Raw genomic sequence first — 55,775 nt, 5'->3', positions numbered from 1 at the left:
TTGATCGTTTCGATCTGGCTCGGATGGATGGCCATCATGCCGGAAAAGCCGTCGCGCCGGGCGCGGCCGAGATAGGCGCTCAGACCTTTGAGATCGTGGAAATCGGGATAGACGGTTTCGATTGCGGGGACGGCGGCGGCATGGGCTGCGAATAGGGTGAGCGAGCGAGCAAGCTCGTAAGGTGGCGTATAACGGCCATCCGTCCTCCGCGCGGTCGTGGCCCCCATCGCGGCGGGCAGATCCTCGGCACCCCAGGTCAGCCCGCAGAGGCTGGTGGAAACCTCCCGATAACTGCCGATCTCGAAGATTGCCGCCGGCGTTTCGGTCGCGATCGGCAAAATGGGAAAGGCAGACGTCAGCGAGGCTGCGAGTTTGCGCACGGAAGCCGCGCCCTCGGCCTTCGGCAGCACGATCGCGAAAGGATGAAGGCCGCTCAGAGCGGCAAGGTCGTCCTCGAATGCCGGAGAGGTGAGGGGGTTGATGCGGATTAGGAGAGCGGTTTCGCCGGAATGGCTTTGGGCAAATTCGTGCACGCTCGCGCGCGCTATTGGCTTATTCACAGGCGAAACCGAATCTTCCAGATCGAGAATGACGGCATCGGCACCCGAGGCGAGCGCTTTTTCGAAACGTTCCGGCCGGTCGCCTGGCACGAAGAGCAGCGAGCGCAGCCTCATGACGGTTTCACCTTCAGCATCGCGGTGCGCAGGCACTGACAGACGATCTCATCGCGCTGGTTGAGGGTGATGTGCCGAAAGCTGACGATGCCGGCATCGGGGCGGGAATTCGAGCGGCGCAGCTCCGTCACCTCGGTTTCCACCCTAAGTGTGTCGCCGATGAAGACCGGTTTCGGCATCGTCACCTTGTCGTAGCCGAGATTGGCGACAAGCGTGCCGAGCGTGGTGTCGCCGACCGAAAGGCCAACGGTCAGCGCGAAAGTGAAGGTGCCGTTGACGACGATCCGGCCGAATTCGGTGCCGGCCGCATACACGGCATCGAGGTGTAGCGGCTGCGGATTGTGGGAGAGCGTCGAAAACAGCAGGTTGTCGGTCTCGGTGACCGTTCGGCGGATTGCGTGGGCGATGCGATCGCCGACCGTCCATTCGTCGAAGTAGCGACCGGCCATCAATCCTGCTCCTTCATGACGCTGGCCACCAGTTGGTTTTCCGAGACCCTGATGCCGGGAGAAACCTGCAGTTTTCCGACGATGCCGTCGAAGGGGGCCCGCAGCGAATGTTCCATTTTCATGGCTTCGACCGTCAGCAGACGGTCCCCCTTGGCGACCGAGTCGCCTTCGGCCACATCCACGGAAATGACCAGGCCGGGCATGGGCGACAGGATGGCGCCATCACCCACGCCGTGGCTTGCCTCGACCTCGCTTGCGACGGGCAGGCTGATCGGCCAGGCGTTGCCGGCGTCGAAAAGCACCGTCGTCTCGTCCGTCTCGATGGTCTTTGCTTCGAGGTCGGGGCGCACCCCCCCCCAATAGAGGTGGCCGCCGACGCGTACCCGGACGCGGCTGTCGCTCGGCCCAGCGACGCGAAAGCCGGTGAGGGCGGACCAAGGCTCATCAGACGCGCTCTTTGCAAGCGCGGTGGCCGCGCTGTCGATCACGGTTTCATCAGGCTCAGTCGCCAGAAGGCTTTCACCGTGACGGTCGAGGAAGCCGGTATCGATCCGTGTGGCGCGAAAATCCGGGTCGACGGCGATGCGGGCGAGAAGGCCGGCATTCGATCGGACCGGCCAGACCTCGATGCCGCCACAGGCGGCGGCGAGTTTCGACAGTGCCGCGCCGCGGTTCGGCCCATGCGCAATGATCTTGGCGATCATCGGATCGTAGAAGGCGGTGATCTCATCGCCCTCATCGACGCCGCTGTCGACGCGGACCGTTTTCGGCAGCTTGAGATGGTCGAGCCGGCCGGTCGAGGGCAGGTAGCCGGCGGCGGGATTTTCGGCATAAAGCCGGGCCTCGAAGGCCCAGCCGTTGATAACAATCTCGTCCTGGCTTTTCGGCAAGGGCTCGCCGCTGGCGACCTTCAGCTGCCAGAGCACCAGATCCTCGCCTGTTATGGCTTCGGTGACCGGGTGTTCCACCTGCAGCCGCGTGTTCATCTCCATGAACCAGATGCGATCGGGATTGAGGCCGGAGGAGGCATCGGCGATGAATTCGATGGTGCCGGCGCCAACATAGTTTACCGCTCTTGCGGCCTTCACCGCCGCATCGCAGATCGCTGCCCGGGTGGCGGTATCGAGGCCGGGGGCGGGGGCCTCCTCGATGACTTTCTGGTGACGGCGCTGCAGCGAACAATCGCGTTCGAAGAGATGAACGCAATTCCCGACCTTGTCGGCAAAGATCTGCACCTCGATATGGCGTGGATTGGCGATATAACGTTCGATCAGAACGCGGTCGTCGCCGAAGGAGGCGGCGGCCTCACGGCGGCAGGAAGCGAGAAGCTCGGCGAAATACTGCGGGCGGTCGACGCGGCGCATGCCCTTGCCGCCGCCGCCAGCAACGGCCTTGATCAGCACCGGATAACCGATGGCATCGGCCTCGGACGCCAGCCGCTCTTCGCTCTGGTCCGGGCCGAGATAACCGGGGGTGACGGGGACGCCTGCCGCCTGCATCAATTCTTTCGCGGCGTCCTTGAGCCCCATGGCGCGGATGGCGGCCGGAGGGGCGCCGACCCAGACGATGCCGGCACTTTCCACCGCTTCGGCAAATTCGGCATTTTCCGACAAGAACCCGTAACCGGGATGGATAGCGGCGGCGCCGGTTTTCCGGGCGGCCTCGAGGATGCGTTGCTGCGAGAGGTAGCTTTCGTGGGCCGCCGGCGGGCCGATGGCGATCGCCTCGTCCGCTTCGCTGACGAAGGGCAGGCCGGCATCTGCCTCGGAATAGACGGCGATCGTGCGGATGCCGAGCAGCTTGGCGGTGCGGATGATGCGGCGGGCGATCTCGCCCCTGTTGGCAATGAGAAGACTTTCCATCATGGCCGCCTCACATCCTGAACAGGCCGAAGCGCGGCCCTTTCGGGATCGGCGCATTCAGGCAGGCGGAAAAGGCAAGGCCGAGTACATCTCGGGTCTGGCGCGGGTCGATAATGCCGTCGTCCCAGAGGCGGGCCGTCGCATAATAGGGGTTGCCCTCCGCCTCGTAGCCGGCGCGGATCGGCGCTTTGAAAGCCTCTTCCTCGTCGGCCGGCCAGTCCTCTCCACGCGCCTCCATCGCATCGCGGCGGATGGTGGCGAGCACCGAGGCTGCCTGTTCGCCGCCCATGACGCTGATGCGGCTGTTTGGCCAGGTGAAAAGGAAGCGCGGTCGATAGGCGCGGCCGCACATGCCGTAATTGCCGGCGCCGAAGCTGCCGCCGATGATGACGGTGACTTTCGGCACGGTGGCGGTCGCCACCGCCGTCACCAGCTTTGCCCCGTCCTTGGCGATGCCGCCGGCCTCGTAACGGCCGCCGACCATGAAGCCGGAGATATTCTGCAGGAAGAGCAGCGGCACGCGGCGCTGGCAGGCGAGTTCGATGAAATGCGCGCCCTTCAGCGCGCTTTCGGAAAACAGCACGCCGTTATTGGCGATGATGGCGACCGGCATGCCCCAGATGCGGGCGAAGCCGCAGACCAGCGTGGCGCCGTAAAGCGGTTTGAACTCGTGCAGTTCCGAGCCATCGACGATCCGGCCGATCACCTCGCGCACGTCATAGGGCGAGCGCAGGTCGTCCGGAATGAGGCCGCAGAGATCTTCCGGATCGAGTTTCGGCCGCCGCGGCGGCGTGATGTCGATATCGATTGATTTCACGCTGTTGAGGGTTGCTGCAATATCGCGCATCAGCAGCAGCGCATGTTCGTCGTTTTCGGCGACATGATCGACGACGCCGGAGCGGCGGCCGTGGGTCTCGGCGCCGCCGAGCTCTTCGGCCGAGATGATCTCACCGGTGGCAGCTTTGACCAGCGGCGGGCCGGCGAGGAAGATCGTGCCTTGATTGCGCACGATGACCGTTTCGTCGGACATGGCCGGCACATAGGCGCCGCCGGCGGTGCAGCTCCCCATCACGCAGGCAATCTGCGGAATGCCTTCCGCCGACATCTGGGCCTGGTTGTAGAAGATCGCGCCGAAATGGTCGCGGTCGGGAAAGACCTCGGCCTGATGCGGAAGATTGGCGCCGCCGCTGTCGACCAGATAGAGGCAGGGCAGCCGGTTCTGCAGGGCGATTTCCTGCGCCCGCAGATGTTTCTTCACCGTCAGGGGGTAGTAGGCGCCGCCCTTCACCGTTGCGTCATTGGCGACGATCATCACCTCGCGGCCGCAAACGCGGCCGATGCCTGATATGATGCCGGCGCCCGGCGCCTCATCGCCATACATGCCGTTGGCCGCCAGCGTGCCGATCTCCAGGAACGGGCTGCCGGCATCGATCAGCAACTGGATGCGGTCGCGCGGCAGGAGCTTGCCCTTGCCGGTATGGCGCTCGCGCGCTGCTTGCGATCCGCCTTGGCGCGCCTTCGCCGAACGCTCGTGCAACTCGTCGATCAGGGCCTTGTTCTTGCCGGCATTGGCTTTGAAGCTGTCGCTGTCGCTGTCGATCACAGTCGAAATCACCGTCATGATGCAACAAGCTCCCGGCCGATCAGGTAACGGCGGATCTCATTGGTGCCGGCGCCGATGTCGTAGAGCTTGGCATCGCGCAAAAAGCGTTCGACCGGCCATTCCTTGGTATAGCCGGCGCCGCCGAGCGCCTGGATCGCCTCGAGCGAAACCTTGACGGCATTCTCGCTGGCAAAAAGGATCGCGGCCGCCGCATCCGTGCGCGTCGCGCGGCCGGCATCGCAGGCGCGGGCGACGGAATAGACATAGGCGCGCGCCGAATTCAGCGCGACATACATATCGGCGATCTTGGCCTGCATCAGCTGGAAATCGCCGATCGGTTTGCCGAACTGCTTGCGGTCGCGCACATAGGGCAGCACGACATCGAGGCAGGCCTGCATGATGCCGAGCGGACCGCCGGCAAGCACGGCGCGTTCGTAATCGAGACCGGACATCAGGATCTTCACGCCTTCCCCCTCCCGGCCCATCAGCGCCTCGGCTGGCACCTCGCAATCCTGAAAGACCAGTTCGGCCGTGTCGCTGCCGCGCATGCCGAGCTTGGATAGCTTTTTCGAGACGCTGAAGCCGGGCAGGCCTTTTTCGACGATGAAGGCGGAAATGCCTTTCGCGCCGGCGGCGGGATCGGTCTTGGCATAGACGACGAGCACGTCGGCATGCGGCGCGTTGGTGATCCAGAACTTGGTGCCGTTCAGGATGTAGCGGTCGCCCTTTTGCTCGGCACGTAGCCGCATGGAGACGACATCGGAACCGGCACTGGCCTCGGACATCGCAAGCGCGCCGACATGTTCGCCGGAGATCAGCTTCGGCAGATAGCGGCGTTTCTGCTCCGGCGCGGCCCAGCGGCGGATTTGGTTGACGCAGAGATTGGAATGGGCGCCGTAACTCAAGCCGACGGAGGCTGAGGCACGGGAAACCTCCTCCATGGCGACGACATGCTCGAGATAACCGAGACCAGCACCGCCGAATTCTTCCTCGACGGTGATCCCATGCAGGCCGAGCGCGCCCATTTCAGGCCAGAGCTGGCGCGGAAACGTGTTGCTTTCGTCGATCTCCGCGGCCAGCGGAGCAATATGATCGGCGGCAAACCGCGCCGTCGTTTCACGGATCGCGTCCGCGGTGTCGCCGAGCGAAAAATCAAACATGGCACTCCTCCCGCTGAAATATGTAGCGCGGGTTGCGGCAGGTTCAAAGTGTCTCTGATTTGGATGCGGATGAGAGCCTTCTATCGAAGCTGTGCTGTTTTCTTGAAAATATGGAAAATATGGAATATATGGAAATAAAGTCGGAGTTTATATCATGCGACAGTTCACGACAGGGGATCTCAACAAGCAGGTCGGCGACGTCACCGATGCTGCAAGCCGGGAGCCGATCATTCTCACTCGACATAACAAGCCGCGTTTCGTGCTGATGAGCTATGAACATTACGAGCGCATGCGCAACGGCAAGGACCCGCGTCGTGCTCATCATCTTTCGGAGATGCCGGACGAACATGCCGAGTTGTTCGGCGAGGCGATCGAGCGGCTGGCGAAGGGTGAAGGCTACGACGATGAGCCATGAGTTTCGCCCCGGGGACGTGGTGTCCTATCCCTATCTCTGGGCATGGCAGCAGCAACGTGGCGAGACCGAAGGGCGCAAACAACGGCCAGTTTGTGTCGTTGTCGCAATCCGCAGTGCAAGCGATGGAAATACGCACCTTGTGCTTCTGGCAATCACAACGCAGCCGCCGCAGGCGGGGAGGGTTGCTCTGGAAATTCCTGATATCGAGCGCCGGCGTGCCGGTCTTGGTGATCTCAATCAGAGCTGGATCGTCGTAGACGAATATAATTACGATATTATCGAGCAGTCCTGGTACATCGAGCCTCATCAGGAGGCTCTTGGTCGCTTCAGCAAATCCTTCGTTATGAAGATTGCCGCCACGTTCGCGAAAGCGCGAAGCCAGTCGGGTCGCGTCAAACGGTTCGACTGACATAGCTTCGATTTTCCGCTTCCTCCCGCCGAAAAGCCTCGGGGCTCTTGCCCATCCATTTCCGGAAGGCCCGAAAGAAGGCGCTGGGTTCGGAATAGCCGAGCTGCACGGCGATCTCGCCGATGGTGTTCGATGTGCTCAGCAGCAGTTCGACGGCAAGGTCGCGGCGGATGTCGTCCTTGATGGCGGCATAGCTTTGCCCCTCGTCGTGCAGACGGTGGCGGAGCGTCGAGGGCGGCATCCGCATATCGGCGGCGAGCTTGGCGAAGTTCGTCCAGGCATAGGGCGTTGCCAGGTTCAAGCGCCGGCGGACGGCGGCGGCGATGCCGGCATCGTAACGATAGCGCACCAGAATATTGGCGGGCGAGCCGCGCAGGAACTGTTTGAGTGCCTGTTCGCTGCGTGAAATTGGCAGGTTGAGCAGGGCGCTGTCGAAGCCGAGCCGGCTGATGGCTTGAGAAAACCGCACGGGTGCTCCGAAGAAGAGCTGGTAGTCGGCGCCTTGGCGGGGCTCGGCGCAGCGGAAATCGACGAGCTTGATCGGGATGCGCCGGCCGACCAGCCAGCAAATGATGCCGTGCAGGATGATCCAGTAGGTGCGGTAGGCGAAGGCCGAACGCGGGGCGCCGGCATCGCTGAGCTCGACCTCAGCCATGCCGTCGCGGACGACCAGCCGTCCTCGGGGATCGTCGAGCACGACATCGAGAAAGCGCAGCGCCCGGCGGAGCGCCTGACCGAGCGTCGGTGCATGCAGCACGCAATGGCAAAGCAGGGTGAAGCTGCCGCTGCGCATCGGCCGGGCGCCCATGCCGAAGAATTCGTCGTCGAGTTCGGCAGCGATCGCCAGCCAGAGCGCGCCATAGGTCTCCGCCGAAACCGGCTGGTCGATGACAGGCGGAAGGTTGACGCGGGCAAGGATCGCCGCCGTCGGCTTGCCCAACCGCCGCAGGCTGTCGAGCGCTTCCTCCACGAAACCCGGCGCGATCATGCGTCGCTCGATCTCGGCCATGTCAATCCCCGCTATGGCAAAACTGGCCGATATAATGGAGCAGTTCTGTCATCGCTTGCAATAGGTGGAGCGAATAGAATCGCGGCTGCCGGTTGTGCCTGGAGGACGGCGCGGCGGCGGGAGGAACAGGTTCATGCTAATCCCAGGTGCAAGTTTCATCGTGACCGGCGGCGGCTCCGGGCTCGGCGCGGCAACGGTGCGCGCGCTGGTCGAGGCGGGCGGGCGCGTGACGATTGCTGACCTCAATCGGCAAGCGGGCGAAGAGATTGCCCGGCAATTTGGGCGCGATGTCCGCTTCATCCAGGCGGATGTGACCGATGGCGAGGCGGGAGCAGCAGTAGTTGCCGCGGCGGTCGAGGCTTTCGGCGGCTTGCGCGGCCTAGTGAATTGCGCCGGTGTCGCGCCAGCCGAAAAGGTGATCGGCCGCGATGGACCGCACCGGCTGGAGAGTTTTGCCCGCACGATCGGCATCAATCTCATTGGCACCTTCAACATGATCCGGCTTGCCGCTGCTGCAATTCAGAACGCGGAGCCGGATGCGGAAGGCGAACGCGGCGTCATCGTCAATACGGCCTCGGTTGCCGCCTTCGATGGACAGATCGGCCAGGCGGCCTATGCCGCCTCCAAGGGCGGCGTGGCGGCGATGACCTTGCCGGTTGCCCGCGAGCTTGCCCGCTACGGCATTCGCGTCGTCTCGATCGCGCCCGGGATTTTCGAGACACCGATGATGGCTGATATGCCGGCCGAGGTGCAGGCCGCCCTCGGCAAAAGCGTGCCCTTTCCGCCGCGGCTCGGCCGGCCGGCGGAATTTGCCGGGCTGGTGCGCCATATCTTTGAAAACAACATGCTGAACGGCGAGGTCATCCGCCTCGACGGCGCATTGCGGATGGGTGCGCGGTGAGCGTCGCCCGAGGAGGAAAGATGGCTTTGCAGGACCCCATCGTTATCGTCGGTGCGGCGCGCACCCCGATCGGCAGCTTTCAGGGAGAGCTGAAGGAGGCGACAGCACCCAAACTCGGAGCAGCGGCAATCCGCGCAGCACTTGAGCGCAGCCGCGTCGAGGCCGAGGCGATCGAGGAGGTCATCTTCGGCTGTGTGCTGCCGGCGGGGCAGGGGCAGGCGCCGGCCCGCCAGGCGGCCATCCATGCCGGCCTGCCGTTTGCGACTGCGGCCAGCACCGTCAACAAGATGTGTGGCTCGGGCATGAAGGCGGTGATGATGGCGCATGACCTGATCGCCGCCGGCAATGCTTCGGTGGCGGTCGCAGGCGGCATGGAAAGCATGACCAATGCGCCCTATCTCCTTGATCGAGCCCGTGCCGGCTACAGGCTTGGCCATGGGCGGGTCGTGGATCACATGTTCCTCGACGGGCTGGAGGATGCTTATGACAAGGGGCGCTTGATGGGCAGCTTCGCGGAGGATTGCGCCGAGGCCTATCAGTTCACGCGCGAGGCGCAGGACAACTACGCCATCGCCTCTCTGACGCGGGCGCAGAAAGCAATTGCGGACGGCGGTTTCGAAAGCGAGATCGTGCCGGTCAGGCTGAAGTCGGGGAAGAGCGAGCAGGTGGCGAGCCGCGACGAACAACCCGGCAAGGCCAGGTTCGACAAGATCCCGACGCTGAAGCCCGCCTTCCGCGACGGCGGCACAGTGACCGCCGCCAATTCCAGCTCGATTTCCGATGGCGCGGCAGCCCTTGTGCTGATGCGCCGTTCCGAGGCGGAGTATCGCGGCCTCGAACCGCTCGCCACCATTCTCGGCCATGCCACCCATTCGCAGGCGCCCAATCTATTCGCCACCGCGCCGATCGGCGCGCTGCAGAAGCTCTCCGACCGGACCGGCCTGGCGCTCTCGGACGTCGATCTCTTCGAAATCAACGAAGCTTTTGCCGTCGTCGCGATGGCGGCGATGCGCGATCTCGACCTGCCGCATGAGAAGGTGAATGTGCATGGCGGCGCCTGTGCGCTCGGCCATCCGATCGGCGCATCGGGAGCCCGGATATTGGTGACGCTGCTTTCGGCGCTGCAGCGATACGACCTGAAGCGCGGCATGGCGGCACTCTGCATTGGCGGCGGCGAGGCGACGGCCATCGCCATCGAGCGGCACGAGGCGAGAGGTTGAACAGATGATCCTTTCTGAACTCCAGCAACAAATCTCAGATCTCGCCCGCGACTTTGCCCGCGACCGGCTGGCGCCGGGGGCGGCGAGGCGCGACCGGGAGCATCTCTTCCCGCGCGAGGAACTGAAGGAGATGGGTGAACTCGGGCTGCTCGGCATGCTGGTGCCGGAGGCCTATGGCGGCTCGGATACCGGTGTGGTCGCCTATGCCGCCGCCCTGGAGGAGATTGCCGCCGGCGACGGGCCGTGTTCGACGATCATGAGCGTGCACAGCTCCGTCGGCTGCGTGCCGATCCTGAAATTCGGCACCGAGGAGCAGCGGCAGCGCTTCCTGCCGAAACTGGCAAGCGGCGAATGGATCGGCGGCTTTGCGCTCACCGAACCGCAGGCGGGTTCCGATGCCTCGAACCTGAAGACCCGGGCGCGGCGCGACGGTGACGACTACGTGCTCGACGGCGCCAAGCAATTCATTACCTCGGGAAAGAACGGCAATGTCATCATCGTCTTCGCCGTCACCGATCCCAATGCCGGCAAGAAGGGCATCAGCGCCTTCATCGTGCCGACGGATACGCCAGGCTACGAGGTGATCCGCGTCGAGGATAAGCTTGGACTGCATTCGACCGATACCTGCCAGATCGCCTTTAGCGGCATGCGCATTCCGGCCGCGCTGAGGCTCGGTGCCGAAGGCGAAGGCTATCGTATCGCGCTCGCCAATCTCGAGGGCGGGCGGATCGGTATTGCGGCGCAGGCTGTCGGCATGGCGCGGGCGGCCTTCGAGGCGGCGCGCGACTACGCCCGCGAGCGCACGGCCTTCGGCAAGCCGATTTTCGAGCATCAGGCCGTTGCCTTCCGCCTTGCCGATATGGCGGTGCGGATCGAGGCGGCGCGCCAGCTCGTCTTTCACGCGGCTTCCCTCAGGGAGGCGGAGCTTCCCTGCCTGTCGGAAGCCTCGATGGCGAAGCTCTTTGCCTCGGAGATGGCCGAACGTGTCTGCTCCGACGCGATCCAGATCCATGGCGGTTATGGCTACATGGCCGATTATCCGGTCGAGCGCATCTACCGCGATGTGCGCATCTGCCAGATCTACGAGGGAACGAGCGACGTGCAGCGGATGGTGATCGCCCGCAATCTGTAAGAATATATCCGGCCCTGCTTCCGGGGAGGGACGCACGGTCGGCAAAGGGAGGAAAGAAAACATATGGTGGATTCCGCTCGTTTGAGCCTGCACGTCCCCGAACCCGCGGTCCGTCCGGGCGGCCAGCCCGATTTTTCCAACGTCAAGATCGCCAAGGCCGGTGCCGTGCCGCGGCCGGAGGTGGATGTCGCTTCGGAAGACATCCGCGAGCTCGCCTATTCGATCATCCGCGTGCTGAACCGGGACGGCGAGGCGGTCGGCCCCTGGGCAGGCTCGCTCTCCGATGAAGAACTGCTGACCGGGCTTCGCAACATGATGAAGCTGCGTGCCTTCGACGCCCGCATGCTGATGGCGCAGCGCCAGGGCAAGACCTCCTTCTACATGCAGCATCTCGGCGAAGAAGCCGTTAGCTGCGCGTTCCGCAAGGCGCTTGTGAAGGGGGACATGAATTTCCCGACCTATCGCCAGGCGGGCCTGTTGATCGCCGACGACTATCCGATGGTCGAGATGATGAACCAGATCTACTCGAATGAGAGTGATCCCTTACGCGGCCGGCAGTTGCCGATCATGTATTCCTCCAAGGAACACGGCTTCTTCACCATCTCCGGCAATCTCGCCACCCAATATGTGCAGGCGGTGGGATGGGCGATGGCCTCGGCGATCAAGAATGACAGCCGCATTGCCGCCGCCTGGATCGGCGACGGCTCTACGGCGGAATCGGATTTCCATTCGGCGCTCGTTTTCGCCTCCACCTACAAGGCGCCTGTCATCCTCAACATCGTCAACAATCAATGGGCGATCTCCACTTTTCAAGGCATTGCTCGCGGCGGCTCCGGCACTTTCGCCGCCCGCGGCCTCGGCTTCGGCATTCCGGCGCTGCGGGTCGACGGTAACGACTATCTCGCCGTTCATGCCGTCGCCCGCTGGGCGGCCGAGCGGGCGCGGCGCAATCTCGGCCCGACGCTGATCGAATATGTGACCTACCGCGTCGGCGCGCATTCGACCTCCGACGATCCGAGCGCCTATCGGCCGAAGACGGAATCGGAGGCCTGGCCGCTCGGCGATCCCGTGCTGCGGCTGAAGAAACATCTGATCGTCAAGGGTGCATGGTCGGAGGAGCGGCATGTGCAGGCGGAGGCCGAGATCGCCGACGAGGTGATCGAGGCGCAGCGTCAGGCGGAAGCGCATGGCACGCTGCATGCCGGCGGCAGGCCTTCGGTGCGCGATATTTTCGAGGGCGTCTATGCCGAGATGCCGCCGCATATCCGCCGCCAGCGGCAGAAGGCGGGGTACTGACATGGCCAGGATGACGATGATCGAGGCGGTGCGCAGCGCCATGGATGTCTCGATGGCGCGCGACGACGATGTCGTGGTGTTCGGCGAGGATGTCGGCTATTTCGGCGGCGTCTTTCGCAGCACGCAAGGTCTGCAGGCAAAATACGGCAGGACTCGCTGCTTCGATACGCCGATCAGCGAATCCGGCATCGTCGGCACGGCGATCGGCATGGCGGCCTATGGGCTGAAGCCCTGCGTCGAAATCCAGTTCGCCGATTACATGTATCCGGCCTATGATCAGCTGACGCAGGAGGCGGCGCGCATCCGCTACCGTTCCAACGGCGATTTCACCTGCCCGATCGTTGTGCGTATGCCGACCGGCGGCGGCATCTTCGGCGGCCAGACACACAGCCAGAGTCCCGAAGCGCTGTTTACCCATGTCTGCGGGCTGAAGGTGATCGTTCCCTCCAATCCCTATGACGCCAAGGGCCTGCTGATCGCGGCAATCGAGGATCCCGATCCCGTCATGTTCCTGGAGCCGAAACGGCTCTATAACGGCCCCTTCGACGGCCATCACGAGCGGCCGGTAACGCCGTGGTCGGAACATGAACTGGGAGAAGTGCCCGACGGCCATTACACCATCCCGATCGGCAAGGCCGAACTGCGGCGCACGGGGTCGGCGGTGACCGTGGTTGCCTATGGCACCATGGTGCATGTGGCGCTTGCTGCGGCCGAGGATGCCGGGATCGATGCCGAGGTGATCGATCTCAGAAGCCTGCTGCCGCTCGATCTCGACACGATCGTCAAATCGGTCACCAAGACGGGCCGTTGTGTCGTCGTGCATGAGGCAACGCTGACCTCAGGTTTTGGCGCCGAGGTCGCGGCACTGGTGCAGGAACATTGCTTCTATCATCTCGAAGCGCCGGTCGTGCGTGTTGCCGGTTGGGACACGCCCTATCCGCATGCGCAGGAGTGGGACTATTTTCCCGGCCCCGGCCGTGTCGGACGGGCGCTTGCCGAAGTCATGGAGGCCTGAGCCATGGGCGAATTCATCATCAAGATGCCGGATGTCGGGGAAGGGGTGGCCGAGGCCGAGCTTGTCGAATGGCACGTGAAGACCGGAGATCCCGTCCGCGAGGATATGGTGATCGCCGCCGTCATGACCGACAAGGCGACCGTGGAAATTCCCTCTCCCGTCAACGGCACGGTCATCTGGCTCGCCGGCGAAGTCGGAGACCGTATTGCGGTCAAGGCGCCGCTGGTGCGGATCAAGACGGCGGGCGATGTCGGCGAGGCAGAGCCAATGCGGATATCGCAGACGCTACCTGCCGAAACGGCGAAGGTCGAGATTGCAAAGCCCACTCCAGCAGCGCCGGCCTCTGCGCCAGCGCCGGTTGATAAGCCGCTCGCCGCTCCTTCCGTGCGGCTGTTTGCCAGGGAAAAGGGGGTGGATCTCAGACAGGTGCAAGCGACAGGGCCGGCCGGTCGCATCCTGCGCGAGGATATCGAGCAATATCTGACGCAAGGGACCGCTCCTGCAGCGGCAAGGAACGGTTCTGCCAGGAAGACGGCGACCGAGCAGATCAAGCTGACCGGCCTGCGCCGCCGCATCGCCGAAAAAATGGTGCTGTCCACCTCGCGCATCCCGCACATCACCTATGTGGAGGAAGTGGATATGACCGCGCTCGAGGAGTTGCGCGCCACCATGAACGGCGACCGCAGGCCGGATCATCCGAAGCTGACGGTTCTGCCCTTCCTGATGCGGGCGCTGGTCAAGGCCATTTCCGGGCAGCCCGACGTCAACGCCACTTTCGACGACGATGCCGGCATCATCACGCGTCATAGCGCCGTGCATATCGGCATCGCCACGCAGACGCCGGCCGGTCTGACCGTGCCGGTGGTGCGGCATGCGGAAGCGCGCGGTATCTGGGATTGCGCCGCGGAAATGAACCGGCTGGCGGAAGCGGCGCGCTCGGGGACCGCGACGCGTGACGAGCTTTTGGGCTCGACCATTACCATCAGCTCGCTCGGAGCGCTTGGCGGTATCGTCTCGACGCCGGTGATCAATCATCCCGAGGTGGCAATCATCGGCGTCAACAAGATCGCCACCCGGCCCGTCTGGGACGGCGCGCAGTTCGTGCCGCGCAAGATGATGAACCTCTCCTCCAGCTTCGATCATCGCATCATCGACGGCTGGGATGCGGCAACCTTCGTGCAGCGCATCCGCACGCTGCTCGAAACGCCGGCGCTCATTTTCATCGAAGGCTGAGCCATGAAAGAAATTCTCTGCAAGCTCCTCGTCATCGGCGCCGGTCCGGGTGGTTACGTCTGCGCCATCCGCGCCGGCCAGCTCGGCATCGATACCGTCATCGTCGAGGCCGGCAAGCCGGGCGGCACCTGCCTGACGGTCGGCTGCATTCCCTCCAAGGCGTTAATTCATGCGGCCGAGGAATTCGACGCGACGCAAAGGATGCTCGCCGGAAAAAACCCGATGGGCATCCGCGTCGAAGGCGCCTCGATCGATCTTTTGAGGACGATCGCCTGGAAGGACGGCATTGTCGGCCGGCTCACAGGCGGCGTCTCGGGCTTGCTGCAGAAGTCCCGGGTCAAGATCGTCCACGGCCGAGCCCGCTTCCGCGACGGCAAGACGGTGGAGGTGGAGACGGAGACCGGCCAGCAGATCATCCGCGCCGAGACCGTGGTGATCGCCACCGGTTCCGATCCGGTGGAGCTTGCCAACCTGCCGTTCGGCGGTCGCGTCATTTCCTCGACGGAAGCGCTGTCGCTGACGGAGCTGCCGAAGAGGCTCGTGGTGGTCGGCGGCGGTTACATCGGGCTGGAGCTTGGCACCGCCTTTGCCAAGCTGGGATCGGAACTGACGGTGGTCGAGGCGACGCCACAGGTGCTGCCACTCTATGATGCCGAGCTGGTGCGGCCCGTCATGCGCAAGCTGACCGAAGGGGGTGTCCGGGTGTTGACGGGTGCGAAGGCGATCGGCCTTGCCGATAATGGCGAGGCGTTGATCATCGAAACCTCCGATGGCCGCCGGGAGACCTTGCCGGCCGACCGTGTCCTCGTCACCGTCGGCCGGCGTCCGCGGACGGCAGGCTCCGGTCTCGAAGAGCTCGATCTCGATCGCGCCGGCCCGTATCTCAGGATCGACGATCGCTGCCGCACCTCGATGCGCGGCATCTATGCGATCGGCGACGTGACCGGCGAGCCGATGCTCGCCCATCGGGCCATGGCACAAGGGGAGATGGTGGCTGAAATCATTGCGGGCAAGAAGCGGGCATGGGACAAGCGCTGCATTCCCGCCATCTGCTTTACCGATCCGGAAATCGTCAGCGCCGGTCTTTCGCCGGCGGAGGCGCAGGCGCAAGGTTATGAAATTCGCACCGGCCAGTTTCCGTTCAGCGCCAACGGACGGGCGATGACGATGCTGTCTGAAGAAGGCTTCGTGCGCGTCGTCGCCCGCGCCGACACCAATCTCGTTCTCGGCCTGCAGGCGGTGGGGGCAGGGGTCTCGGAGCTCTCGGCGGCCTTTGCGCTGGCGATCGAAATGGGTGCGCGCCTGGAAGACATCGCCGGCACTATCCACGCCCATCCGACCCGCAGCGAAGCGGTCCTGGAGGCGGCGCTGAAAGCTTTGGGGAATGCCCTGCATATTTGACGGGAAGCAGACGACGATAAGTGGGTTGTTGCCAAGCACAAGCCAGTTGAAGCGGATCGCGCGAAGCCCGCCTCTGTCTAAATGGTCAGACCAGAACTGTGAAGTTGTCAAACGCGAGTTGCGGAAAGCCTGTGGGCTCTACGTCAGGATGAATATCGAAGCGGACGAAGTCGACTGCTCCGAGGGCTTCCAAGGAGATATGCTGGCCATCGGCAATCGTGTCTCCATAGACCGTAACAGCCATCTCACTTACCTTGTTGCCGCCGATATAGCCCTCAAAGGTCACAAGTGCATCGACCCCTTCGTAACCAGGGTCGAAATTGGTCGCGACGTCGACGTCCTTTATCGTGAAGAGCTTGCCGTCAGCGTGATTGAAAAAGGGATTGTAGGGATTGCTGACGACGTACTCGTTACCATCAGCCTCGGCGACCGCCCAGAGATTGCCGTCAAGTTTGTCGCCAAACTTAAAGCCTGCATAGCCCGAGGCGATATCGGGCTGCCCGGGATATTCCCTGGGGGCGTTTTCGAAATCGATGGAGTACATCCCTTGCGGCGGCGCGTTGACGGCGATGTGGAGGTTGCTGACGTCAGTACCGCCTTTTCCATCGGAGGTCTTGAATGAAAAACTCTCCGAAAATATGCCACCAGGTTCAAGGCTTGCCGGGTCGTTGACGTTGTAAGCATAGCTGCCGTTGCTCCAAATCGTCAGCGTTCCGTGCTCGCCCTCTACCGTAAGATATCCGGGCTCACCGGCTTTGTTGGGGATTCTCATGCCGTTGACGAACTGAACTTCAAGCAGATCGCCATCTGCGTCCGAAGCGCTTTCGAGGAGGTTGCCCTCGACGGCTTCCGTTGGGGCGTAGTCGTGGATCGACACGCTGGGCACGGTTGGTTTGTGATTTGCCATGGCTCGCCTCCCTGAGGATGAGCGTGGAAGGATGTCGGGCAGCGACCCGAAAGGCCCAATAAACTTTCTACTTCACTTTGAGTCAAGCAACAAACTGCACGCTGTAAGGGAAGTGCGCAGACCGTCGCTGCGATCGCAAACTTGCAGCGATTAAGAAAGGATGACAACCAGCGGGAGAAGATCAAGCTTGCAACAATTGGTATGTTTGTGACTTCTAATGTAAATGCAACAAGGGCTTAAAGGCTACTACAGGGCAGGGAGATCAGCCCCCGATCCGACCGGCTGGGCCGGGTTGAAAGGGCGGAGCGGGGGCGGGTGATGACGCACCCCTTCGGCTTTAGCTTTCTCAGTAGCAATTGTTCTTTTACCGCTCGATACTCGCTGGGACTTGCATGGCGCAGTTGGGGATCAAAGCCGCACGATGCTTCCGGAAATCAACCTGCAAGGTGACGTCGACATCGCCGCGCTGTCACCACTTCTTCGCGGCATGCTTCTGTCCGTTGCCTATGCTGACGGTGAGGGTGGCATAGGATTGACCGCGACCGACGCCATGAACCGCAAGTTCGTGCATTGGGCCGCTGTGCACTTTCTCTGGTCAGGATTCACAGCCGAGGACCTCTACAGCATGAACAAGGTGCTCAATGAAAGCGACATGCCGCCGCTTTGGGTCGTGCGCGACATGACCCATCATCTGAAGCTTCTTCGCCGGAAAAAGGATGTGCTGCTGCCAACCAGACGCGGCCGGGAGTTTTTGGTGAACCCGCAAGCCTTCTTCGATCTGGTCGCGACGGATTATCTCTATTCGTATGTCCACGCCACCGAGCGGGAAGAGGAGGTCCTAGCGCGTTTACGCTGGTGGCGCATGTTCCTCAATCTTCTCAATATCAAGGCCAGAGAAGGTTGCACGCCAATGGAAGTTGTGAAGGTTCTCTATCCAGACCTGGCGCCTCTGTCGGACACCGAAATGACCATAGAAGCTTGGGAGTTGAAATCCGATCTTCAGTATGGCGTCTTCCAACGCTTATGCTGGCTCGGCTTGCTCTATGAGGCACGAGAGGGGCTCACTCTTCTACAGGACGGATCCTTCCACAAGACGCTACTTTGGGCAGCTTGCCTGCAGTTGGAATCGGATACGCAAAGCGACATCGGCGTGCATTGACGATCTTTATTCCGCCGCTGGCTGCCTCAATAACGCTTTCTCTCGCCGCGCAATCACCGCCGGATCGTTCATGAAGTCCATCCGCCGCCCCGGCTTGCCGTCATTTGTTCACTTCACGCCTGAACACTTCAGCTGGGGTGCAGAAACCAAGGCATTTTCTCGGGGTATTGTTCAACTGATCGATCAGTGATCGTATCGATTCATCAGGAACTGACAGGACAGCAGTATCCCTCGGCAGGTAACGCCGAATCCGCCGATTCATGTTCTCGACGGAGCCTTTTTGCCAGGGCGCAGACGGATCGCAGAACCATGCATCGGTTCCCATTCCTTGCTTCAGTCGCCGCCAGGAGACGAATTCAAATCCGCGATCAAACGTCAAACTTTGCCGGGCATGCCTGGGCAGGGGGCTGAGCACGTCGATGAGCCGCTCCATGATCGGCTTGGACTGCCGGTCGTTGTTTTTGAACAGCATGGTGAACCGGCTCGTCCGCTCAACAACCGTTGCCACATTGGCATTGCCCTGAACCCTTTCGAAGATCATGAGATCGGCTTCCCAGTGACCGAATTCCTTGCGATCGTTGATGGCTTCCGGCCGATGTTTGATCGAACGCTCATCTGGAAAGACTGGATTCTGCGGCTTGCGAGCATATCGCGGCCGGCGCTTTCTCCGCCGTTCCGGGAGAAGCCGCGCGAGTTGGTGCCGTCGTCCTTCTGGTGAATAGACATACCGGTAGATCGTCTCGTGACAGACGCTTGCCTTGGCTGCTGGTTCGATCTTCAGTCGTCCAGCAATCTGTTCCGGCGACCAGCCGGATTCCAACTTTCCGATCACTTCGTTCCGCAGATCCTCGCGACGAAAGAGCTTGCCGATCCGCCGGCGCCTGTCGCGCGCCATGTCGTTGGCGGTCATCGCCCAGTAGCCCTCGGCATCGGGGAATTCCTGATCGTGCCAGTAGTTGCGTTTTATCTCCCGGGAGATGGTCGCACGGTCCCGGCCGAGGCGTCTGGCGATCTCAGACTGGCTAAACTTCTGATCCAACATCCTGGAAATCGATCGGCGTTCGTCAAAACTCAAATGCGAAAAGGTACGGATCAAACCATGGCTCCCGAAAAGCAGGCAGCTTAGCGCCTTTGTTGCAGTTCGAGATAGAATGTACCGTTATAACATACCAATTGTTGCGTAAGAGTTATTATGGAACATGCCTGCTTCGCATCAGCGGTGGGCTGATCGGTGGCGTTGAGAAATTGCCAGGCATCTGTTCGAACGGAATGCCCTTTTCCAGAAGAACAATCGCCGCCCGTTGAACGAATGGGCAAAGCGGATTGCTGACAAGCGTCAGGCTGATGTCTGGCATGATGATCTCGCTGAGTACTGGCGAGGGGTTGTGCGATGTAATGACGGACCTAGAGCAACTGCCCGCCCGAAATGTCGAAGGTGGTGCCGTTCGCCCAGCCAAGGTCGTCGGACAGGATGGCAGCGACCGCGCCGCCGACATCGTCCGGCTGACCAACGCGACCCAGCGCGATGCCCTGCGCCACCCAGGCGTTTACATCGTGATTGTCGCGCACCGCACCGCCGCCGAAGTCGGTCTCGATGGCGCCGGGCGCAATCGCATTCACCCGAATACGGCGTGCGCCCAACTCGACCGCCATGTACCGGGTAAGCACCTCAACGGCAGCCTTGGCCGCCGCATAGAGGCTGTAGCCCGCCATCGTGAAGCGCACGAAGCCGGACGAGACGTTCAGGATACGCCCACCGTCCTCGATAAGCGGCAGCAGCTTCTGCGTCAGGAAGACGGGTCCGCGCAGATGCGTGCAGACAAGCGATTCAAATTGCTCTTCGGTCGCCTCGGCGAAGTTGGCGAACAGGCCGTTTCCGGCGTTGTTGACCAGGAAGTCGAACCGATCGCGACCGAGATTGGTCTTAAGGGTGTCGGCTATCTTTTCAGCAAATGCCGCGAAGCTCGCCGTATCGGTGACATCGAGCGCCAGCATCACTGCGGAGCCGCCCAGCGCCTCGATCTCCTGGCGCAGTGCGGTGGCTTCCGCTGCGCCGCTGCGGTAGGTGCCGATGATGTGGACACCGCGTTTAGCAAGATGCAGCGCGATGTTGCGACCGAGGCCGCGGCTGGCGCCGGTTATAAGTGCGATTTTGTCGGTCATGGTATGCCCTTGTTGGATGGTCGCGTTACGAAGCGGCGACTAAGGCGCCGTCTCGATGTCCCTAACCTACTCGACAACGGCTCATCGGACCCGCCCGATACGCTCAACGTTTTGCCCGATTGTCTCAATCGCTTTACCTGGCCGAGCAACGGTGGCATAGTCGCTCAATGACCGACCATCTCATTCCGCATATCGACATCGCACTGCGCCACGCATCTCCAGGGTCGACCATCACGCCGATCCCGCGGCTGGAGATCAGCATGGGACAGGCAACCACCGGCAAGGCACCATGTCTCTACCGCTCAATGATCTGTTTCATTTTGCAGGGGTCGAAGCACGTTGCGATCAACGACGAACTGTTGAGTTACGATCCTGCGCACTACCTCATCAGCGCCCTTGATCTGCCGCTGATCGGGCAGATATTGGATGCCGATAAAAGTCGCCCCTATATCGCGGTTTCACTGGATCTGGATCCTGCTATTCTGGCCGATGTGGCGTCCACCATGCCGCAGGTGCGCGACACTGATCCGGCAGGTATCGGCATAGCGATCAATCCTATGACGGCGCCACTGCGCGACACCTTGTTGCGTCTGCTGTCGTTGCTCGACACCCCGGCCGACATTCCTGTTCTTGCTCCGATGGCTGAACGCGAATTGCTCTATCGTCTCCTGCAGGGACCGCAGGGACGCCTGCTCCGTCAGATCGCTCAGCCGGAGGGTGCGCTGGGCCGTATACGACGCGCGGTGGCGTGGATAAGGGACAATCACAACACCCGTTTACGCATTGAGGCGCTATGCAATGCCAGCGGCATGAGTCGCGCCAGCCTTCATCGGCATTTTCTGGCGATGACCGGTCTCAGCCCTCTCCAGTATCAGAAACAGCTTCGGCTGCAGGAAGCGCGCCAATTGCTGCTCGCTGGCGATCACAGCGCATCCGATGTGGCCTTCGCGGTCGGATACGAAAGCGCCTCGCAGTTCAGCCGCGAATATTTCCGGCAATTTGGCGCACCGCCGGTGCGCGACGTGCGTCAGATCAGGCAGACGATCGGCAGTCCGGCAATGGGCTGACCGCCCGGCCTGGATGCAGGCTTGCACCGAAATGACCGGACCCAGGCCGCAGTGTAGCCAACCCGTTTTGAATGGCAGACTTTGTCATAAGCCCCCCAAGGCAGACAACCGCGCAGCGCCCAGCCCGTCTGCAAAAGGCACGAGATCGGTTCTGTCTTACAGCACCACGCCGACCGTGTGACGAAGGCAATTGCCTTCAAGCTCGCCAAATTCCGCAACACTACCTGACTTTTCGACATCAAGAGCTGCTCTTACATGCTGACCCAAGCGCCATTCTTTTTGGAAGAAGTCACACAAGCCTGGACGAACGCAACGCCCTTTACGCCGTCATCTACCGTTGGATAGATAACGGCCTTCTCAACGCTAACGCCCTGTTTGGCGGCGTTTATAGCGCGGGCCGCCTCGGTATAGATGGTCGCAAACGCTTCAAGATAGCCTTCCGGGTGGCCGGACGGAACGCGCGAGACGCGGGCGCTGGCGGGCCCGGAGCCGGCCCCGCTGCGGGTGATCAGCCTCTTGGGCTCACCAAACGGCGTGAACCAAAGGTAATTGGGATCGGTTTGCGACCATTCGAGCCCGCCCTTGGAGCCGTAGACACGGATACTCAGACCGTTCTCGTGGCCCGGCGCGACCTGACTGCACCAAAGCATGCCCTTGGCGCCGCCGTCATACCGCAGCATCACATGTGCATTGTCGTCCAGCTTTCGCCCCTCGACGAAACAATCGAGATCGGCAGCAAGGCTTCGAACATTCAACCCCGTGACGAACTCGGCAAGGTTATATGCGTGCGTGCCGATATCACCGGTCGAGCCGCCCGCCCCGCTTTGGATTGGATCAGTACGCCAGACCGCACCTTTCGCGCCCGTCTGCTCGACAGCTTCCGTCAACCAGTCCTGGGCGTATTCCACTTGTACGACGCGGACTTTCCCGAGATCGCCGTTGGCAACCATCTCGCGCGCCTGCCTTACCATTGGATAGCCGGTATAGTTGTGTGTAAGGATGAACAGGGCACCGCTCTGGCCCGCTGCCTTTTTCAGCCTTTTTGCGTCGGCGAGGTTTGAGGTCAGCGGCTTATCGCAGATAACGTGGATGCCGCGTTTCAGGAATTCCCGCGCCGCGTCGAAATGCAGATGGTTCGGAGTGACGATCGAGACCGCCTCGATGCCGTCCCTTCGTCGGGCTTCGCGGATTGCCATCTCGCGGTAGCTGGAATAGGTCCGCGACGGATCGAGGCCGAGGTCGCGGCCGGATGCGATCGCCTTCTCAGGCGAGGCTGACAGCGCACCGGCGATGAGATCGTAGTGATCGTCGATGCGTGCCGCGATCCGGTGCACCGCACCGATGAACGCGCCCGCGCCGCCGCCGACCATGCCGAGCCGGATACGCGGCTCGCGGGTCTGTTTGTTGGATGTTTCGATTGCCATTGTCTGCTCCTAGAATCGATTCCCTCTCCCCAGCGGGGAGAAAATATTCAAAGGACATGGCCCGGTGACGGCGTCACCGGGCCAAAAGGCTAAAGCCCCAGCATCCGCCGGTTGGCCGCCTGGTCCGTGCCGCTGCCGGCGAAATCGTCGAAGGCTTTCTCGGTGACGCGGATGATATGGGCGGCAACGAATTCGGCCCCTTCGCGGGCGCCGTCCTCCGGATGCTTCAGCGCGCATTCCCACTCGACCACAGCCCAGCCGTCAAAATTATTCGCCGTCATCTTCGAGAACACCGCGCCGAAATCGACCTGGCCGTCGCCGAGCGAGCGGAAGCGGCCGGCCCGTTCGACCCAGCCCTGATAGCCGCCATAGACGCCCTGGCGGCCGGTCGGATTGAACTCCGCATCCTTGACGTGGAACATCTTGATGCGGTCCTTGTAGATGTCGATATTGTCGAGATAATCGAGGCACTGCAGGACGTAATGCGAGGGGTCATAGAGCATGTTGGCGCGCGGATGGTTCTTCACCCGCTCCAGGAACATCTCGAAAGTGATGCCGTCATGCAGGTCTTCACCCGGGTGGATCTCGTAGCAGACGTCGACGCCGTTTTCGTCCGCATGGTTGAGGATCGGCGTCCAGCGCTTCGCAAGTTCGTCGAAGGCAGTCTCGACCAGGCCCGCCGGCCGCTGCGGCCAGGGATATTGGTACGGCCAGGCGAGCGCGCCGGAGAAAGTTCCATGCGCTTTGATGCCAAGGTGCCTCGAGGCCGTTATCGCCATCCTCACCTGCTCGACCGCCCATGCTTGGCGCGCCTTCGGATTGCCACGCACCTCGGGTGCGGCAAAACCATCGAAACACTCGTCATAGGCCGGATGCACGGCGACCAGCTGGCCTTGCAGATGACTGGAAAGCTCAGTCACCTCTATTCCGTTTTCACGCGCGACGCCGGCAAATTCATCGCAATAGTCTTTCGATCCTGCGGCCTTCGCCAGGTCGATCAACTGGCCAGCCCAAGTTGGCACCTGCACCCCAACATAACCCATTTCTGCAGCCCATCTGGTGATGGCATCCCAGGAGTTGAATGGGGCGCCGTCGCCTACAAACTGGCCGAGAAAGAGTGCCGGGCCTTTGATCGTCTTCATCGTCAATCCAATCATATGTGTGTGGGTCGAGCCTTTCAGACCGGCGACGGCCAGCTGACCCTTTCGAGTTCAGACACACTCTGCGAGATTGCCCTATCCGGATCAGGTGACACGATCTCAAGAATGGTGGGGCCTTTGTACCCGATGGTCGCAAGCGCCGCAGAGATAGGCGTGAACTGAACAACGCCCGCCCCCACCCGATCATGTCGGAACTCGTCTAGCGGCGTGTCCGCGACGTAGACGGCCGAAAGGTGTTCAGCGACCTTGGGGAGAGTGTCGAGCGCTGACTCGCGACCGTAAGCGGCGTTTGCAACATCATATGCCAGCCCGATGTTAGCCCAGCCATAGTCGTCGAAAAACGCCAGCAGGTCGGCACCTTTATAGAGCCATGACAACGGGTGGTTCTTGACGATCAGCCGCACTCCGAGTTCTGCCGCCCTCGGCACGAGAATGTCGAGGGATGATTTAAATCGGTCCGCGAGCACCTGGGCGCCGGCTGGAAAGACGGGGTTGGTTTTTCCAGGATTGACGACCACGGCGCGCGCGTTCCAGTCGGCCGCGAGCTCCATCGCCGAAGAGACGACGGCGCAGGAATAGTCGCGGCATTCCGGGGAAAGCGCGGCAAGATTGATGTCAAGATTTGGCTGATTGAGTGTTTCAAGCTGAAGACCGCGTTCAGCAAGAATAGTCGCAATTTCCCTGTGCTCGGCTGCTGTGGCCACGCTCGGCCAAAAGTGACCCGGTATGAGCATCATTTCGAAACTGGTGAAGCCCATATCCGACAAATGCCGGATACAAGCCAGTGCTGAGTATTGCGACGTGTACGAGTAGGTATTGATCGTGTAAGCCGCTTCACGAGGTACCATGCGTTACTCTCCGGGGACCGATGTGGAGGTTTTGACCATCTGCAGCGCCCCGCCTGCCCGAGCCGATGCATATGCCGCGTCCATGATCCGCATCATCTCTTCCGCTTCTTTCAACCCGACAAAGGGTTGAGCGCCGGCGGCAGCCTCTTCGAGAACCTTGTCGACGAAGATCGGGTAGTAAATGTCGGTGTCCAGCCGCGCAGTGCGCGTCTGCGTTCCGAAATCCAGTCGATCATGCAGCCGGTAGGCGATCTGGTCATTGCCACCCTGGAAATAGGCCTTGCGCGACCCGATCGTGAACGTAAACTCGCGTTGAATATCGGGTGTCGTCGGAAATGCGTAACCTGTTTCGACCACGCCCACCGTGCCGTCTTCGGTCCGCATGGTCACGATCGAATGATCTTCGACCGGCTCTCCGTGGCTTCGGGAACTCATCATGGCAGAGACCGCAACGACCGGCTTCCCGGTCAGGTATCGGAAGAGGTCGAGGAAATGGGTTGCGACGTTGATGGTGGAACCGCCGCCGGCGATCGCCGGATCCGTCATCCAAGCCGCACCGGCGTCGATGTAGCGCGATGGCGGCCCGACGATAAAGCGGATGGCGTAGTTGGTCACGTCGAGTGGAGCGGCGCGATCGACGTCCGTGATCGTGCCAAGCGTTTCGCTCAGCCGGAAGATCAGCGGGACAGCGACATAAACGCCTGCGGCTTCAGCAAGCTTGCGCAACTCCGCGACTTGATCGGCGTTCGTGGCGCAGGGCTTTTCCAACGAGAAAGGAATCCGACGCTCGACCAGCAACTTGCCAATCTGCGACATTTCGGCATGGCGACCGAAGGCGAACGCAAAATCCGGCTGTTCGTTGGCCAGAAGGCTCTCAACCGAATCATATTCGGGGCAGCCGAACCGCGCAGCAATGGCGGCGCCTTTGCTTTTTTCCTTGTCCGACACCGCGATGACCTCGATACCCGGACGTTCGAGTGCCGAGAGGTACAGAGGCACATGCCAGTGGCTCACTTCGAGAAGCGCAACTTTCATACTAATGATCCTTTTTGAATTTCTGAGGTATTTCAGCTGTTTCAATTGCCCATGAGAAAATTCGGCAGAAACAGCACGAGTGAAGGCGCGAGAATGAACAGGATCATGCTTATGAGCTGCACTGCCATGAATGGCATGAGCGGGGGTGTGACCTGCACCATGGAAACTCGAGCTATGCCGCACGCGGTAAACAGAACAGAGCCTGCCGGCGGCGAAACCTGAGCAATCGCCATATTCAGCGCGAAGATGATGCCAAAATGGATGGGGTCGATGCCGTATTGGACTGCGATCGGCAGGAAGATCGGAACCGTAATCAGGATAGTCGGGGTCGGGTCCAAAAATGTTCCGATGGCAAGCAGGAACAAATTCATCAACAGGAATACGACGATTGGGCTGCTAGTTCCTCCGAGGAGATAGTTCGAGAAAAGCTCCGGCACGCGTTCGAGCGTGATCACCCAACTAAAAGCGAAAGACGTGAAAATCAGAAAAAGGACGAGACCGGTGATCAGGCTCGTGTGAACGGCGCAATCAAGCAGCGATTTCAGATTGAGCTCGCGGTAATAGAATAGACCGATCAAAGCCGCGTAGACGACCGCAACCGCACCGGCTTCGGTCGGCGTGAACACCCCGCCAACGATTCCGGTTACGATAATCCCTGGGGTGACGCCGGGAACGATGGCCCCGCCAAAAGCGCGGGCCAGTCGGCGAAACGAGAAAGGGGCGCCGGCGGTGTAACCTTTGCGCACCGAATAGAAGTAGACATAGACGCACAGCATCACGGCCGTCACGACACCTGGAATTAGCCCGGCGAGCAACAGGCGCGCAATGGATACGTTGGCCGTTAATGCGAAGATGATCAAAGTGATACTGGTCGGCATGAGCATTCCCAGCGTTCCCGAAGTCGCGATCAGCGCCGCCGAGAATGCGCGGTCGTAGCCTTGTTTCACCATCGGCGGGATGATTGCCGAACCAACTGCGGCTGTGTCCGCCACAGCGGACCCGGAAACGCCACCAAAAAACATCGCTGCGATCACCCCCGTCTGTGCGAGGGATCCGCGTATGTGCCCGACCATGGCACTGGACAAATCCACCAGGCGTGAAGTGATGCCACCGCGGTTCATCAGGTCGCCCGCAGCGATGAACAACGGGATCGCCAGGAGCGAGAAGGAATCTACCGTGGTCAACATGCTTTGCGCGGCAGGCATCAAGCCTTCGCCGGTGGCAAGCATGGCAACCATGGCCCCGCCCATGAGTGCAATGGCGATTGGCACATCGATGAGCATGAGAAGGAGAAAAGCGCCCATTAGGATGATAATAGTCATGCGTGTCGTCCTCGTCTGCGATTCAGGAGAGCCTCAAGGGCGTTCGTCGAGGTAGCCGTCGTTTTCTTCGGCCCCAGGCGATGGTCGGCCGCGCAGTGTATCGAAGAGCTGCTTTACGACGACGAGCAGCATGAGAGCGGACGTAACCGGCAGAGCGATGTAAAAATAGTAGACGCTCATTCTCAGGGCGGGGGTTTTTTGAAACTGGAGAATGTTCACCATCTTCCAGCCGTACCAGATCAAAATTGCGAAAATTACGATCACGACGATGTGGCTGAGTGCTTTCACGGCAATTGCCATGGGTTTCGGCAAGAGGTCGATGAGAAGCGTGACCGAATAGTGCCGGCCCTTCATGAGCGCCGCCAGCGCACCGAGGTATGATAGCCATAAGAAGAGGTATTGTGCCAGTTCATCGCTCCAGTGCAGCGGCGCATGAAAGAAGTAACGCCCCACGACATTTGCGAAGATCATCAAGATGATGGCGACCAGGATCGTGGCGCATAACAGTTCCAGGATCCGGGTGAGTGAGCTGTATTTGATCAGCATTTGCGTATTCCATCTGGCCGAGCGAAAGCGGCATGGCAACATGCATCAATAAGGATGGGTGATTGAGGGGACGCGGCTCGACGCGCGGTGCGTCCCCTTCGATTCACTATTTGATGGCGCGAATCTCGTCCAAGAGCGTTCCGAAATCGCCGGCATCTTTTGTGTAAACAGACTCAACCGCTTTTCGGAACGGAGCTTCATCGACGGCGGAGACCGTCATGCCATTCGTCTTCAGCTTCTCAAGAAGAGCATCGGACACGCGCGAATAGAGCGTCCCAGACCATTCCTGCGTTTCCTTCGCCGTCTGCATAATGATTTCTTGATATTCAGGAGACAGGGAATCGAATTTCGCCTTGTTCATGACGACGGCGACCGGAGTCCGGAAGTGGTTCGTCAGCGAAAGATACTTGGATACCTCGTTTTGTTTGGCATACCAGATAGCGTCCGGCGCATTCTCGGCGCCGTCGACGGCGCCTGTCTTAAGGCCGAGGTAAAGATCTCCAAAGCCCATCGGAGTGGCCGTCGCCCCAAGTGCTGTCATGGTATCGACCATCACGGCGCTGTTGGTCGTTCGGATCTTCAATCCCTTCAAGTCATCCGGCGTGACGATGGGCTTTTTCACCGTATAGAAGCTGCGGGTGCCCTGCTCCATCCAGAAGAGCACCTTCACTCCCGTTTCCTCGAGTTTTGTGGCGAGCGACTGACCGACCGGGCCGTTGACGGCCTTCATCATGTGGTCCTGGTCTCTGAATACGTAAGGCAGATCGAATACCCCGAACTCGGGCACGACCGTCGATATGACTCCCGTGGAGATCTTGGCGATATCGAGATTTCCGAGCATCAGAGAGTCGAGCATCGCGCGCTCGTTGCCGGCCTGCTCCGACGGGAAGGTCTCGATCTGAACGTTTTCCCCGGTGCGTTCGGCGACGCGGTTGACAAATCGCTCGATGGCGCGGGCATGTGGGTATTGGCGGACCGTGTTATAGCCAAGTTTCATGGTGACCGGAGCACCATCGATCCAAGGCTGCGAATCCCATTTGTCCTCTGCTTGGGCGGGGCTCAAAAAGCCAAGTCCCACAGCGGCGGAAAGTGCAATAAAGGCAAGTTTATTCATCATGGTCTCCTCCCATAACAAGACGATAGAAACTACATTCAGGCACCCACGAACTGGCGCAGCGGCCAGATTTGGGCCAACTCGCGTGCTGATTTCTTCAAGCTGTCCGCGATTTCTTCATAACGATCAGCGCTCAAACGCATGATCGGTCCGGCGATGCTGAGCGTCCCGACGCTCTTCCCATTGGGAACTGTCACAGGGACTGCGAAAGCGACGGTATTGACCTCACCCTCTTCAATAGCGAGGCCGTAGCCCCTACGGCGCGTTGCGGCGAGTTCTGCTCGCAAATCCGCCGCGTTGGTGATGACATTTCGATTGAAGCGCGCCGGAACCTCGAAGCCTGCCTTCAAGACAATCCCGAGTGCTTCCTCTTCGTCCAAGGTAGATAGCCAGGCTCGACCTACTGCCGTCGCGTGCAACACGACCGGCGTCCCGATATCGGGATCATAGCGGAGCGCTAAAGGAGAGCCCTGAGCCTTCGCAACCCACATCAGGGACTGCCCCTGGACGACCGCAAGACGGGAGAGCTCCTTTGTCTGCTGGCCCAGACGGTTGAGAATAGGTTGAGTGACGTCGGTCAGGCCCGATTCCGCAAGAAACCGAAAGCCGAGGCCTGAGGTTTTCAAGGTAAGCCGATACCACTCGCTGCTGGCATCCTGCTCCAGATAGCCGCGCTCGACCATTGACGTCACCAATCGGTGTGCCGCTCCCTTCGGAATGTCGCAACGGCGGCTGATTTCGCTCAACGATATGCCGTGCGGATGCTCGACGAGAAGTTCAACGACGTCCAAAAGCCGATCTATTACCAATTGCGACATTGTTATCCATCCATTTGGAACACTGTTCCAGAATACGCATTAGAGGTACCTGTGTCAATGTTCATGTCGCTGCGGACTGATGTCTTCCGCCGGACCGGGTGGCACCACCTTCTCGCGGTGGGGGGGCCAGTACCGCTGTCCAAAAAAAGCGGCAGCATACACAGCTTGTCCCTCATGCATCGCCCGCCCCGATTGCGTGCGGCAACCGCGCTCCCGCGCCGCTAAACCGAACGCCGTCGGATCTGGCTTGGTCACCACGTCGACAACAGCCATCCCCGGACGTAAGCGCTCGACGTCGACCGGAAACGGATCCCCGGGGTTCATGCCGAGCGGCGTGGCATTGATGACAATGTCGAAGCCGGTAGGATCGGGTTCGCTGACCGTAACCGGGCAAAGTGGAAAGGCAGCCGAAATTTGCGCCGCGACACGTCCAGCCACCGTCGTATCGAGATCGAATATCGCAAGCCGCGCTGGATTCATCTGCGCCAGCGCAAATCCTATCGCGCTTCCTGCGCCCCCGCACCCGACGAGAAGGATGCGCTTGCCGGTGGGATCGTTCCCCTCCCACAGCATGCCCAAAACGCAACCCCAGCCATCGAAAATCGCCCCGCGCCAGCGGCCGTTCGCCTCGCGCCTGGCAACATTGATCGCGCCGACTTGCTGCGCGGTCGGATCGAGATCATCGACACGACTGGCCATGAGCCGCTTGTGCGGCATCGTAACGAGCAGGCCGGCCAGGTTTCCAGTCTGGCGGACGCCCGACCAAAATCCCTCGAGATTCTCGGCTGAGACGCAAAGGGGAATGCAGACGGCGTTCGTTTTTGATTCCTCGAACAGGCTGTTGAACAGTGCCGGGGAGCGGACCGATGAGATTGGATCACCGATCAGAAACAGCAACCGAGTTGCCCCGTCGATATCCAGCGCGGGGATTGGATGCGACGTAGTTTTTTCTGGCGTGTCCACGGAGGCCTCCATTTTTCATCGTTATCGGAGTCGTGAAGCGGAAACCGACGCGTCGCGGGATGTTGGAAGTAGCCCGAGGGGGCGGCGCCCCAAACGCCGGGTTGGCTTACCCCGAAGGGGCGCTGTCTTCCGCCGGACGATGCGGTAGGCACTCGTGTCAGGCTTCCGCTTGTCCTGTGATCGCATCGTAGACGCAACGCACGATAATGTGGTGATAGATGACGTGGAGATCCTCGATCTGCTCCATCATCTCGAGCGGCGCGCGCAGGCAGACATCGCACAGGTCCGCTATTTTCTCCGCCGACGGACGCGCGCTGGTAAAACCGACGAGCGTGGCGCCGCGCGATTTCGCGAATTCCAGCGCGTGCAGCACGTTCGGCGAACCGCCCGAGCCACTGATCCCGATAACGACGTCGTCCGGGCGAAGGTAATTGGCCAGCTGCTCGGTGAACACCCGATCGTAGCCGATATCGTTGCCGATGGCCGTCAGCCAGGCGCTATTGTCGTTGAGACTCAGGATTCGAAGCCGCTTACGCCCCCCCGCTCCATCGTCGGCAATCAGCAGTTTGCCGGCATCGGTCGCCATGTGGCTTGCAAGAGCGGCTGATGCTCCGTTTCCGAAGACGAAGACCTGGCGTCCTTCGCGGAATGCGGTTTTTAGAACCTCTGCCGCCTGGTCGAGCCCGGAGAAATCCGTCTGTCCCAGGGCATCCTGAACGGCGGTTACATAGGTGTTCGGTTTCATATCGCTTCTCTTCGTTGCTTAGAAAATACCAGAAGCCCCGCGCCGATCAGCGCTGCTTCTGCCCGTAGAGTTGTTCGCAGAACTGGAGGGGCGTGTTCGGGCAAAGTGATTGCGTGCGCCAAAACTTCCCTTTGCAGCCTGCGGGTATCAAGGCTCTCGGCCACCCCGCCACCGATGACAATCATGTCAAGGTCGAGCAGGTTGGCCGCATGTGAAAGCGCACGTCCAATATGGACATGCACCGAGTCGACAATTTCGACGGCTCGCGTGTCTCCCGCGAGAGCCTTGTCGAACACGTCGCGCCCACTTGAAACCTCAAGGCCGCTTTTGATCGCCGCCTTGAGAATTGCGGTCCCGGACGCCACCGCCTGTAGGCAGCCGTCACGGCCGCAACCGCAGGGCGGGCCGGGGATGGCAACGGCCATGTGCCCGATCTCACCGGCAAGCGCGCGAGGCCCTTCGAACAATCGCCCGTTCAGGACCAGCGCACCTCCGATGCCGGTCGACACTGTGACCCACAGGAAGTTCGCGCACCCCTTTGCGACACCGAAGCGCTGTTCCGCCAAGGCGCAGGCGTTGACATCATTGGCAATGAATGCAGGAAGCCCTACGGCATCCGACAACATTTGAGCGAAGGGCACATCGCGCCAGCCCTGCGTCGGCGCAAAGCGAAGCACGCCGTTTTCCGTGTCGGCAAGCCCGGGCACCGTGGCGCCCACCCCGGCCAGCGAAAGCAGATCGAGCCCTAAACGCGCCGCTATTGTCGCAAGCTCGTCGGCCGCAGCCCTGGCCACCTCAGCAGGCCCGCCATCCGGCGTGGCGAACCTTGTGCTCGCCAGGACCCGCCCCGCCTCGTCAACGAAGCCAATGGCGAGCTTGGTGCCGCCGAAGTCCACGGCTGCAGCAATCGCCAAGGGGGGCGCTTCAGGCTGCATCACGCTGCCGCATCTTCTCGCGCTCAGCTTCCAAGAGGCCGATCCAGGTCTTCATATAGAGGTGGTGGTGGTTCCAGAACATCGCGCTGACGAGGTTGCCATCGACGCAGATTGGGCCCTCGTCGTAAATGCCGCCGCAGACTTCAAGGTCGAACCGGCATTTGGGAACGCAGCTCATGCGACGATCCTTAACGCAACCCGCCCGCGCCGGAATCTCGACCCCGTGGCAAACACTGGCAATCGGCTTGTTGTGTTCGAAGAAATATTGGGTAACGCGAATAAGGTCCGGATCTTCCCGAATGTATTCCGGTGCGCGCCCACCGCTGAAAAAGATCCCAGCGTACTGCGACGGGTCGATATCGCGGAAGGCGATGTCGGCGTCGATCTTATAGCCTTCCCATTCCCGCGTGATGTCCCAGCCTTCCGTATGTTCATGCATGACCATGTTGTACCGCCGCTTTTCGGGACCGGCCACGACGGCTTGAAAGCCCTCCTCCTGAACGCGCAGGACAGGGTAAAGCGTGTCTACCGTCTCGGTGGCATCGCCAATGATGATCAGAACTTTGTGCTGCATGCTGCGTCTTCCTTTTTCTATCTCGCGCTAATTGGAACACTGTTCCAAAATGCTTGAGTGTGTGATACTTGTCAACCTCAAATCCGGCCGTTGGGGCTGGACCTGGATCCGGAGAGAGTCGTTGAGCCTCACCTTTTCGCTTTCGCATTTGATGCTGCTGCAGATTGCGCCACCCGCCGCAGTCGATATCGCCGCACGAGTGGGATATGATTTTATCGGTCTGCGCCTTCTGCCGTCAGGCCCTGGTGGCATCGCTTATCCGCTGATGAGTAATAGGGCGCTGATGCGCGACACGCGTGCTCGCCTTGCCGATACCGGAATGCGCGTCTTCGACATCGAGTCGATCAGCTTGAACACGACAACGGCTCTGGACGATTACCTCCCGCTGTTTCAGGCAGGGGCCGACCTCGGGGCGCGTACGGTGCTCGCATCATGCTACGATCCGGATCCCGAACGCGTGGCCGACAATTTCGCGGCTCTGTGCGAAGCGGCGGCCGGATTCGGCCTGATGGTTCACCTGGAGTTCATCCCTTGGAGTGTGATCAGAACACCAATGGAAGCACGCCGGATGATCGAGAGCAGCCAGCAGCCAAACGCGCGTGTTTTGCTCGATACGCTCCATCTCGACCGTGTGGGCGGAACGGCGCAGGAGCTTTCCAGCCTCGCGGGCGGGCTGGATTATATTCATGTCTGCGATGCTCTGAAATATGCGGGCGGCGGTGACGAAGAACGCCTTCACACGGCGCGCTTCAACCGCCTCTTGCCGGGTGATGGGGAAATCGATTTCCAGCCGGTCATCACGGCTATTCCCGCCAATGCCGTGATCGGCATCGAGGTTCCCTCGACCTCAATGATGGAACGTTTCGGGGCGGAGGAGCTGGCGCGACGGGCATTGTTGGCGGCAAAGAAAATAATCACCGCACATGCTTCTGAGTGTGACGTGTCGCCCGATCGATGATCGAGCAGGTATTTCCGATCAAGGCTCCCGGCTGACGGCAGTTCGGACGTTTTGAAGCCTATAAAAACCAATATCGGCGGGGCCAGTTGCTCCCGCTTCGCTCCAAAAATTCGCTGACAGCGTCGCGTCGGACCACGCTTCGAACGGCCGTTCGTCGCCCCAGCCTTCCACGAGCAAAACCCATGCCGGGATACGATTGGCCTCGGCGCGATGCTTCTGTTCTTCGGTCCTGATCGCGCTCGCGCCGACATCGGCAACCAGCAGATGAAGCCCAGCGATGCCCGGTTGACGCGATAGGCTGGGCAGGATCACATTCTTCATATGCGTCAGATGATCGACAGCCGACGCCTGAGGCACATCGTAACGCAATGTCGCGATCAACCCGCCTTCGCCATGACTAGATGTGTACTCGACCCGACAAAGAGACCGCGCAACGTTGCGGAAATGCTTCACCGTAGCCGTGGTCCATGGCGTCGGAGAATTGAGGCGGGAAAGGTAGTCGGAGCCCTTCAGGACTTCGGGTGACGATGTTTCATAAAGGTTGAAAAATTCCAATCCGGCGCGCGTGGCGACATATCGGCGGCCCCGGATGAATCCGGGTATGTCGGCGCGCTCCGGCATATGTTCCTCGCCATGCCAGGCGTAGAAATCATCGCGTCCCTCCGGGGCGATGTCATGCCAGATCGCCACGGCGCCGGTTCCCACAAGACTCATACTCATGTTCCTTTCCATTTTTTATGCGTTACAACTGCATTCCGGCTTCGCTTGGTCGGCACGCGACACGGTCACCGTTCAAACCGCTCCAGCATTTTCCTTAACTGCGCGTTTTGCAGCTTTAGCTTTCTGGCTAGCTGACCCCTGAGCACCCTGATCTCTTCATCGAGGTTCATCTCGTCTGCTATGTGGATAACCTGGGAAAAGTTCGCAACCGCTACCGCTTCCTTGCTGCGACTTCTTTGCTTGCGCGGTGCGACCTCGACAGCTCGCTCGATCTTCGCATGCGCAGCGGTGGCGGCATCAGCAGTACCGCCCAATAAAGCTGAAGCAGCGGGCTCGACGATTTTGGCGTCTTCGCCGTCGACCTTATCGTGACGATCGCTTTCGGCTGTTTCGGAACGTACGGGCTCTGCAGAAATTGCGGCAGATTGATTTTGACGATGCAGCTCTTCGCTTGCCGGTCGATCAGCGCTATTCACACTCTCCTCGGCAGGCGCGTCAGTCGGACCGGCAATAGGCAACGCGCCCGGCGCAACCCTCTCGGTCGAGCCGCTTTCTCTCTTTTGTTCGCGTCGCGGTGAGATCAGTCGGGCAAGAAATTTCCAGGGAGACGCCATCTATCCGACCTCGCGCTTTATCCCGCAAGCAGGCTGCGAGTTCTAAGTCCGGCAACAGCATCACCGCCGCCAAAGTGTTCGTCTCGATAAGCATAGAAATGCGGCCGGTGATTGACCGGCTGCTTATATCAATCGAGCTTGAGCCGTTTGCGCAGATCGGCATTTTCAGCGCGAAGTTTTTCGGCCAGAAGCTTGCGCAGTCGCTGATTTTCCTCTTCCAGCTGCAAGAGATCCGACATTTCATCGATCGCCGTCATGGGCGCGGCCGGGGCTGCCTGCACAGACTTCGGAGCACGGCGCACAGGTGCACGTTTGGCACTGGACACAGCTTCGACCACCTTTGCCTTGGGCCCCCTCCTCTTCCCACCACCGGCGCCGACCTGAGCAACTGCTGGCTCTGCCGTTGCGACAGCTGGCGCGGTCTCGAGTGCCGCGACTTTCTTGGTGCGGGGTTTACGCTGTTTCTTCGGCGCAATGGGGGTTTCGGCAACGGTCGGTACATCGGCTTTGACTATCGTAGCAGTTTCGTCGGCCATGCTCATCTCCTGTGTATCTGATGCAGTTGTTGACGCGCCGAGAGGCGGAGTCAACAACGGCTCGGCCTGATCTGGTTCCGATTTGCCACTCGGAGAGCTATCTGACAGATACGGCATTGCCTCTTCTGTTAGGTCGCGAGCGACAGACTTTAAATCCATGTTGCCCCAGATCGAGTTCGAGCTGGAATCGAGTTTTCGCCTGCCGGTTTTGTACTCGACGGCAAAACTGCGCTGCACTTTTTTCAATATAAGAAGCCCTTGAATACACGGGATGGTTTGGTGATATGCTGGTACATGCGGAATAAGGATTACCGGCCTACCCCTCTATACCCACCTACGATCCTGCGCACAATTCCGAGTGTGACTAACCGAACGTGGTTATGGCCGGAATGCATAAGGCTGCGAGATGCCTTGAAGAAGCCCCTCGTCACAACCAGGTAGCTACGACGGCGATCACTACCGGTCGACCTTAAACAAAAGCGAGAAGCTGTGGTTGTCTTTGGTTAAATCGCTGAAGAACTGAGACCGTCAAGAGCCTGATCAACCTGATGCCGGCCTACTTGACAGGCCACAACGAGGTGAGGACCGATGCTCAGGCGGACATTCGATTGCCGAGGACAAACTTGTATCGCTCGGGCCGGATGAAGAACTCCGACCATTCGGCGCAGGCGCCATGATCGAAATATGAGGTCCGTTCAAGGACGAGCAAAACCGCATTCGCATCAGCGCCGATCAACGACGAAATTCTAGGCGGGACTGCGCGCGCGCCTATCGCGATTTCGGCGGAGGCAATATCGGCACCCGCCTTGTCTTTAAGAAGTGCATAAGTCGGCTGTTGTTCGACCGTTTCCAACACCAGTTCGGACATGGCGACGGGCAGTAGGCTTCGGCCTAAAGCGATAGGCTCGTCGTCCACCATGTGAAGGCGCTCCAACAGCGCGCATCTTGCCCCGAACAACGAGACGAAGGCCGATGGCGTTTCAATCGCGGTCAGCTCGACGATCCGCATCGTGGCATCGAATCCCTGTACTTTCAGCGACTCGTGAAAGCTGCGCAGCGTATCGATCTGGTGGCGGACCTGCTTGCCCGCCACGAAGGTGCCCTTGCCTTTCCTGCGCTCGATCAGCCCATCCTTGTCGAGCTGCTCGAGGGCGAGGCGAACAGTGACACGGCTGACGTCGAAGCGCGTCATGATCTGCGATTCCGATGGCAGTCGCCCGGAGGGCTCGTATCTTCTTTCGGCGATCTCGCGGCGAAGCCGATCGGCAATCTGCAGGTACATCGCCACCGGGTTATTGCGTATCAGGCTCATCTCATTTCCATCAGGGTTAAAAAGACCACGGACCGCTGCGGCTTTGGAATAGCGTTCTCTTCTGCCGCCGGACAGGGGAAGACCGCACTTTGATAACCTGTATTATAATGTATTAAAAATTGAGGCAATTCCAACCTCAGTCGCTCGAGCGCAAAATGGTATCGATCTCTCTTGCCCCGGAGCCTTCATCCGGCGCCACCTTCTCGGTAAGTGGCATGGGTTTCGCTTATCCCGAAAGCGGACGCAGCATATTCGAACACTTCTCCCTGGAAGCACGCCCAGGAGAATTTGTCGCGGTGCTAGGTCCCTCCGGCTGCGGCAAGTCGACATTGCTCAATCTGTTGTCCGGCTTCCTGCGGCCGCAAGTGGGCCACATCACGATAGACGGCGCGCCGGTTGCGCCGGAGCATTCGACACTCGGATATGTCTTCCAATCGCCCAATCTTTTCCCCTGGCTGAGCGTACTGGAAAATGTTCGCTTCGGCCTTCGGATGAACGGCAAGGGATCCCCGCAGGAGCAAAGGGCCACCGCCCTCCTTTTTCTGCGGCTTGTCGGCCTCGAAGAACACGCGGAAGAACTGCCTCACCGTTTGTCGGGCGGCCAGCGTCAACGCGTTTCGCTTGCGCGATCGCTGGCGCTTGAGCCGCGTCTGCTGCTCATGGACGAACCGTTCGCAGCACTTGACGCCATGACACGCTCAGCCCTCAACGACGAACTGCTGCGCATCTGGTCGAGCCTGGGCCAGACGGTCCTGTTCATCACGCATGACATCGATGAAGCGATCTATCTCGCGGACCGGGTCCTTGTCCTCGGTCTGCCATCGGCCGGCATCACGGCCGAAGTGACAATCGGTTTGCCGCGTCCTCGCAACCAGCGGGGCACGCGAGCCAATCCTTTGTTTGCGCAACTGCGCGAGCGGCTCGCTGAGCAAATCGCCGCGGTCATGACCAGCAATCAACGTGTTATCTGAAGGGGACCATTCGATGAAACGCATCCTACCTGCAGCTTTTCTGGCACTTGCTGCCGTCTGGCCCGTCCATGCGCAGGAGGCGCAGCCGCTTCGCATCGGCTGGGTCCAGGCCATGGCAAATGCGCCTGTCCTCATCGCCGAGGAAAAGGGCTACTTCAGGGAAGAGGGCTTGAACGTCGAGCTCAAGGGGTTCGGCGACGGACCCGTCATTCAGCAGGCCGTAGCGGGAGGGGAAATCGACGTGGCCTATATCGGCGCCCCGCCCGTCTATCAATGGGCCGCGCGCGGGCTCGAGGCGAAGATCATCGCCAAAGTGAACTATGGTCAGGCGGCCCTGATCGCGAAGGCCGATGGCTCCATTCAAGCGCTCTCAGACCTCAAAGGCAAGAAGCTCGCTGGCGTCAACAGAGGAAGCGGCATGGACGTGCTGCTGCGCGGTTTCGTGCTGAAGGAGACTGCCGGGCTCAACCCGGACGCCGACCTTCAATTGTCGCAGATGCCCGTCGGCAACATGAACGCCGCGCTTGATACCGGGGTCGTGGATGCCGCCTTTTCATGGGAGCCCTTCATCAGCCAGTCGGTGCTTCGCGGCGCAGGCCGTGTCGTCTTCGACGTGAACGGCGCCCTGCCCGGTTATCCATGGTATGTCGTGGCAGCACCTGCAAAAACGCTGAAGCAGCGTCCGGACGATCTCGTCAAATTGCTGCGGGCCAATGCCAAGGCCATCGCCTTTCTCCGTGAGCAACCCGAAGAGGCCAATCGGATCATCGCCCGCAGTTTCAAGCTGGAATCCGTGAAGGCTGCCGATGGAAGCGTCGTTCCGCCAGAAGTGATCGTCGCAGAGGCCAGGAAACGCCTTGGCTGGTCCGCCGAGATCGAGCCATCCGACCGCGCCTTCATTCAGCGGCTCATCAATTACTCCGTCGATCTCGGCATTCTCAACAAGCCATTGAATGTCGACGACATCATTGACGACAGTTTTGCCGCCAAAGCGGCCGCTCAGCGGTGAGATCCGATCGATGAAGAAATCGACAGCGTGGCGGCATTTCCCGCGGCCGTCATGGCGCTGGGCGGCGCTTCCCTTCCTGCTTGCCGTGTGGTGCCTCGCTGCCAGCAGGGTTCCCTCTTACGTGCTGCCACAGCCCTGGGACGTGGCAGCCGAGGGACTGCGGTGGATCCAGTCCGGTGAACTCGGCCGCCAGCTTCTGGCAAGCTTGTTACGTGAGTTCGGCGGCTTCGGCGCGGCGATCCTGGCGGCCCTGCTCATCGGCGTGTCTGCCGGACTCTGGCGGCCGTTCCGTGAGTTCGCCCAGCCGCTGCTTGCTCTGTTCATGGCGATCCCACCAATCGCTTGGGCGCCGCTGTCGCTGATCTTCTTCGGCCTCGGATATCTCTCGATCGCCGTTGTCATCTTCATCGCGTCGGCCTTTCCGATGGCGGTGACGATTCAGGAAGGCGTGCTGTCGATCGGCAGTGGGGAGGTACGCGCGGCGCGTATCTTGGGCGCCAAACGGTTTCAACTGCTGGCTTATGTGTATTTTCCTGCCTCGCTCCCCTTCCTGACCGCCGCTTTGCGTATCGGCTTTGCCCAGGTATGGCGCGCGCTGGTGGCGGCTGAGATGATCGGCGCCTCCCAAGGGATCGGCTGGATGGTCGCAATGGGTGGGCAGGTCGGCAATTCGGCGCAGGTGCTTCTCGGCATCACGCTGATCGGACTGACGGCGTGGCTCATGGAGAGCCTCGTATTTCAACGGATAGAGCGCCGCTACGAAGGCTGGCGCGGACAATAACGGACCTCTCCCATGACAGAGATTTTGCTGCACATGACGCCCCAAACCGCCGTACGCTCCCCAACGGGCCTGGCCGCCTACTTCGACACGCTTCCCTTTCTCGGCCGTCTCACCTGTGAGAGACAAACGCTGACTGCCGGCGAATGGACCGAATTGGAACTCGTCTATGAGGTCGGGGCTGTCGGCCTTGCCGACGGCGCGTGGCTGAAGCTCGCCTTCAAGTTCTATTCCGACTGGGCACTGTTCCAGACGACGGACCCGAAGGGCGCCAACTACGTTTCCGCAGAATATCACGCTGGCCTGCTGATCCCCGGCCAAAGCCCGGCGACGGTGCAGGCGCTGAAGGTGCGTTTCGACCAAAAGGGACACGAGCGCCCCTTCCAGAAGGCCATAATCATCGATGTTGTCGACGGCTATCTCAATCCCGGCGACAGGATCATCATCCGTCTTGGTGACCGGCGCCAAGGGGGTGCCGGCACGCGTGTGCAGACGTTCGTGGAAAAGGCGTTTCGTTTCCGTCTGTTCATAGATCCCTTGGGCAGCTCGAAATTTGCCGAAGTGCCGGGTGACAGCAAACTCGAGATCGTTCCGGGCGCGGCGAATGCGCTTCAACTGATCGCACCGCGCCTTGTCAGCCCCGGCGAAAGCTTTGACGCGATCGTGCGTGTCGACGACATATGGGGCAATACTTGCCGTGATCGCAATCTGGCAGGCACGCTCGTTGTCACTGCCCCGGATGGAACGCAGCGGACGGAAATTTTTCCTTTCGCAGACCGGGACTGGACGTTCGCCCGGGTCTCCGGTCTATCATTTGCCCAGGCCGGCGAATGGAAGCTGGAAGCACGACTGAATGGCGAACCCGCCGTCGCCTCCACTGTCGCCCCAACTGTCGCCTATGTGCAAAGCGAAGAAGGCGCCTCACGCGCTCTCTACGCGGATCTGCACGTTCATTCCGATGACACCGTCGGCACCAACGACGCGACTTACAACCTCACCTATGGACGCGACATCGCCGGGCTCGATGTGGTGGGCTACACCGTCAACGATTTCAACATCACCGAAGCGAATTGGGACAAGGCCGTGGAAATTATCCATGGTCTCAACGAGACCGATCGTTTCGTCTGTTATCCGGGCACCGAGTGGTGCGGCAACTCAGCGGCCGGAGGCGATCGTAACGTCGTTTTCCTTCGTGACGGCAAACCCCGGTTTCCCTTTGATGAAGCGGGCCGCTCCGTGCGCTCTTTCGAATGGAACGAGACGACGGCGGGAACAATTCGGCCCGGCACCTGGCCTGTAGACCGGCTTCATGCCGCCTATGAAGACGACCCAGAGGGCCATTTGCTGATCCCACATGTGGGCGGCCGGCGCTGCATTCTGGATTGGAACCATCCGGAACTGGAACGGCTCATCGAGATTGGCTCCGCCTGGGGACAATTCCATTGGCTCTACACCGAGGCGCTCGCGCGCGGATACAGGGTCGGCGCGTCGGCGGCCAGCGACGAGCACCAGGGCCGGTGCGGCGGCGGCGCACCGGGAACCGGAACGTTCGGCTCGCGTGGCGGGCTGACCGGTGTGATCGCCGATCGTTTCGACCGTGCCGGCGTCGGCAGTGCGCTGAGGGCGCGGCGCACATTCGCCACGACCGGCGAGCGCAGCTTCGCCGCCCTATGGCAAGGACAGCATTTCATGGGCGAAGTATTCGATGTCGAACCGGAGACGCCGCTCTCCTATCGCCTGCTTGGCCACGCCGGCTGGGAAGAGGTCGAGCTCTATGACGGCGACCGCGTGGTGTGGCGACGTAACCTTCATGCGGAAGCCGGTCTGAGCGAACGGAGCTTACGCATCCGCTTCGGCGGCGCACGCATCAAGGATCGGTATCGGGCTGCCTATTGGAGCGGTGAGGTTGCCGTGACCGGCGCGGCGCTCCTTGACGTGCGTGGGGTCGGCTTTGACCACCCCGAACAGAGCGTGTGGCGCACCGGCCTCGGCAAACTCGGCTTTAGAACGGCAACACACGGCGATGTCGACGGGATCGAGCTCACGCTATCCGACCTAAACGACGCTCACATCACGATTGCCGCCGACCTTCATGGCTACAGCAAGATCGGCGACCCGCTTCAGCCGCCACCGCATGTGCATGCCCCCGAAGCAAGGCTTGAGGTCAGTGGGAAGGATCTGATTGCGAAGGGCTCGGTTACACTCGATCTGCCGGGCGTCGAGCTGCGTCTTATCGTGGAAAGGGTTACAGACCGACCGCTGCCGAGGGATCTTGGTGGTGAGATCTCGCTGCAGGAACTGGCGCTCGATCCGGAACGCGACCATCCGTTGTTCATAACGGCGCGCCAGCGGGACCAATCCCGGATCTGGACGTCTCCATTGTTCTTGAAACCTCGGTAGTTGATGCCGAATGCTATGTCGGAAGATTCCACGGATTCACGAGCGCAACTCCCATGCCTTCGAAATCTTTTGCGTTGCGCGTGACCAGCGTCATGCGGCGAGTAAAGGCCGTCGCCGCAATATAGGCGTCGTTGATCGGTTTGGGATTAGGCACATGCCATTGGGCCGCTTGAACGGCCGCCGCCTCGTCCAGAGGCAAAATGCGACCGGAAAACGCAGTGAGAACGGCATTTTCCAGCCAGTTCCGAAGCACCTGCCCGGCGACGGCATCATTGTGCTCCACCAGCCGAACGGCAATCTCCAGTTTGTGCAGGACGACGGATGAAATGAAGGTCTGGGCCGGATCGACGGTTTCATTCCAGACCACGACATTGGGATCAGCCTCGCCGCTTGCGACCTTGCGCAGTTCGGACACGACATTGATATCGAGCAACATCATCAAGATAGGCCGACCGGCTGGGCATGTAAGGTGCGCGGCGGGAGCGGCAAGTCAACGTCTTCTACAGCTGGCGCTGCCAGCATGTCACCCAGCGTCCGCAGCCCATGGTGACCGCGAGCGCGATCAGTCCCAGGACGGATGAAGGTTGGCGCCGGTCACCTCGCTTTCAGGACGTCGGAAAGCACCCATTTCTTGTCGAAGAAGTCCTTGGTCGGGCCATAGGCGCGGAACATCAGTTCGAACTTCCGCTTCGGGTCGGTCGGCACCCAGTTGGTGTCCTTGCCCTTCGGCACCCGGGGTCCGAAATAGAGGTCGATCGAGCCGTCGGCATTCTTGGCGAGTTCCGGGATCTGTGACGAACGGCTGGCGCGATCGACGTTCTTGATCAGCGCGTGCGTCTCACGGTCGTAGGCGGTGACCGACCAGTACTGCTGCACGGGGACGTTGGCGGGGACGTTTAGGCGGTAGTTCCTGGCCCCGTCGAACGCGTCGCCGTCCTTGTCTCGAATGGAGATCGAATAGAACTGCCCTGCACCGAGCCGCTTGATACCGATATACGCGTAGCTGTAGGCGACGCCGCGGTGATCGACGGGGTAGGCGTCCGGTTCGTTGAAGTCGGCCTTTGCCGCCGTGATCAGGTCGGGATAGGTCGGAAAGGTCCAGCGGCTGGTATCGGAGAAGAATGGCGGGAAGCCAGCGTCGTATTTCGCTTCAAGCAGCGCCCTCGCCTCCCTAACGCCTTCTGCGAGCAGCTTCTCGACGTGCGCGTCGGGCTTGAATGGCTTGCCCTTTTCTATGCCCAGCGTCTTCAACTGGTCGATCATAATCCGGTCTCGAGCGATCCAGGGTTCTTCCTGCACGACGCGATCGAGGTGCTTGAACAGGCTAGCGTCCCACTTGATGGTCGAATCGAAGAGCACGTCCTTCACGTCGGTGAAGGTGGTCTCCGGCGGGCTGGCAGCCTGCGACAGCGGATAGACCTTGAGCTTCTTGCCATACTCGATAGACGCCTTCACGTCGGCGTCGCCGTGGCTTGTCAGGTTGGAACGGAACAGCATGTAGCCGCCATTGACCTCTGATCGAAGCGGGATGTAGCCTTCTGGCACCGTGTCCTTGTAATCCGGGGGCAAAACGAGAAACTTGCCGCCCTTGCCCGCATCGATTCCGAGCAGGCCCGCGTCCTCAAGCGGAAGCTGCCAGGCGGTGACGATGTTGCCGTTGAAGGAGGCCTTTGCCTCGGCCGGCGGGAGCTCGAGGACGACCGGGCCGTCCTTGGTCGTGAAGAAGACCATGAAGTACAGGGCGTCGGGATTGGGCGTCAGCGTCTGGTTATGCCAGTCGAGAGGCCTGCCCCAATAGATGACCTGCCCGACCTTGCCGGGGGTCTTGTCGAGCATCTCCTGGCGCATCAGGTCGTAGTTGACGGCGGGCATGCCCCAGACCGCAGCCTGAACGGCCTTGCGTTCGATCTCGCGGTCAAGAACATGCGACGGCTCCGCCGCCAATACGGGAAGGCTCGTCATCGCGATCAGTGTCAGCGTAGCGAACAGCTTCATCGTCAACTCTCCGATTGTCGAGCGGACGATAGCGTCGATGCCGAAGAACTGAAGTACGTTACGGTAACGAACGGGCCGTTTGGCGAATGTAACCGTAACATGGCTGGGGTGGAGGCGCGTCAGCATCTAGGGTGTCGTGGCAACAGCGATGGAGCTTCGATGCGCATCCTTCGATTTCTTTTAGCCGCGCTTCCGTTGCTGGGAGGCTGCGGGCATGCCGTCGGTGTCATGGCCCCGGTTCCGCAAGCGGCCGCAAGCGCCGGGACGAAGCAGGTCGACATGCTGGTGGCAACCACGAGGCAGCCGTCCGGCGACCCGGCGACGTTGTTCAACGGCGAACGCAGCCCGAAGCCTTATCTGACGGACGTCGCCGTCTCGATCCCGGAGAAACGTCAGGCCGGAACGGTCCAGTGGCCGAAACGCGTGCCCGCCGACCCAAAAACGGAGTTCGCGGTCACGCGCGTTCGTCAGATCGACACACTCGCCGAGGGCCGTGCCTGGTTTCGTCAGCATATCGAAGGCGGCCATGCGCTGGTATTCGTGCATGGCTTCAACAATCGCTACGAAGACGCCGTCTTCCGGCTGGCCCAGATCGTCAACGACAGCGGAATGCAGGCGACGCCCATACTCTTCACCTGGCCGTCGCGGGCGCAGCTCACCGGATATGAATACGACAAGGAAAGCACCAACTATTCCCGCACGGCGCTCGAGCAAGCGCTCCGCGTGCTTGCACAGGATCCGAACGTCAAGGACATCACCATCCTTGCGCACTCGATGGGAACTTGGCTGGCGATGGAGTCGCTACGCCAGATGGGCATTCGCGACGGCCATGTAAACGCGAAGATCAGGGACGTCATTCTCGCCTCCCCAGACATCGACATCCAGGTGTTCGCCAAGCAGTTCGCCGAAATGGGCAAGCCGGCGCCGAAGCTGACGATCTTCGTCTCGCAGGACGACCGGGCGCTCGCCGCCTCCAGCTTCATCACCGGAAACGTGTCGCGGCTTGGCGCGATCGACCCGTCTGCGGAACCATATCGCTCGCGGCTGGAAAAAGCCGGGATCGCTGCGATCGACCTGACGAAGGTCAAGGCGGGAGACGGGCTGCATCATGGAAAATTCGCTGAAAGCCCGCAAATCGTGCAGCTTATCGGCCAGCGCCTCATGACGGGACAGCCTCTGACCGATCCGAACATCTCGCTCGGCGAAGGCGTGACGGCGGTGGTCGGTGGAACCGTGCGAACGATCGGAACCGTTGCAGCGACTGCGGTCACCGCTCCCGTCGCCGCATTGGAAAAGAGGCCGCCGCCGTCCGGGGTCGACGAGACACTCCACAGCGGCGCGGATCCCAAGGCACTGTCTAATTGAGGGCCAAGGGTCCGATGTAACCCCATGTTACGCCCTCCGTTACCGTATCGTACTTCCCATTGGATGGTTCCTGACGACACTCGCGAAGACTGCCCGTTTCCTGTCAAAACCGAAGGAGAGTGCGATGCCGTGCAATATCGAGATTTGCGGAGGCCGGCCATGAAGCGGCTTCACGAGACGATCCTCAGGGCGACCGCCGCCGCCGCGATCGCGCTTGCCTCGACCGCCCTGGTTCCGTTCGCGGCGTCCGCTCAGCAGGCCACGCCGGCCGCGCCAGCGACTGCTAGGCCGAACATACTGGTCATCTTCGGCGACGACGTCGGCCAGACGAATATCAGCGCCTATTCGATGGGCGTGGTTGGCTACAAGACGCCGAACATCGACAGCATCGCCAAGGCTGGCATGATGTTCACGGATTACTATGCCGAGAATTCTTGCACGGCGGGCCGCTCGACGTTCATCACCGGCCAGACCTGCCTGCGCACCGGCCTCTGCAAGGTCGGCGCGCCGGGCGTCGCCGTCGGCCTGCAGCCTGGCGACATGACGATCGCTCAGGCGCTCAAACCTCTCGGCTACGCGACTGGGCAATTTGGCAAGAATCATCTCGGTGACCGCGACGAATACCTGCCGACCAACCACGGCTTCGACGAATTCTTCGGCAACCTCTACCATCTCAATGCCGAAGAGGAGCCGGAAGCTCCCTACTGGCCGAAGGACGACGCAGAGTTCCTCAAGGCCTATAACCCACGTGGCGTGATCAAGGCTTCCGCCGACGGCAAGGTCGAGGATACCGGACCGCTGACGAAGAAGCGGATGGAGACGATCGACGACGAGACGACTGCCGCCGCGATCGACTTCATGGGGCGGCAGGCAAAGCAGAACAAGCCGTTCTTCACATGGATGAACACGACGCGCATGCACGTCTTCACTCATGTGCGTGATTCCATGAAAGGACAAAGCGGCATGCCGGGCAACGAATATGCCGATGGCATGATCGAGCATGATGGCGACGTCGGCAAGCTGCTCAAGGCTCTCGATGACCTCGGTATCGCGGAGAATACCATCGTCGTCTACAGCACCGACAACGGGCCGAACCAGTTCTCATGGCCCGACGCGGCAACGACGCCGTTCCGTAGCGAAAAGGACACCAACTGGGAAGGCGCGTTCCGCGTCCCCGCCATGGTTAGGTGGCCCGGCCACATTGCACCCGGCCAGATAGTCAACGGCATGGTCTCGGGCCTCGACTGGTTCCCGACCTTGCTTGCGGCAGCCGGCGACGCAGACGTCAAAACGCGTCTTTTGAACGGTTGGCAGCCGTCCGGCAGCAGCAGCACCTTCAAGGACCATCTCGACGGCTACAACCAACTCGACTACCTGACGGGCAAGTCCGACAAGAGCGCACGCAGCGACTTCTATTACTTCGACGACGACGGCGATCTTGTCGGCATTCGCTATGACGACTGGAAGGTGGTGTTCAAGGAACAGCCCGCGGTGGGCGGCTTCGCAGTCTGGCAGACGCCGCTAGTCACCTGGCGTCTTCCGAAGCTTTTCAACCTGCGCATGGACCCTTACGAGCGGGCTGACGTCGTCTCCGACCAATATAATGACTGGCTGGTTCGCAACGACTATCTGCTGGTCAAGGGACAATTGAAGGCAGCCAGCTTCCTGGAAACTTTCGTCAAGTATCCGCCGAGCCAGCGGGTCGCCAGCTTCAACGTGGAAGGCGTCCGCGCTCAGGTGGACAAGGCGATCGACCAGTCCTTCAAGGATCGCGGTATCGAGAAGTGACAGGCACGAAGGAGACGCGCATCGCGTTGCGCGTCTCCGCTTTTCTCGATCCATCGGAACCATCATGACCGCACGAGATGACATTATTGCGCTGGGCAAGCGCATCGGCCAATCGATCATCGGCCAGGATCAGATGGTCGAACGTCTCCTGCTTGGCCTGCTTGCGAATGGCCACCTGCTGGTCGAGGGACTGCCCGGCCTTGCGAAGACCCGTGCCATCAAGAGCCTTGCCAAAAACCTGGATTCCCAACTCTCCCGTGTCCAGTTCACTCCCGACCTGCTGCCTGCCGACATCACCGGCTCGGAAATCTATTTCTCCGAAGGCGGCAAGGGCGAATTCAAGTTCCAGCAGGGCCCGATCTTCGCCAACCTGATCCTGGCCGACGAGATCAACCGGGCACCAGCAAAGGTGCAGTCGGCGCTCCTTGAAGCCATGGAGGAGCGGCAGGTCACGGTCGGCGGAAAGAGCTATCCCCTGCCCGACCTCTTCATGGTGATGGCAACGCAAAACCCTATCGAGCAGGAGGGGATTTATCCCCTGCCCGAGGCACAGCTTGACCGATTCCTGATGCATGTCGAAGTCGGCTACCCCGACGAGACCTCGGAAGCCTTGATCATGCGCCTCAACCGCGACGAGGAGAACGAGGCTCATAGCAGCACGAAAGCATCGCCTCCGCCGAAGCTCGATCCGCAGGCGGTGTTCGATGCCCGCAAGGAGATCGGCACCGTCACCGTCTCCGATCCCGTCGAGAAATACATGGTGGCCCTCGTCTTCGCGACAAGGTATCCCGACCGCTACGACAAGGATCTCGCGAAACTGCTGCAGGTGGGTGCAAGCCCGCGCGGGATGATCGGGCTCGACAAGGTCTCCAGATCCTACGCCTGGCTGAAGGGCCGCGACTACGTCACGCCCGACGACGTGAAAGCGATCGTTCACGGGGTGTTTCGACACCGTCTTATTCTCACCTACGACGCCCATGCATCGAACACGACGCCGGATCAGGTGATCGAAAGGATCACCGATCTGGTGGCGGTCTCGTAAGGAGGGGGCATGCCTGCGCGAGACGGCGTCTATGTTTCGACAGAACAGCTCGTCGCTCTCGAGGCCCGAGCCCGTGACCTGAGCTTCGTACAGAAGGCGCGCAGCCACGAGCAGCTCGCAGGACGGATGAATTCCGCAATGCGCGGGCGCGGACTGACGTTCGAGGAACTGCGCGATTATCTTCCGGGCGACGATATCCGCTCGATCGACTGGCGCGTCACGGCGCGCACCGCGAGACCCGTTGTCCGCGTCTATTCCGAAGAGAAGGAGCGTCCGGCACTGATCGTCGTCGACCAGCGCATTAACATGTTCTTCGGCAGCCGGCGCTCGATGAAGTCGGTCGCGGCGGCAGAGGCGGCGATGCTCTGCGCCTGGCGCATTCTGGGATCCGGCGATCGGGTAGGCGGTTTCGTTTTCGGCGACAAAGGCATGGATGAGCTCAAGCCGCATCGCAGCCGCAATGCCGTGATCGCACTGGCCGACCGGATCGCCGAGCGAAACGCATCGCTTTCCGCCTATTCAGGTGTGCCCTCGCCCGCGGCACTGGATGACGCCTTGCAAAAGGTCGCCAACATCGCCCATCACGACCATTTGGTCATCGTCGTTACGGATTTCGACGGCCATAGCGAGACGACCCGCGACCTGCTGCTGCGGCTTACTGCGACGAACGACGTTCTCTGCCTGCTGATCTACGATCCTTTTCTGCTGGAATTGCCGAAGAGCGGCGACATGGTGGTGAGCGGCGGCGGGCTTCAAGCAGAGCTTTCTCTTGGCAGAAATTCCGTCAGAGACTCGATCGACGCCTTCGCCCGGAGTCGGGGCAGAGAACTGCACACCTGGCAAAAGGAGCTCGGCCTTCCGATGCTGCCGATATCCGCTGCCGAGGAAACTGCACCGCAGCTTCGCCGCCTGCTCGAGCAGTCCGCCTGGCAACAGAGGCGACGCTGATGGAGACCGACGCGCCATCTCTCGATCCAATGACGGCGACTGCTCTTCGTACGATGAAGGACATCGTCCTACCGTCACCCGTGTCGTGGCTCCCGCAGACGTGGGGATGGCTGGCGGCGGCATCCGTCGCTGTTTTGGCGCTGGCGACCTGGGTAGCGTTCGCCATCTTGCGCTATCGACGCAACGCCTACCGGCGGGAGGCATTGAAGCTTCTTGATGGGATCGAACAACGGCTCCGCTCGGCGACCTCCAGGCAAGCTGCCCTTCAAGATCTCGGCGTTCTTCTGAAGCGCGTCGCGATCAAAACATGGGGCCGGGAAAAGGTGGCCAGACTGTCCGGCAATGAATGGTCGAACTTCCTGACCGAGCACGGCCGCCCCGGTGGCCGGCCGCTCCTTTCCGAGATGGCCGACGACATCGAATACCGCGACGCAACATTCCTCGAACGGCTGCCTGACGACCTCGGAGACGATCTCGCGGAAGATGCGCGGCGATGGATCGGCGGCCACCATGTATGAACTCGCCTTCCCGTGGCTGCTGCTGGCCCTCCCGGTCCCGTTGATCGTCTGGTGGGTTCTGCCCGCCCATCGCGAGACATCGGCATCGATCCGGCTGCCGTTCTTCGACAAGGTCGCCGAAGCCGCGGGCGTGACGCCTTCGGCGGGCTCGGTGGTATCCCGTCGCGCCTTGCCGCAGACTTTGGTGGAAGGAGCCGCATGGTGCCTCGTCGTCCTTGCCCTGGCGCGGCCGGAGCTGGTCGAACCGCCGATCGAGAAAAACGAGCCGCAACGAGACATCCTGCTTGCGCTCGACCTGTCACAATCCATGGAGACAAAGGATTTTCGTCTGTCGGGCGGCGAGATTGAGGCGCGGGTCGACGCGGTGCGGGCGGTCGTGTCGGATTTCGTCGCGAGACGTCCGGGAGACCGTATCGGCCTCGTCGTTTTCGGCGATGCGCCATACCCGCTTGCTCCCTTCACGTTGGACCACGCTCTGGTACGCGACATGATCGACGGCCTTCTCCCCGGTATGGCCGGGCCGCGTACCGCGATGGGCGACACTTTGGGACTGGCGATCCGCATGTTCGAGAAGACGACGGTTCCGGAAAAGGTGCTTGTCGTGCTGACCGATGGAAACGACACGGCCAGCAAGATGCCGCCCTTGAAAGCCGCCGAGATCGCCGCGACCAAGGGCATCGTCGTTCACACCGTCGGCATCGGCGACCCGGAGGCGACGGGAGAGGATAAGCTCGACGCCTCAACGCTGCAGGAGATCGCCACGAAGACAGGCGGCCGCTATTTCTTCGGCGGCGACGCCGATCAACTTGCAGGGATCTACAAGACGCTCGACGAGATTACGCCCGAAGACCAGAAGACGACGTCCTGGCGGCCACGGGCTACCCTGTTCCAATGGCCGCTGGCCGCCGCTGTGGCCCTGCTGGTCGTCTGGCATGGAACGGCGGGGTTTCTCTCTATGATCCGCAGGAGGGTGCCCGCATGATCGGAGATTTCCACTTTCTCAGGCCGTGGTGGCTTTTGGCACTGCTGGCTCCGGCTCTCGTCTTGTGGCTTAGTTTCCGCTCGCAGGATCTCAAAGGCCAGTGGAAGGGCATGATCGCTGATCACCTGCTTGGCCACCTCATCGTCGAACCAGAGGCCCGCATCCGCGCGTGGCCGTCCTGGTTGCTCGCCGCCATTCTGACCGTTGCGGTACTTGGTCTTTCCGGTCCGACATGGCAACGAGAACCTCCGCCCTTCGTTTCCGACACAGCGTCGCTTGTCATTGCCGTCGATCTCTCGAAGACGATGGACGCAAAAGACGTAAGCCCGAGCAGGCTCGAGCGCGCCAAATTGAAGATCCACGACATCCTCGCCAGCCGGCCCGGCGCCCGCACGGCCGTCATTGCCTATGCCGGAACGGCGCATCTCGTGGTGCCGCTGACCGACGACGCCGATCTCATCGAGACCTACACGGATGCACTTGCGATCGCGATCATGCCGAAGCCCGGCAAGGACACCGCGGCTGCGGTCAAGACGGCGGCGGGCTTGCTGCAGAGCGATGGCGCACCGGGAACCATCCTGTTGTTGACTGATGGCGTCGAGACGGGCGCGGTGCCGGCGCTGGCAGGGACGAAGGCCGGGCTGGTCGTTCTCGGCATCGGCACGCAGGCAGGCGGCCTCGACCTCGACGCGCTCAAGACGGCCGGTGCCAAGACGGGAGCCGCGGTCGCCACGGTCACATCAGACGAGGCGGATGTCGATTGGATAGCGCGGCAGGTCCGTACGAACTTCTCGTCCGCGGCGTCGCAGGGAAACAGATGGCGCGACGCCGGTTGGTATCTGCTTTTCCCGGTAAGCATTCTTTTTGCGTTTTCGTTTAGGCGTGGCTGGGTCGTCAAGCTCTCCGTCCTTCTGTTGGCCGCCCATTTGCTTTCACCCACAGCTGCCGAGGCTGCCGGGTGGCGGGATATGTGGCTGACGCCCGACCAGCAGGGGCGACTTGCCTTCGAGCGCGGCGACTATGCGTCCGCAGCAGATCTGTTTCGCGATCCTATGTGGAAGGGTGTCGCGCTTTACCGGGCCGGTCGCATCAAGGAGGCGGCCGAGTCCTTCGCGGTCCCGACCACTCCGGAGGCACAGTTCGATAGAGGCAATGCCCTCCTCCGTTTGGAAAACTTCGAAGACGCGATCACCGCATATGAAAACAGCCTCCGGGCCAGACCGGACTGGGCGGAGGCCGACGCCAACCTCGCCATTGCAAAAAGGCTGCTAAAACAGCAGCAGGACGACGAAGACCAGCCGCAGGAGCCGAATGAAAAACCCGACGACGTCCGCTTCGACGACAAGGGCAAGAAAGGAAAGGCCGGAGAAGTGAACGTCGCCGAACAGACATCCGAGATGTGGGTGAAGAACATCGTTGTCAGCCCGGCCGATCTGATGGCGAGGAAATTCGCGATCGAGGCGGGAGGGCGTTCTCCGTGAGGGCGTTGGGAATTCTATTATGGCTCGCCTCGCCGATCGTTGCGTTTGCAGCGGAGCCTTTCGGGCGGGCCAGCTTAGCCGAGACAACGCAGTACGTTCCCGGCCAGCAGATCGCAGTCGTCGTTGAGGTGTTCGCTCCCGACTTCTTTACTTCCCCGCCGCAGTTTCCGCTGTTCGAGGTGCCCGACGCTCTGGTGACCTTCTCGAGCGAGCGCGCTCAGAACGTCGTGCAGACAGTTGGCGGCGTTCAGTATTCAGGCATTCGCAAGGTATACGCGGTCGTTCCCGAGCAATCTGGATCCTTCACGATTCCGGCAATCAGGATCCCCCTAGGCTGGTCGAACGAAGGCGTTCCGGCGAAAGCAAATGTTGTCACCTCCCCCTTGTCGTTCGATGTTGCAGCAACGACGCAGCAGGACGTCGTCTTCGCCGCGAGCGGACTGGAACTGAGACAGTCGTTTGATCGGGATCCGGCGTCTCTGAGAGCTGGCGACGCGGTCGTCCGTACGGTGGTTATCACCGCCGCCGAGACGCAGTCGCTTGCCATGCCGCCCGTGAATGTCGGACTGCCCTTCGGCCTCAAGCAGTACACGAAGCCGGCGAAGCTCGAGGACGGCGTTCCGGCTGAACGGGGCGAGACGGTCAGCAGACGGACGGATACAATCGTCTATACCGCTCAGGCAGGCGGAGACTTCGATCTTCCGGAAGTGTCGTATCCATGGTTCGACGTCGATGGCCATTCTCCAGCCGCAGCGACCCTTCCCGCCATCAGGTTCCACGTCTCGAAAAGCGAGCGCGGTTCTGGCATCCCCACCACTTCCGTGGAGGCGAAATATGCAGGGCCTCAGGCAGATTTGGCGATCATCGCTTCAACCTTCAGCGTGACCGCACTGCTGCTGTTCGGGTGGTGGAACCGTCATCGAGTGGTGGCGCTCGCCAAAGCCATTCAACACGCTTACCTCGCCTCGCCAGGACATCGCCTGCGCCAACTCCAGAGAATGATACGTTCGGGCGATGCCGCGACAGTGTATGCCGCACTGCACGCCTGGAGCCGGGAATGGAATTTTGCGACGCTGTCCGCATGGTCGAAGACGCAGCCCGCAACAGTCGCGGCGGAGGTCATAAAACTCGAGCGCTCGTTATTCGGTGGTGGCGACGATGTCGTCGACAGGAGAGCCCTCGCCCGGATCGCTCTAACCGCGTCGCCACATCAACCCTCGCACCGTGACGCCCTGCCGCCGCTGAATCCGCCGTTGTTACGGCCGACGTTACCGTAACATGCCTTCCACTTGAGTGAATCCTCGGACAAGCTGCGCTTGGACAGACGGAGGCTGGTATGGCTTTGGCATTCGACGGAGACGGCGCGCTTGCACGGATCGACGGAATGGTGTGGATCCCCGGTGGAACGTTCGTCATGGGCTCCGACCGGCACTATCCCGAAGAGGCGCCTGCGCATCCGGTGAAAGTCGACGGGTTCTGGATCGAGGAAACCCCGGTTACGAACCGCGCCTTCGCCGAATTCGTGAAGGCAACGGGTTATGTCACGGTCGCCGAAACGATCCCAGACGCGAAAAACTATCCGGGTGCTCGCCCGGAGATGCTTCGCGCGGGTTCTCTTTTGTTCGTCCAGCCGAAAACGGTCGACGATTCCGACATTTCCCAGTGGTGGAGGTTCAAGTTCGGCGCGAACTGGCGCAGACCGCTCGGCGGACTTAGCGACCTCAAGGGAAAGCTCGACCATCCGGTCGTCCACGTGGCGTATGCCGACGCGACGGCCTATGCGCGGTGGGCGGGACTGGACCTGCCGACCGAGGCGGAATGGGAGTTCGCCGCACGGGGCGGGCTCGGCGACGTCGAATTCGCATGGGGAAGCGAGATGATGCCTGACGACGTCATCATGGCAAACACCTGGCAGGGCGTCTTCCCGACCAAGTCGACGAAGCCGAAAGGGCGTGAACGGAGTTCCGCGGTCCGGTCCTTCCCGGCGAATGGCTATGGCCTCTACGACATGATCGGGAATGTATGGGAGTGGACCAGCGACTATTGGTCGACCCGCCACCCCGAGCCCGCCAGACACTCATGCTGCATCCCGAACAATCCTCGGGGCGGCGATCCCGTCGCAAGCTACGACCGCCGTCAGCCCGCGATAACGATCCCGCGCCGGGTTCTGAAGGGCGGTTCTCATCTCTGCGCGCCGAACTACTGCAGACGATATCGGCCCGCGGCCCGTCATGCCGAGCAGGAGGATACGTCCACGAGCCACGTAGGGTTCCGCTGTATCAGGCGCGCATCCTCGACAGCGGGCTAGGTTACTGCGCCGAGACGGGCTTGGTGATGGCCAGCGGCATTGAGACCGTCAGGAACACGGCGTCACCTTCCGCACGGTTCTCAGCCGCGAACTCATGGAAGTACTTGATGCGTGTCGAGATCGGCACCTCGCCGGCCTTGAACGTCCATCCGATAGTTGCGCCGATGGCAGCCACTCTGCCCTTGAAGTCGGAGCGCGCACCGGCGCCGGAATCTCCCGTCACCTGATCGTAGTAGTAGCCGACCAGACCCGCGTCGAACTGCTCGTTGAAGTGCTGGACGGCAGCCCATTCAAAATGGAATTCGTTGCCCGTTCGATAGTCAGTCGCGGGGTTCTCGGCATTGAAGGTCATCCCGACCGTTGCCGAGAGGTCGAGTCCGATCGAAGGATCGAGCCAGGTAAACGAGCCGCTGACGTCCGCGCCCCAGTGATGGAAGGCGACGTTCGATATCTCACCATCCTGATAGTCCCCGATAGGCACGTTGACGAGCGTCCCAATCTGCCAGTGGAAGTTGCCAGCTTCCCACCCAAGCAGGCCGCCCACGATGGGATCGCCCACGGTGAAGACCGGATCGGTGACCGACCCGGTCGCAACGCCGCCGCGCGGACCCGCCAGCGTGACATCGGCGCTGGTTTCCTTCCATCCGAAAGGCACGCTGAGCAGCAGGCCCGGTCGTGCGCCCATAAGTTCTTCCGGGAGGATCCATAGCGCCGTCGGGACGTCGATAGCAGCCTTGCCCTCGACGCCGACTGCCAGCCTGCCACCGGCCGGAAGCTGCTGGTTGCCGCCGAGGTCGCCGGAGTAGAGATAGATGTCGTTCGAGAAGAACACGCCTGGTGGCGGCGTAAAGCCCGCGCCAACGGTCTTCGAGCCGAGAAGATAAAATCCCGCTCCACCCTCAGCCGCCATCGCAACAGGCGCGGCAGATGCCGCCAGTATGATTGCGAGCGTCGAAGTCTTGAGATTGTAGCGCATGTATTCCACCCCGGTCGCGACATCTGCAGGCTAGGAAGCAGAGCCGTCCCGAGCCTTGTGCCTAGGGTCGCGATTCAGCGGCGGTTTTCAAGCGTGTTACGGTTACGAAGAAGGCTTCACTGTATAGCCAAAGTGGTTTCGGCAGCATCCGAAGCGGCCTGGGCCACGCCGTCCAGCAGCATGCCGGAGATCGCCGGATCGTAGCGGGCAGTTCGCAGTCCCTTTTCCAGCTCCTCGCGGAAATCGGGGTCCCTGAGCAGCAGCGATCTGTAGCGATCCGCCCCTTCGATCTTGTCGAGCCGTGCGACCGACGCAGTCCGAAGGGCGTGGACGACCAGATCCTCGCAGTTGATCATTTCGGCATAGGAACGCGCCGTCCGATAGTCGCCTTTGCGATAGGCGTCCAGGGCGAGCGTCAGGATGGCGGCACGCGGTGGAGCGGCGGTTGCAGCGGCCTGTCCGGCAATACTCGATCCCGCCGTCCATTGCCCGGAGATGAAGGCAAGCATGCCGAC

The 55,775-nt window shown here is 61.1% G+C and carries 54 protein-coding genes and 1 pseudogene (2 of these 55 only partly in view); 25 read left to right on the top strand and 30 right to left on the bottom strand.

Features of this window, described 5'->3' with window-relative positions; translation table 11 throughout:
- The 5 genes in view from RCCGE510_RS25690 to RCCGE510_RS25670 are tightly spaced (at most 7 nt apart) and all read right to left on the bottom strand, a layout consistent with a single transcriptional unit that may run on beyond the window.
- On the bottom strand, nucleotides 1-674 hold the 5' portion of the coding sequence (locus RCCGE510_RS25690) for a CoA ester lyase (RefSeq protein ID WP_007634826.1). Its footprint begins 163 nt before the window's first position; the window shows 674 of its 837 coding nt (coding positions 1-674); it begins with the start codon at nucleotides 672-674; its stop codon lies off the left edge, out of view.
- Nucleotides 671-1,123 carry a MaoC family dehydratase gene (locus RCCGE510_RS25685; RefSeq protein WP_007634824.1) on the bottom strand — a complete coding sequence of 151 codons (453 nt, stop codon included), beginning with the start codon at nucleotides 1,121-1,123 and terminating at the stop codon, nucleotides 671-673. The genes RCCGE510_RS25690 and RCCGE510_RS25685 overlap by 4 nt, the downstream gene beginning before the upstream one ends.
- A complete protein-coding gene (locus RCCGE510_RS25680; protein ID WP_007634822.1) occupies nucleotides 1,123-2,988 on the bottom strand; it encodes an acetyl/propionyl/methylcrotonyl-CoA carboxylase subunit alpha in 1,866 nt (621 codons plus the stop codon). Before RCCGE510_RS25680 ends, RCCGE510_RS25685 begins: the two co-directional genes overlap by 1 nt.
- 7 nt (nucleotides 2,989-2,995) lie before the next feature.
- The gene (locus RCCGE510_RS25675) at nucleotides 2,996-4,606 is read right to left on the bottom strand and encodes a carboxyl transferase domain-containing protein (RefSeq protein ID WP_007634821.1); all 1,611 of its coding nucleotides are present in this window, start codon (nucleotides 4,604-4,606) and stop codon (nucleotides 2,996-2,998) included.
- The gene (locus RCCGE510_RS25670; RefSeq protein WP_007634819.1) at nucleotides 4,603-5,748 is read right to left on the bottom strand and encodes an isovaleryl-CoA dehydrogenase; all 1,146 of its coding nucleotides are present in this window, start codon (nucleotides 5,746-5,748) and stop codon (nucleotides 4,603-4,605) included. The genes RCCGE510_RS25675 and RCCGE510_RS25670 overlap by 4 nt, the downstream gene beginning before the upstream one ends.
- A 154-nt stretch (nucleotides 5,749-5,902) precedes the next feature.
- Here RCCGE510_RS25670 and RCCGE510_RS25665 point away from each other — a divergent pair, with 154 nt between their 5' ends.
- Both RCCGE510_RS25665 and RCCGE510_RS25660 read left to right on the top strand, forming a co-directional pair.
- A complete protein-coding gene (locus tag RCCGE510_RS25665) occupies nucleotides 5,903-6,163 on the top strand; it encodes a type II toxin-antitoxin system prevent-host-death family antitoxin (RefSeq protein WP_007634817.1) in 261 nt (86 codons plus the stop codon).
- Complete coding sequence (locus tag RCCGE510_RS25660) at nucleotides 6,153-6,572, top strand: hypothetical protein (RefSeq protein WP_007634815.1); 420 nt, start codon at nucleotides 6,153-6,155, stop codon at nucleotides 6,570-6,572. Before RCCGE510_RS25665 ends, RCCGE510_RS25660 begins: the two co-directional genes overlap by 11 nt.
- Here the strand turns inward: RCCGE510_RS25660 and RCCGE510_RS25655 are convergent.
- The gene (locus tag RCCGE510_RS25655) at nucleotides 6,556-7,581 is read right to left on the bottom strand and encodes an AraC family transcriptional regulator (protein ID WP_007634813.1); all 1,026 of its coding nucleotides are present in this window, start codon (nucleotides 7,579-7,581) and stop codon (nucleotides 6,556-6,558) included. The two genes, RCCGE510_RS25660 and RCCGE510_RS25655, sit on opposite strands and share 17 nt — an antisense overlap.
- 133 nt (nucleotides 7,582-7,714) lie before the next feature.
- On the opposite strand from RCCGE510_RS25655, the gene RCCGE510_RS25650 reads away from it, so the two are divergent.
- From RCCGE510_RS25650 to lpdA, 7 genes are all read left to right on the top strand, one after another.
- The gene (locus RCCGE510_RS25650; RefSeq protein ID WP_007634812.1) at nucleotides 7,715-8,482 is read left to right on the top strand and encodes an SDR family NAD(P)-dependent oxidoreductase; all 768 of its coding nucleotides are present in this window, start codon (nucleotides 7,715-7,717) and stop codon (nucleotides 8,480-8,482) included.
- Nucleotides 8,483-8,502: 20 nt separating this feature from the next.
- Nucleotides 8,503-9,702: an acetyl-CoA C-acyltransferase gene (locus RCCGE510_RS25645; RefSeq protein ID WP_007634811.1), complete on the top strand. Its 1,200-nt coding sequence runs from the start codon at nucleotides 8,503-8,505 to the stop codon at nucleotides 9,700-9,702.
- 4 nt (nucleotides 9,703-9,706) lie between these two features.
- The gene (locus tag RCCGE510_RS25640; protein ID WP_007634810.1) at nucleotides 9,707-10,834 is read left to right on the top strand and encodes an acyl-CoA dehydrogenase family protein; all 1,128 of its coding nucleotides are present in this window, start codon (nucleotides 9,707-9,709) and stop codon (nucleotides 10,832-10,834) included.
- 63 nt (nucleotides 10,835-10,897) lie between these two features.
- Complete coding sequence (locus RCCGE510_RS25635) at nucleotides 10,898-12,130, top strand: 3-methyl-2-oxobutanoate dehydrogenase (2-methylpropanoyl-transferring) subunit alpha (protein WP_007634809.1); 1,233 nt, start codon at nucleotides 10,898-10,900, stop codon at nucleotides 12,128-12,130.
- Nucleotide 12,131: 1 nt separating this feature from the next.
- On the top strand, nucleotides 12,132-13,145 hold the full coding sequence (locus RCCGE510_RS25630) for an alpha-ketoacid dehydrogenase subunit beta (RefSeq protein ID WP_007634808.1): 1,014 nt from the start codon (nucleotides 12,132-12,134) through the stop codon (nucleotides 13,143-13,145).
- A gap of 3 nt (nucleotides 13,146-13,148) precedes the next feature.
- Nucleotides 13,149-14,378 carry a dihydrolipoamide acetyltransferase family protein gene (locus tag RCCGE510_RS25625; protein ID WP_007634806.1) on the top strand — a complete coding sequence of 410 codons (1,230 nt, stop codon included), beginning with the start codon at nucleotides 13,149-13,151 and terminating at the stop codon, nucleotides 14,376-14,378.
- Between the two features lie 3 nt (nucleotides 14,379-14,381).
- Nucleotides 14,382-15,779 carry a dihydrolipoyl dehydrogenase gene (lpdA, locus tag RCCGE510_RS25620; protein WP_007634804.1) on the top strand — a complete coding sequence of 466 codons (1,398 nt, stop codon included), beginning with the start codon at nucleotides 14,382-14,384 and terminating at the stop codon, nucleotides 15,777-15,779.
- An 85-nt stretch (nucleotides 15,780-15,864) separates the two neighbouring features.
- Here lpdA and RCCGE510_RS25615 read toward each other — a convergent pair whose 3' ends face one another.
- On the bottom strand, nucleotides 15,865-16,686 hold the full coding sequence (locus tag RCCGE510_RS25615) for an Ig-like domain-containing protein (protein WP_007634802.1): 822 nt from the start codon (nucleotides 16,684-16,686) through the stop codon (nucleotides 15,865-15,867).
- A gap of 421 nt (nucleotides 16,687-17,107) precedes the next feature.
- On the opposite strand from RCCGE510_RS25615, the gene RCCGE510_RS25610 reads away from it, so the two are divergent.
- Entirely contained in the window at nucleotides 17,108-17,845 is a 738-nt protein-coding gene (locus RCCGE510_RS25610) for a hypothetical protein (protein WP_007634800.1), read from the top strand.
- A 100-nt stretch (nucleotides 17,846-17,945) separates the two neighbouring features.
- Here RCCGE510_RS25610 and RCCGE510_RS25605 read toward each other — a convergent pair whose 3' ends face one another.
- From RCCGE510_RS25605 to RCCGE510_RS25600, 3 genes and pseudogenes are all read right to left on the bottom strand, one after another.
- Complete coding sequence (locus tag RCCGE510_RS25605; protein WP_037079695.1) at nucleotides 17,946-18,941, bottom strand: IS30 family transposase; 996 nt, start codon at nucleotides 18,939-18,941, stop codon at nucleotides 17,946-17,948.
- Nucleotides 18,942-19,098: 157 nt separating this feature from the next.
- Nucleotides 19,099-19,200, bottom strand: a pseudogene (locus RCCGE510_RS35655) (glutathione S-transferase N-terminal domain-containing protein); the annotation flags it as partial.
- A gap of 49 nt (nucleotides 19,201-19,249) precedes the next feature.
- Nucleotides 19,250-20,008, bottom strand: coding sequence for an SDR family oxidoreductase (locus tag RCCGE510_RS25600; RefSeq protein WP_007634794.1), 759 nt, complete (start codon nucleotides 20,006-20,008; stop codon nucleotides 19,250-19,252).
- A 167-nt stretch (nucleotides 20,009-20,175) separates the two neighbouring features.
- Between RCCGE510_RS25600 and RCCGE510_RS25595 the strand changes: the two genes are divergently transcribed.
- Nucleotides 20,176-21,075: an AraC family transcriptional regulator gene (locus RCCGE510_RS25595; RefSeq protein WP_007634793.1), complete on the top strand. Its 900-nt coding sequence runs from the start codon at nucleotides 20,176-20,178 to the stop codon at nucleotides 21,073-21,075.
- A gap of 251 nt (nucleotides 21,076-21,326) precedes the next feature.
- On the opposite strand, the gene RCCGE510_RS25590 is transcribed toward RCCGE510_RS25595, so the two are convergent.
- The 12 genes from RCCGE510_RS25590 to RCCGE510_RS25535 form a co-directional block, all read right to left on the bottom strand.
- A complete protein-coding gene (locus RCCGE510_RS25590; protein ID WP_007634792.1) occupies nucleotides 21,327-22,499 on the bottom strand; it encodes a Gfo/Idh/MocA family oxidoreductase in 1,173 nt (390 codons plus the stop codon).
- 89 nt (nucleotides 22,500-22,588) lie between these two features.
- Entirely contained in the window at nucleotides 22,589-23,641 is a 1,053-nt protein-coding gene (locus RCCGE510_RS25585) for a sugar phosphate isomerase/epimerase (RefSeq protein ID WP_007634791.1), read from the bottom strand.
- Between the two features lie 35 nt (nucleotides 23,642-23,676).
- Complete coding sequence (locus RCCGE510_RS25580) at nucleotides 23,677-24,507, bottom strand: sugar phosphate isomerase/epimerase family protein (RefSeq protein WP_007634790.1); 831 nt, start codon at nucleotides 24,505-24,507, stop codon at nucleotides 23,677-23,679.
- Nucleotides 24,508-24,510: 3 nt separating this feature from the next.
- Nucleotides 24,511-25,542 (bottom strand): Gfo/Idh/MocA family oxidoreductase, encoded by a 1,032-nt coding sequence (locus RCCGE510_RS25575; RefSeq protein ID WP_007634786.1) that lies wholly within the window; start codon nucleotides 25,540-25,542, stop codon nucleotides 24,511-24,513.
- A 41-nt stretch (nucleotides 25,543-25,583) separates the two neighbouring features.
- Nucleotides 25,584-26,864: a TRAP transporter large permease gene (locus tag RCCGE510_RS25570; protein ID WP_037079692.1), complete on the bottom strand. Its 1,281-nt coding sequence runs from the start codon at nucleotides 26,862-26,864 to the stop codon at nucleotides 25,584-25,586.
- 33 nt (nucleotides 26,865-26,897) lie between these two features.
- On the bottom strand, nucleotides 26,898-27,410 hold the full coding sequence (locus tag RCCGE510_RS25565) for a TRAP transporter small permease (RefSeq protein ID WP_007634783.1): 513 nt from the start codon (nucleotides 27,408-27,410) through the stop codon (nucleotides 26,898-26,900).
- A 106-nt stretch (nucleotides 27,411-27,516) separates the two neighbouring features.
- A complete protein-coding gene (locus RCCGE510_RS25560) occupies nucleotides 27,517-28,527 on the bottom strand; it encodes a TRAP transporter substrate-binding protein (RefSeq protein WP_037079689.1) in 1,011 nt (336 codons plus the stop codon).
- A 35-nt stretch (nucleotides 28,528-28,562) separates the two neighbouring features.
- Nucleotides 28,563-29,342 (bottom strand): IclR family transcriptional regulator, encoded by a 780-nt coding sequence (locus RCCGE510_RS25555; protein ID WP_007634780.1) that lies wholly within the window; start codon nucleotides 29,340-29,342, stop codon nucleotides 28,563-28,565.
- A 54-nt stretch (nucleotides 29,343-29,396) separates the two neighbouring features.
- Nucleotides 29,397-30,305 carry a shikimate dehydrogenase gene (locus RCCGE510_RS25550; RefSeq protein WP_240539684.1) on the bottom strand — a complete coding sequence of 303 codons (909 nt, stop codon included), beginning with the start codon at nucleotides 30,303-30,305 and terminating at the stop codon, nucleotides 29,397-29,399.
- A gap of 157 nt (nucleotides 30,306-30,462) precedes the next feature.
- Nucleotides 30,463-31,050: an SIS domain-containing protein gene (locus RCCGE510_RS25545; protein WP_007634776.1), complete on the bottom strand. Its 588-nt coding sequence runs from the start codon at nucleotides 31,048-31,050 to the stop codon at nucleotides 30,463-30,465.
- The gene (locus tag RCCGE510_RS25540) at nucleotides 31,047-31,964 is read right to left on the bottom strand and encodes an ROK family protein (protein WP_157179938.1); all 918 of its coding nucleotides are present in this window, start codon (nucleotides 31,962-31,964) and stop codon (nucleotides 31,047-31,049) included. The genes RCCGE510_RS25545 and RCCGE510_RS25540 overlap by 4 nt, the downstream gene beginning before the upstream one ends.
- Before the next feature lie 10 nt (nucleotides 31,965-31,974).
- Entirely contained in the window at nucleotides 31,975-32,559 is a 585-nt protein-coding gene (locus RCCGE510_RS25535; RefSeq protein ID WP_007634774.1) for a DJ-1/PfpI family protein, read from the bottom strand.
- Between the two features lie 121 nt (nucleotides 32,560-32,680).
- On the opposite strand from RCCGE510_RS25535, the gene RCCGE510_RS25530 reads away from it, so the two are divergent.
- A complete protein-coding gene (locus tag RCCGE510_RS25530; RefSeq protein WP_007634773.1) occupies nucleotides 32,681-33,517 on the top strand; it encodes a sugar phosphate isomerase/epimerase in 837 nt (278 codons plus the stop codon).
- Between the two features lie 18 nt (nucleotides 33,518-33,535).
- Here the strand turns inward: RCCGE510_RS25530 and RCCGE510_RS25525 are convergent, their stop codons facing one another.
- From RCCGE510_RS25525 to RCCGE510_RS25510, 4 genes are all read right to left on the bottom strand, one after another.
- Nucleotides 33,536-34,207 (bottom strand): hypothetical protein, encoded by a 672-nt coding sequence (locus tag RCCGE510_RS25525; RefSeq protein ID WP_157179936.1) that lies wholly within the window; start codon nucleotides 34,205-34,207, stop codon nucleotides 33,536-33,538.
- 95 nt (nucleotides 34,208-34,302) lie between these two features.
- Nucleotides 34,303-34,851, bottom strand: a complete 549-nt coding sequence (locus RCCGE510_RS25520) for a hypothetical protein (protein ID WP_007634771.1) — start codon at nucleotides 34,849-34,851, stop codon at nucleotides 34,303-34,305.
- A 128-nt stretch (nucleotides 34,852-34,979) separates the two neighbouring features.
- On the bottom strand, nucleotides 34,980-35,633 hold the full coding sequence (locus RCCGE510_RS33745; protein WP_081525790.1) for a transcriptional regulator: 654 nt from the start codon (nucleotides 35,631-35,633) through the stop codon (nucleotides 34,980-34,982).
- 346 nt (nucleotides 35,634-35,979) lie between these two features.
- Nucleotides 35,980-36,699: a GntR family transcriptional regulator gene (locus RCCGE510_RS25510; RefSeq protein WP_007634769.1), complete on the bottom strand. Its 720-nt coding sequence runs from the start codon at nucleotides 36,697-36,699 to the stop codon at nucleotides 35,980-35,982.
- Between the two features lie 155 nt (nucleotides 36,700-36,854).
- Here RCCGE510_RS25510 and RCCGE510_RS25505 point away from each other — a divergent pair, with 155 nt between their 5' ends.
- The 4 genes from RCCGE510_RS25505 to RCCGE510_RS25490 are packed head-to-tail and all read left to right on the top strand — an operon-like array spanning nucleotide 36,855 to nucleotide 41,857.
- The gene (locus RCCGE510_RS25505; RefSeq protein WP_037079686.1) at nucleotides 36,855-37,670 is read left to right on the top strand and encodes an ABC transporter ATP-binding protein; all 816 of its coding nucleotides are present in this window, start codon (nucleotides 36,855-36,857) and stop codon (nucleotides 37,668-37,670) included.
- Nucleotides 37,671-37,683: 13 nt separating this feature from the next.
- Nucleotides 37,684-38,679, top strand: coding sequence for an ABC transporter substrate-binding protein (locus tag RCCGE510_RS25500; RefSeq protein ID WP_007634767.1), 996 nt, complete (start codon nucleotides 37,684-37,686; stop codon nucleotides 38,677-38,679).
- A 10-nt stretch (nucleotides 38,680-38,689) separates the two neighbouring features.
- Nucleotides 38,690-39,460, top strand: coding sequence for an ABC transporter permease (locus RCCGE510_RS25495; RefSeq protein ID WP_007634766.1), 771 nt, complete (start codon nucleotides 38,690-38,692; stop codon nucleotides 39,458-39,460).
- Nucleotides 39,461-39,493: 33 nt separating this feature from the next.
- Nucleotides 39,494-41,857 (top strand): hypothetical protein, encoded by a 2,364-nt coding sequence (locus RCCGE510_RS25490; RefSeq protein ID WP_240539695.1) that lies wholly within the window; start codon nucleotides 39,494-39,496, stop codon nucleotides 41,855-41,857.
- Nucleotides 41,858-41,870: 13 nt separating this feature from the next.
- Here the strand turns inward: RCCGE510_RS25490 and RCCGE510_RS25485 are convergent, their stop codons facing one another.
- Together RCCGE510_RS25485 and RCCGE510_RS25480 are read right to left on the bottom strand one after the other, a co-directional pair.
- Entirely contained in the window at nucleotides 41,871-42,296 is a 426-nt protein-coding gene (locus RCCGE510_RS25485) for a type II toxin-antitoxin system VapC family toxin (RefSeq protein ID WP_007634764.1), read from the bottom strand.
- Nucleotides 42,297-42,451: 155 nt separating this feature from the next.
- Nucleotides 42,452-43,819, bottom strand: coding sequence for a DUF1254 domain-containing protein (locus RCCGE510_RS25480; RefSeq protein WP_240539694.1), 1,368 nt, complete (start codon nucleotides 43,817-43,819; stop codon nucleotides 42,452-42,454).
- A 192-nt stretch (nucleotides 43,820-44,011) separates the two neighbouring features.
- Here RCCGE510_RS25480 and RCCGE510_RS25475 point away from each other — a divergent pair, with 192 nt between their 5' ends.
- From RCCGE510_RS25475 to RCCGE510_RS25435, 9 genes are all read left to right on the top strand, one after another.
- Nucleotides 44,012-45,217 (top strand): alpha/beta hydrolase, encoded by a 1,206-nt coding sequence (locus tag RCCGE510_RS25475; RefSeq protein WP_007634762.1) that lies wholly within the window; start codon nucleotides 44,012-44,014, stop codon nucleotides 45,215-45,217.
- A gap of 159 nt (nucleotides 45,218-45,376) precedes the next feature.
- Nucleotides 45,377-47,005: an arylsulfatase gene (locus RCCGE510_RS25470; protein WP_007634761.1), complete on the top strand. Its 1,629-nt coding sequence runs from the start codon at nucleotides 45,377-45,379 to the stop codon at nucleotides 47,003-47,005.
- A 64-nt stretch (nucleotides 47,006-47,069) separates the two neighbouring features.
- Entirely contained in the window at nucleotides 47,070-48,047 is a 978-nt protein-coding gene (locus RCCGE510_RS25465) for a MoxR family ATPase (protein ID WP_007634760.1), read from the top strand.
- Between the two features lie 9 nt (nucleotides 48,048-48,056).
- Nucleotides 48,057-48,995, top strand: coding sequence for a DUF58 domain-containing protein (locus RCCGE510_RS25460; protein WP_007634759.1), 939 nt, complete (start codon nucleotides 48,057-48,059; stop codon nucleotides 48,993-48,995).
- Nucleotides 48,995-49,513, top strand: a complete 519-nt coding sequence (locus RCCGE510_RS25455; protein ID WP_007634758.1) for a DUF4381 domain-containing protein — start codon at nucleotides 48,995-48,997, stop codon at nucleotides 49,511-49,513. Before RCCGE510_RS25460 ends, RCCGE510_RS25455 begins: the two co-directional genes overlap by 1 nt.
- Entirely contained in the window at nucleotides 49,506-50,495 is a 990-nt protein-coding gene (locus RCCGE510_RS25450; RefSeq protein ID WP_037079926.1) for a VWA domain-containing protein, read from the top strand. Before RCCGE510_RS25455 ends, RCCGE510_RS25450 begins: the two co-directional genes overlap by 8 nt.
- The gene (locus RCCGE510_RS25445) at nucleotides 50,492-51,976 is read left to right on the top strand and encodes a VWA domain-containing protein (RefSeq protein ID WP_007634756.1); all 1,485 of its coding nucleotides are present in this window, start codon (nucleotides 50,492-50,494) and stop codon (nucleotides 51,974-51,976) included. Before RCCGE510_RS25450 ends, RCCGE510_RS25445 begins: the two co-directional genes overlap by 4 nt.
- Complete coding sequence (locus RCCGE510_RS25440; RefSeq protein ID WP_007634754.1) at nucleotides 51,973-53,253, top strand: BatD family protein; 1,281 nt, start codon at nucleotides 51,973-51,975, stop codon at nucleotides 53,251-53,253. The genes RCCGE510_RS25445 and RCCGE510_RS25440 overlap by 4 nt, the downstream gene beginning before the upstream one ends.
- Before the next feature lie 59 nt (nucleotides 53,254-53,312).
- Entirely contained in the window at nucleotides 53,313-54,284 is a 972-nt protein-coding gene (locus RCCGE510_RS25435) for a formylglycine-generating enzyme family protein (RefSeq protein WP_007634752.1), read from the top strand.
- Nucleotide 54,285: 1 nt separating this feature from the next.
- On the opposite strand, the gene RCCGE510_RS25430 is transcribed toward RCCGE510_RS25435, so the two are convergent.
- Both RCCGE510_RS25430 and RCCGE510_RS25425 read right to left on the bottom strand, forming a co-directional pair.
- Complete coding sequence (locus tag RCCGE510_RS25430) at nucleotides 54,286-55,260, bottom strand: transporter (RefSeq protein ID WP_007634750.1); 975 nt, start codon at nucleotides 55,258-55,260, stop codon at nucleotides 54,286-54,288.
- 116 nt (nucleotides 55,261-55,376) lie between these two features.
- Nucleotides 55,377-55,775, bottom strand: partial view of a hypothetical protein gene (locus RCCGE510_RS25425; RefSeq protein WP_007634748.1) — the end only. The gene runs 1,329 nt beyond the window's last position; only the last 399 of its 1,728 coding nucleotides appear in the window; its start codon lies off the right edge, out of view; it ends in the stop codon at nucleotides 55,377-55,379.

The sequence above is a fragment of the Rhizobium sp. CCGE 510 genome (assembly GCF_000292525.1).
GTDB lineage: Bacteria > Pseudomonadota > Alphaproteobacteria > Rhizobiales > Rhizobiaceae > Rhizobium.
The sequence above is the reverse complement of the archived record's forward strand: the minus strand, read 5'-3'. Positions and strand labels throughout refer to the sequence as shown.

Excerpts from the sequence above, each read along its gene's own strand:
- RCCGE510_RS25685 (WP_007634824.1), bottom strand. The coding sequence starts at position 1,123 with ATGGCCGGTCGCTACTTCGACGAATGGACGGTCGGCGATCGCATCGCC.
- RCCGE510_RS25680 (WP_007634822.1), bottom strand. The coding sequence starts at position 2,988 with ATGATGGAAAGTCTTCTCATTGCCAACAGGGGCGAGATCGCCCGCCGC.
- RCCGE510_RS25675 (WP_007634821.1), bottom strand. The coding sequence starts at position 4,606 with ATGACGGTGATTTCGACTGTGATCGACAGCGACAGCGACAGCTTCAAA.
- RCCGE510_RS25670 (WP_007634819.1), bottom strand. The coding sequence starts at position 5,748 with ATGTTTGATTTTTCGCTCGGCGACACCGCGGACGCGATCCGTGAAACG.
- RCCGE510_RS25665 (WP_007634817.1), top strand. The coding sequence starts at position 5,903 with ATGCGACAGTTCACGACAGGGGATCTCAACAAGCAGGTCGGCGACGTC.
- RCCGE510_RS25660 (WP_007634815.1), top strand. The coding sequence starts at position 6,153 with ATGAGCCATGAGTTTCGCCCCGGGGACGTGGTGTCCTATCCCTATCTC.
- RCCGE510_RS25655 (WP_007634813.1), bottom strand. The coding sequence starts at position 7,581 with ATGGCCGAGATCGAGCGACGCATGATCGCGCCGGGTTTCGTGGAGGAA.
- RCCGE510_RS25650 (WP_007634812.1), top strand. The coding sequence starts at position 7,715 with ATGCTAATCCCAGGTGCAAGTTTCATCGTGACCGGCGGCGGCTCCGGG.
- RCCGE510_RS25645 (WP_007634811.1), top strand. The coding sequence starts at position 8,503 with ATGGCTTTGCAGGACCCCATCGTTATCGTCGGTGCGGCGCGCACCCCG.
- RCCGE510_RS25640 (WP_007634810.1), top strand. The coding sequence starts at position 9,707 with ATGATCCTTTCTGAACTCCAGCAACAAATCTCAGATCTCGCCCGCGAC.
- RCCGE510_RS25635 (WP_007634809.1), top strand. The coding sequence starts at position 10,898 with ATGGTGGATTCCGCTCGTTTGAGCCTGCACGTCCCCGAACCCGCGGTC.
- RCCGE510_RS25630 (WP_007634808.1), top strand. The coding sequence starts at position 12,132 with ATGGCCAGGATGACGATGATCGAGGCGGTGCGCAGCGCCATGGATGTC.
- RCCGE510_RS25625 (WP_007634806.1), top strand. The coding sequence starts at position 13,149 with ATGGGCGAATTCATCATCAAGATGCCGGATGTCGGGGAAGGGGTGGCC.
- lpdA (WP_007634804.1), top strand. The coding sequence starts at position 14,382 with ATGAAAGAAATTCTCTGCAAGCTCCTCGTCATCGGCGCCGGTCCGGGT.
- RCCGE510_RS25615 (WP_007634802.1), bottom strand. The coding sequence starts at position 16,686 with ATGGCAAATCACAAACCAACCGTGCCCAGCGTGTCGATCCACGACTAC.
- RCCGE510_RS25610 (WP_007634800.1), top strand. The coding sequence starts at position 17,108 with ATGCTTCCGGAAATCAACCTGCAAGGTGACGTCGACATCGCCGCGCTG.
- RCCGE510_RS25600 (WP_007634794.1), bottom strand. The coding sequence starts at position 20,008 with ATGACCGACAAAATCGCACTTATAACCGGCGCCAGCCGCGGCCTCGGT.
- RCCGE510_RS25595 (WP_007634793.1), top strand. The coding sequence starts at position 20,176 with ATGACCGACCATCTCATTCCGCATATCGACATCGCACTGCGCCACGCA.
- RCCGE510_RS25590 (WP_007634792.1), bottom strand. The coding sequence starts at position 22,499 with ATGGCAATCGAAACATCCAACAAACAGACCCGCGAGCCGCGTATCCGG.
- RCCGE510_RS25585 (WP_007634791.1), bottom strand. The coding sequence starts at position 23,641 with ATGAAGACGATCAAAGGCCCGGCACTCTTTCTCGGCCAGTTTGTAGGC.
- RCCGE510_RS25580 (WP_007634790.1), bottom strand. The coding sequence starts at position 24,507 with ATGGTACCTCGTGAAGCGGCTTACACGATCAATACCTACTCGTACACG.
- RCCGE510_RS25575 (WP_007634786.1), bottom strand. The coding sequence starts at position 25,542 with ATGAAAGTTGCGCTTCTCGAAGTGAGCCACTGGCATGTGCCTCTGTAC.
- RCCGE510_RS25570 (WP_037079692.1), bottom strand. The coding sequence starts at position 26,864 with ATGACTATTATCATCCTAATGGGCGCTTTTCTCCTTCTCATGCTCATC.
- RCCGE510_RS25565 (WP_007634783.1), bottom strand. The coding sequence starts at position 27,410 with ATGCTGATCAAATACAGCTCACTCACCCGGATCCTGGAACTGTTATGC.
- RCCGE510_RS25560 (WP_037079689.1), bottom strand. The coding sequence starts at position 28,527 with ATGATGAATAAACTTGCCTTTATTGCACTTTCCGCCGCTGTGGGACTT.
- RCCGE510_RS25555 (WP_007634780.1), bottom strand. The coding sequence starts at position 29,342 with ATGTCGCAATTGGTAATAGATCGGCTTTTGGACGTCGTTGAACTTCTC.
- RCCGE510_RS25545 (WP_007634776.1), bottom strand. The coding sequence starts at position 31,050 with ATGAAACCGAACACCTATGTAACCGCCGTTCAGGATGCCCTGGGACAG.
- RCCGE510_RS25535 (WP_007634774.1), bottom strand. The coding sequence starts at position 32,559 with ATGCAGCACAAAGTTCTGATCATCATTGGCGATGCCACCGAGACGGTA.
- RCCGE510_RS25520 (WP_007634771.1), bottom strand. The coding sequence starts at position 34,851 with ATGGCGTCTCCCTGGAAATTTCTTGCCCGACTGATCTCACCGCGACGC.
- RCCGE510_RS25510 (WP_007634769.1), bottom strand. The coding sequence starts at position 36,699 with ATGAGCCTGATACGCAATAACCCGGTGGCGATGTACCTGCAGATTGCC.
- RCCGE510_RS25505 (WP_037079686.1), top strand. The coding sequence starts at position 36,855 with ATGGTATCGATCTCTCTTGCCCCGGAGCCTTCATCCGGCGCCACCTTC.
- RCCGE510_RS25500 (WP_007634767.1), top strand. The coding sequence starts at position 37,684 with ATGAAACGCATCCTACCTGCAGCTTTTCTGGCACTTGCTGCCGTCTGG.
- RCCGE510_RS25495 (WP_007634766.1), top strand. The coding sequence starts at position 38,690 with ATGAAGAAATCGACAGCGTGGCGGCATTTCCCGCGGCCGTCATGGCGC.
- RCCGE510_RS25490 (WP_240539695.1), top strand. The coding sequence starts at position 39,494 with ATGACGCCCCAAACCGCCGTACGCTCCCCAACGGGCCTGGCCGCCTAC.
- RCCGE510_RS25485 (WP_007634764.1), bottom strand. The coding sequence starts at position 42,296 with ATGATGTTGCTCGATATCAATGTCGTGTCCGAACTGCGCAAGGTCGCA.
- RCCGE510_RS25480 (WP_240539694.1), bottom strand. The coding sequence starts at position 43,819 with ATGACGAGCCTTCCCGTATTGGCGGCGGAGCCGTCGCATGTTCTTGAC.
- RCCGE510_RS25475 (WP_007634762.1), top strand. The coding sequence starts at position 44,012 with ATGCGCATCCTTCGATTTCTTTTAGCCGCGCTTCCGTTGCTGGGAGGC.
- RCCGE510_RS25470 (WP_007634761.1), top strand. The coding sequence starts at position 45,377 with ATGAAGCGGCTTCACGAGACGATCCTCAGGGCGACCGCCGCCGCCGCG.
- RCCGE510_RS25465 (WP_007634760.1), top strand. The coding sequence starts at position 47,070 with ATGACCGCACGAGATGACATTATTGCGCTGGGCAAGCGCATCGGCCAA.
- RCCGE510_RS25460 (WP_007634759.1), top strand. The coding sequence starts at position 48,057 with ATGCCTGCGCGAGACGGCGTCTATGTTTCGACAGAACAGCTCGTCGCT.
- RCCGE510_RS25455 (WP_007634758.1), top strand. The coding sequence starts at position 48,995 with ATGGAGACCGACGCGCCATCTCTCGATCCAATGACGGCGACTGCTCTT.
- RCCGE510_RS25450 (WP_037079926.1), top strand. The coding sequence starts at position 49,506 with ATGTATGAACTCGCCTTCCCGTGGCTGCTGCTGGCCCTCCCGGTCCCG.
- RCCGE510_RS25445 (WP_007634756.1), top strand. The coding sequence starts at position 50,492 with ATGATCGGAGATTTCCACTTTCTCAGGCCGTGGTGGCTTTTGGCACTG.
- RCCGE510_RS25435 (WP_007634752.1), top strand. The coding sequence starts at position 53,313 with ATGGCTTTGGCATTCGACGGAGACGGCGCGCTTGCACGGATCGACGGA.
- RCCGE510_RS25430 (WP_007634750.1), bottom strand. The coding sequence starts at position 55,260 with ATGCGCTACAATCTCAAGACTTCGACGCTCGCAATCATACTGGCGGCA.